The 56730-nt window shown below is 61.1% G+C and carries 54 protein-coding genes, 2 pseudogenes and 1 riboswitch (2 of these 57 only partly in view); of the genes and pseudogenes, 27 read left to right on the top strand and 29 right to left on the bottom strand.

What is annotated here, in order from left to right; genetic code table 11:
- On the bottom strand, positions 1-275 hold the beginning of the coding sequence (locus tag R6254_RS12060) for a hypothetical protein (protein WP_318407074.1). 871 nt of this gene lie to the left of the window's left edge; 275 of the gene's 1146 nt are visible here — the first part of the coding sequence; its start codon is at positions 273-275; its stop codon lies beyond the left edge, outside the window.
- A gap of 273 nt (positions 276-548) precedes the next feature.
- On the opposite strand from R6254_RS12060, the gene R6254_RS12055 reads away from it, so the two are divergent.
- Positions 549-1658 carry a transglutaminase-like domain-containing protein gene (locus R6254_RS12055; RefSeq protein WP_318407072.1) on the top strand — a complete coding sequence of 370 codons (1110 nt, stop codon included), beginning with the start codon at positions 549-551 and terminating at the stop codon, positions 1656-1658.
- A 24-nt stretch (positions 1659-1682) separates the two neighbouring features.
- On the opposite strand, the gene R6254_RS12050 is transcribed toward R6254_RS12055, so the two are convergent.
- Positions 1683-2495: a helix-turn-helix transcriptional regulator gene (locus R6254_RS12050; protein WP_318407071.1), complete on the bottom strand. Its 813-nt coding sequence runs from the start codon at positions 2493-2495 to the stop codon at positions 1683-1685.
- 72 nt (positions 2496-2567) lie between these two features.
- Here R6254_RS12050 and R6254_RS12045 point away from each other — a divergent pair, with 72 nt between their 5' ends.
- Both R6254_RS12045 and R6254_RS12040 read left to right on the top strand, forming a co-directional pair.
- A complete protein-coding gene (locus tag R6254_RS12045) occupies positions 2568-3035 on the top strand; it encodes a DUF3237 domain-containing protein (protein ID WP_318407069.1) in 468 nt (155 codons plus the stop codon).
- A 75-nt stretch (positions 3036-3110) separates the two neighbouring features.
- Entirely contained in the window at positions 3111-4127 is a 1017-nt protein-coding gene (locus R6254_RS12040; protein WP_318407067.1) for a Bug family tripartite tricarboxylate transporter substrate binding protein, read from the top strand.
- Between the two features lie 11 nt (positions 4128-4138).
- Here the strand turns inward: R6254_RS12040 and R6254_RS12035 are convergent, their stop codons facing one another.
- From R6254_RS12035 to R6254_RS12015, 5 genes are all read right to left on the bottom strand, one after another.
- Positions 4139-5008 (bottom strand): pseudouridine synthase, encoded by an 870-nt coding sequence (locus R6254_RS12035; protein ID WP_318407065.1) that lies wholly within the window; start codon positions 5006-5008, stop codon positions 4139-4141.
- A gap of 41 nt (positions 5009-5049) precedes the next feature.
- Positions 5050-5820: a tRNA (guanosine(46)-N7)-methyltransferase TrmB gene (gene trmB / locus R6254_RS12030; protein WP_412103157.1), complete on the bottom strand. Its 771-nt coding sequence runs from the start codon at positions 5818-5820 to the stop codon at positions 5050-5052.
- Entirely contained in the window at positions 5792-6763 is a 972-nt protein-coding gene (gluQRS, locus tag R6254_RS12025) for a tRNA glutamyl-Q(34) synthetase GluQRS (RefSeq protein WP_318407062.1), read from the bottom strand. The genes trmB and gluQRS overlap by 29 nt, the downstream gene beginning before the upstream one ends.
- A 156-nt stretch (positions 6764-6919) precedes the next feature.
- The gene (locus R6254_RS12020) at positions 6920-8056 is read right to left on the bottom strand and encodes an NAD(P)/FAD-dependent oxidoreductase (protein WP_412103156.1); all 1137 of its coding nucleotides are present in this window, start codon (positions 8054-8056) and stop codon (positions 6920-6922) included.
- A gap of 9 nt (positions 8057-8065) precedes the next feature.
- On the bottom strand, positions 8066-9064 hold the full coding sequence (locus tag R6254_RS12015) for a LysR family transcriptional regulator (protein WP_318407060.1): 999 nt from the start codon (positions 9062-9064) through the stop codon (positions 8066-8068).
- A 116-nt stretch (positions 9065-9180) separates the two neighbouring features.
- Between R6254_RS12015 and R6254_RS12010 the strand changes: the two genes are divergently transcribed.
- The 6 genes from R6254_RS12010 to R6254_RS11985 all read left to right on the top strand — a co-directional run bounded on the left by R6254_RS12010 (position 9181) and on the right by R6254_RS11985 (position 13393).
- On the top strand, positions 9181-9882 hold the full coding sequence (locus R6254_RS12010) for a pirin family protein (protein WP_318407058.1): 702 nt from the start codon (positions 9181-9183) through the stop codon (positions 9880-9882).
- A 120-nt stretch (positions 9883-10002) separates the two neighbouring features.
- Positions 10003-10398 (top strand): DoxX family protein, encoded by a 396-nt coding sequence (locus tag R6254_RS12005; RefSeq protein ID WP_318407057.1) that lies wholly within the window; start codon positions 10003-10005, stop codon positions 10396-10398.
- A gap of 350 nt (positions 10399-10748) precedes the next feature.
- Positions 10749-11303, top strand: coding sequence for a flavodoxin family protein (locus R6254_RS12000; RefSeq protein ID WP_318407055.1), 555 nt, complete (start codon positions 10749-10751; stop codon positions 11301-11303).
- 75 nt (positions 11304-11378) lie between these two features.
- Positions 11379-11786, top strand: a complete 408-nt coding sequence (locus R6254_RS11995; RefSeq protein ID WP_318407053.1) for an OsmC family protein — start codon at positions 11379-11381, stop codon at positions 11784-11786.
- Positions 11783-12667, top strand: coding sequence for a pirin family protein (locus tag R6254_RS11990; RefSeq protein WP_318407052.1), 885 nt, complete (start codon positions 11783-11785; stop codon positions 12665-12667). Before R6254_RS11995 ends, R6254_RS11990 begins: the two co-directional genes overlap by 4 nt.
- 30 nt (positions 12668-12697) lie before the next feature.
- Positions 12698-13393 carry a DUF599 domain-containing protein gene (locus R6254_RS11985; RefSeq protein ID WP_318407050.1) on the top strand — a complete coding sequence of 232 codons (696 nt, stop codon included), beginning with the start codon at positions 12698-12700 and terminating at the stop codon, positions 13391-13393.
- Between the two features lie 104 nt (positions 13394-13497).
- Here R6254_RS11985 and egtB read toward each other — a convergent pair whose 3' ends face one another.
- Together egtB and R6254_RS11975 are read right to left on the bottom strand one after the other, a co-directional pair.
- The gene (egtB, locus tag R6254_RS11980) at positions 13498-14826 is read right to left on the bottom strand and encodes an ergothioneine biosynthesis protein EgtB (RefSeq protein ID WP_318407048.1); all 1329 of its coding nucleotides are present in this window, start codon (positions 14824-14826) and stop codon (positions 13498-13500) included.
- 73 nt (positions 14827-14899) lie between these two features.
- Positions 14900-15655, bottom strand: a complete 756-nt coding sequence (locus tag R6254_RS11975; protein ID WP_318407046.1) for a sulfurtransferase — start codon at positions 15653-15655, stop codon at positions 14900-14902.
- Between the two features lie 84 nt (positions 15656-15739).
- Between R6254_RS11975 and dnaE the strand changes: the two genes are divergently transcribed.
- Positions 15740-19252 (top strand): DNA polymerase III subunit alpha, encoded by a 3513-nt coding sequence (dnaE, locus tag R6254_RS11970; protein ID WP_318407044.1) that lies wholly within the window; start codon positions 15740-15742, stop codon positions 19250-19252.
- 133 nt (positions 19253-19385) lie between these two features.
- On the opposite strand, the gene tolA is transcribed toward dnaE, so the two are convergent.
- The 10 genes from tolA to ribD form a co-directional block, all read right to left on the bottom strand.
- Entirely contained in the window at positions 19386-20297 is a 912-nt protein-coding gene (tolA, locus tag R6254_RS11965) for a cell envelope integrity protein TolA (protein ID WP_318407042.1), read from the bottom strand.
- 16 nt (positions 20298-20313) lie between these two features.
- The gene (locus R6254_RS11960) at positions 20314-20745 is read right to left on the bottom strand and encodes a biopolymer transporter ExbD (protein ID WP_318407041.1); all 432 of its coding nucleotides are present in this window, start codon (positions 20743-20745) and stop codon (positions 20314-20316) included.
- A gap of 152 nt (positions 20746-20897) precedes the next feature.
- Complete coding sequence (tolQ, locus tag R6254_RS11955) at positions 20898-21590, bottom strand: protein TolQ (RefSeq protein WP_318407039.1); 693 nt, start codon at positions 21588-21590, stop codon at positions 20898-20900.
- Positions 21587-22120 (bottom strand): tol-pal system-associated acyl-CoA thioesterase, encoded by a 534-nt coding sequence (locus R6254_RS11950; protein WP_318407037.1) that lies wholly within the window; start codon positions 22118-22120, stop codon positions 21587-21589. The genes tolQ and R6254_RS11950 overlap by 4 nt, the downstream gene beginning before the upstream one ends.
- Positions 22113-23321: a pyridoxal phosphate-dependent aminotransferase gene (locus R6254_RS11945; RefSeq protein WP_318407095.1), complete on the bottom strand. Its 1209-nt coding sequence runs from the start codon at positions 23319-23321 to the stop codon at positions 22113-22115. Before R6254_RS11945 ends, R6254_RS11950 begins: the two co-directional genes overlap by 8 nt.
- Before the next feature lie 23 nt (positions 23322-23344).
- Positions 23345-23860 (bottom strand): transcription antitermination factor NusB, encoded by a 516-nt coding sequence (nusB, locus tag R6254_RS11940; RefSeq protein WP_318407035.1) that lies wholly within the window; start codon positions 23858-23860, stop codon positions 23345-23347.
- 34 nt (positions 23861-23894) lie between these two features.
- Positions 23895-24359 (bottom strand): 6,7-dimethyl-8-ribityllumazine synthase, encoded by a 465-nt coding sequence (gene ribH, locus R6254_RS11935; RefSeq protein WP_318407034.1) that lies wholly within the window; start codon positions 24357-24359, stop codon positions 23895-23897.
- 3 nt (positions 24360-24362) lie between these two features.
- The gene (ribBA, locus tag R6254_RS11930) at positions 24363-25475 is read right to left on the bottom strand and encodes a bifunctional 3,4-dihydroxy-2-butanone-4-phosphate synthase/GTP cyclohydrolase II (protein ID WP_318407033.1); all 1113 of its coding nucleotides are present in this window, start codon (positions 25473-25475) and stop codon (positions 24363-24365) included.
- Positions 25476-25478: 3 nt separating this feature from the next.
- Complete coding sequence (locus R6254_RS11925) at positions 25479-26114, bottom strand: riboflavin synthase (protein WP_318407031.1); 636 nt, start codon at positions 26112-26114, stop codon at positions 25479-25481.
- 57 nt (positions 26115-26171) lie between these two features.
- The gene (ribD, locus tag R6254_RS11920; RefSeq protein WP_318407030.1) at positions 26172-27260 is read right to left on the bottom strand and encodes a bifunctional diaminohydroxyphosphoribosylaminopyrimidine deaminase/5-amino-6-(5-phosphoribosylamino)uracil reductase RibD; all 1089 of its coding nucleotides are present in this window, start codon (positions 27258-27260) and stop codon (positions 26172-26174) included.
- 102 nt (positions 27261-27362) lie between these two features.
- Here ribD and R6254_RS21960 point away from each other — a divergent pair, with 102 nt between their 5' ends.
- From R6254_RS21960 to R6254_RS11895, 6 genes are read left to right on the top strand one after another with little or no spacing between them, the layout of a single operon-like run.
- Positions 27363-27905, top strand: a complete 543-nt coding sequence (locus tag R6254_RS21960; RefSeq protein ID WP_412103155.1) for a GspH/FimT family pseudopilin — start codon at positions 27363-27365, stop codon at positions 27903-27905.
- The gene (gene pilV, locus R6254_RS11915) at positions 27896-28468 is read left to right on the top strand and encodes a type IV pilus modification protein PilV (RefSeq protein ID WP_318407028.1); all 573 of its coding nucleotides are present in this window, start codon (positions 27896-27898) and stop codon (positions 28466-28468) included. The genes R6254_RS21960 and pilV overlap by 10 nt, the downstream gene beginning before the upstream one ends.
- Positions 28465-29346: a PilW family protein gene (locus R6254_RS11910; protein WP_318407026.1), complete on the top strand. Its 882-nt coding sequence runs from the start codon at positions 28465-28467 to the stop codon at positions 29344-29346. Before pilV ends, R6254_RS11910 begins: the two co-directional genes overlap by 4 nt.
- Positions 29347-29952 (top strand): PilX N-terminal domain-containing pilus assembly protein, encoded by a 606-nt coding sequence (locus R6254_RS11905; protein ID WP_318407025.1) that lies wholly within the window; start codon positions 29347-29349, stop codon positions 29950-29952. It abuts the gene before it with no gap.
- 18 nt (positions 29953-29970) lie between these two features.
- Complete coding sequence (locus R6254_RS11900; RefSeq protein ID WP_318407024.1) at positions 29971-33960, top strand: pilus assembly protein; 3990 nt, start codon at positions 29971-29973, stop codon at positions 33958-33960.
- Positions 33961-33983: 23 nt separating this feature from the next.
- Positions 33984-34430, top strand: coding sequence for a type IV pilin protein (locus R6254_RS11895; RefSeq protein ID WP_318407023.1), 447 nt, complete (start codon positions 33984-33986; stop codon positions 34428-34430).
- 37 nt (positions 34431-34467) lie between these two features.
- Here R6254_RS11895 and nrdR read toward each other — a convergent pair whose 3' ends face one another.
- The 4 genes from nrdR to R6254_RS11875 all read right to left on the bottom strand — a co-directional run bounded on the left by nrdR (position 34468) and on the right by R6254_RS11875 (position 37788).
- Entirely contained in the window at positions 34468-34917 is a 450-nt protein-coding gene (gene nrdR, locus R6254_RS11890) for a transcriptional regulator NrdR (protein ID WP_318407022.1), read from the bottom strand.
- A gap of 98 nt (positions 34918-35015) precedes the next feature.
- The gene (glyA, locus tag R6254_RS11885) at positions 35016-36260 is read right to left on the bottom strand and encodes a serine hydroxymethyltransferase (RefSeq protein WP_318407020.1); all 1245 of its coding nucleotides are present in this window, start codon (positions 36258-36260) and stop codon (positions 35016-35018) included.
- A gap of 45 nt (positions 36261-36305) precedes the next feature.
- Positions 36306-36442: riboswitch (ZMP/ZTP riboswitch) on the bottom strand.
- Between the two features lie 47 nt (positions 36443-36489).
- Entirely contained in the window at positions 36490-37326 is an 837-nt protein-coding gene (locus tag R6254_RS11880; protein WP_318407018.1) for a lytic transglycosylase domain-containing protein, read from the bottom strand.
- 258 nt (positions 37327-37584) lie between these two features.
- A complete protein-coding gene (locus R6254_RS11875) occupies positions 37585-37788 on the bottom strand; it encodes a hypothetical protein (RefSeq protein WP_318407016.1) in 204 nt (67 codons plus the stop codon).
- 399 nt (positions 37789-38187) lie between these two features.
- On the opposite strand from R6254_RS11875, the gene R6254_RS11870 reads away from it, so the two are divergent.
- The 8 genes and pseudogenes from R6254_RS11870 to R6254_RS11835 all read left to right on the top strand — a co-directional run bounded on the left by R6254_RS11870 (position 38188) and on the right by R6254_RS11835 (position 48629).
- On the top strand, positions 38188-42156 hold the full coding sequence (locus R6254_RS11870) for a DUF748 domain-containing protein (RefSeq protein WP_318407015.1): 3969 nt from the start codon (positions 38188-38190) through the stop codon (positions 42154-42156).
- Positions 42157-42299: 143 nt separating this feature from the next.
- The gene (locus R6254_RS11865; protein ID WP_318407013.1) at positions 42300-45086 is read left to right on the top strand and encodes a DUF349 domain-containing protein; all 2787 of its coding nucleotides are present in this window, start codon (positions 42300-42302) and stop codon (positions 45084-45086) included.
- Between the two features lie 92 nt (positions 45087-45178).
- Positions 45179-45826, top strand: coding sequence for a PAQR family membrane homeostasis protein TrhA (gene trhA, locus R6254_RS11860; protein WP_318407012.1), 648 nt, complete (start codon positions 45179-45181; stop codon positions 45824-45826).
- 85 nt (positions 45827-45911) lie between these two features.
- On the top strand, positions 45912-46235 hold the full coding sequence (locus tag R6254_RS11855) for a type II toxin-antitoxin system CcdA family antitoxin (RefSeq protein WP_318407011.1): 324 nt from the start codon (positions 45912-45914) through the stop codon (positions 46233-46235).
- Between the two features lies 1 nt (position 46236).
- Positions 46237-46545: a CcdB family protein gene (locus tag R6254_RS11850; RefSeq protein WP_318407009.1), complete on the top strand. Its 309-nt coding sequence runs from the start codon at positions 46237-46239 to the stop codon at positions 46543-46545.
- 6 nt (positions 46546-46551) lie between these two features.
- A pseudogene (locus R6254_RS11845) lies at positions 46552-47946 on the top strand (DNA methyltransferase); the annotation flags it as partial.
- Positions 47925-48071: pseudogene (locus tag R6254_RS11840) on the top strand (hypothetical protein); the annotation flags it as partial. The pseudogenes R6254_RS11845 and R6254_RS11840, both read left to right, overlap by 22 nt.
- A gap of 183 nt (positions 48072-48254) precedes the next feature.
- Positions 48255-48629, top strand: a complete 375-nt coding sequence (locus tag R6254_RS11835; protein WP_318407097.1) for a hypothetical protein — start codon at positions 48255-48257, stop codon at positions 48627-48629.
- Between the two features lie 45 nt (positions 48630-48674).
- On the opposite strand, the gene R6254_RS11830 is transcribed toward R6254_RS11835, so the two are convergent.
- The 6 genes from R6254_RS11830 to R6254_RS11805 form a co-directional block, all read right to left on the bottom strand.
- The gene (locus R6254_RS11830; RefSeq protein ID WP_318407007.1) at positions 48675-49457 is read right to left on the bottom strand and encodes a M90 family metallopeptidase; all 783 of its coding nucleotides are present in this window, start codon (positions 49455-49457) and stop codon (positions 48675-48677) included.
- A 9-nt stretch (positions 49458-49466) separates the two neighbouring features.
- Positions 49467-50273: a UDP-2,3-diacylglucosamine diphosphatase gene (locus R6254_RS11825; RefSeq protein WP_318407006.1), complete on the bottom strand. Its 807-nt coding sequence runs from the start codon at positions 50271-50273 to the stop codon at positions 49467-49469.
- A gap of 28 nt (positions 50274-50301) precedes the next feature.
- Positions 50302-50808: a peptidylprolyl isomerase gene (locus R6254_RS11820; protein WP_318407005.1), complete on the bottom strand. Its 507-nt coding sequence runs from the start codon at positions 50806-50808 to the stop codon at positions 50302-50304.
- 6 nt (positions 50809-50814) lie between these two features.
- The gene (locus R6254_RS11815) at positions 50815-51510 is read right to left on the bottom strand and encodes a peptidylprolyl isomerase (RefSeq protein WP_318407004.1); all 696 of its coding nucleotides are present in this window, start codon (positions 51508-51510) and stop codon (positions 50815-50817) included.
- A complete protein-coding gene (locus tag R6254_RS11810; protein ID WP_318407003.1) occupies positions 51507-52775 on the bottom strand; it encodes a L,D-transpeptidase family protein in 1269 nt (422 codons plus the stop codon). The genes R6254_RS11815 and R6254_RS11810 overlap by 4 nt, the downstream gene beginning before the upstream one ends.
- Before the next feature lie 68 nt (positions 52776-52843).
- Positions 52844-53875, bottom strand: coding sequence for a nuclear transport factor 2 family protein (locus R6254_RS11805; RefSeq protein WP_318407002.1), 1032 nt, complete (start codon positions 53873-53875; stop codon positions 52844-52846).
- 204 nt (positions 53876-54079) lie between these two features.
- On the opposite strand from R6254_RS11805, the gene cysS reads away from it, so the two are divergent.
- The 3 genes in view from cysS to R6254_RS11790 are tightly spaced (at most 55 nt apart) and all read left to right on the top strand, a layout consistent with a single transcriptional unit that may run on beyond the window.
- A complete protein-coding gene (gene cysS / locus R6254_RS11800; protein ID WP_318407001.1) occupies positions 54080-55456 on the top strand; it encodes a cysteine--tRNA ligase in 1377 nt (458 codons plus the stop codon).
- 55 nt (positions 55457-55511) lie between these two features.
- Positions 55512-56210 (top strand): DNA-3-methyladenine glycosylase family protein, encoded by a 699-nt coding sequence (locus R6254_RS11795; RefSeq protein WP_318407000.1) that lies wholly within the window; start codon positions 55512-55514, stop codon positions 56208-56210.
- A gap of 29 nt (positions 56211-56239) precedes the next feature.
- On the top strand, positions 56240-56730 hold the 5' portion of the coding sequence (locus R6254_RS11790; RefSeq protein ID WP_318406999.1) for an acetyl-CoA carboxylase carboxyltransferase subunit alpha. The gene runs 487 nt beyond the window's last position; only the first 491 of its 978 coding nucleotides appear in the window; its start codon is at positions 56240-56242; the stop codon falls past the right edge of the window.

The raw sequence follows: 56730 nt of genomic DNA, 5'->3' as shown, positions 1-56730 counted from the left end.
TCAGACGGCCGGTGTTCTGTGTCGAGTTGCAGCCTTTGGCTCAGGCCCAGGGTGTCTTGCCCCGGTGCCCAGGCGGCCGTCTGAATCACGTTCAGACTGAACTGTAGGTAGGGGCCCGCTTCATCCATGCCCTGACGGCCGACGACCCAGGGTGCCAGATTGGTCGCGTCCAGTTGCGTCAGCAGCAAGTGCTGCGCGGCCGCCAGGCCCTGGTCCGCGCCGCCCCGAAGCAGGACCCCGCCCAGTGGCCCTGTTGTTGTGTCCCATGCGTCCATGCGCGCTCTTGCCTCCCGCGTTATCTCATCGTTGTTGTGGGCCGCTCTGTCCGTGTCATCGGCGGCGGCTGCGAGATAAATATAACCCAGCCTTTTCTAGGGATTTACCCGTCCATGCGGGGGCGGAAGAGGTGCTGGCTTGACGGTGCTGCCGGGGGAAAACGACGATAATTGCGCCCTCGGCTCAGGGGGATTTCCCTGCGCCGCACGGACACCCCGGCGCACCTTGTCATGCCCGGTCACGTCGCCCCACCACCACCCGGAGTTCTCTTCATGACCACCGTACGCCGCACCTTCCTGAAAAATACCGCTGCAGCCGCCATGGCTGCTGCATTTCCCGCTATCAATTTTGCGCAAGCTCCGGCCCGCCGCGAGTTCGTGCCGCAAAGCGGCGCCTGGCGCACCTTCGAGGTGACGACACGTGTCGACATCGTCAAGCCGCAGGGCGTGACCAAGGTCTGGTTGCCGATTCCTTCTGTCAACAGCGACTACCAGCGTTCGCAGGGCAACAGCTTCACCAGCAACGGCAAAACCGACCTGACCGACGACGGTGTGGACGGCGCAAAAATGTTGTACGCCGAGTTCGCTGCCGGCCAGGCCCAGCCTTTTGTCGAGCTGACCAGCAAGGTGCAGACCCAGGGCCGCGCCATCGACTGGGCGCAGAAAACCGCGGTGCGCGAAGACGCGGACACCTTGCGTTATTTCACCCGCCCGACCAAGTTTTTGCCGACCGATGGCATCGTGCGCACCACGGCCCAGCAGGCGATTCGCGGTGCCAAAACCGACGTCGAAAAAACCCAGAAACTTTACGACTGGATCGTGGCCAACACCTACCGCGACCCCAAGGTGCGCGGCTGCGGCGAAGGCGACATCAAGACCATGCTGGAGACCGGCAACCTGGGCGGCAAATGCGCCGACCTGAACGCCTTGTTTGTTGGCCTGTGCCGCTCGGTCGGCATCCCGGCGCGCGACGTCTACGGCATCCGCCTCGTGCCTTCGGCTTTTGGCTACAAGGAATTGAGCGGCAACCCGGCCAGCCTCAAGGGCGCGCAACATTGCCGCTCGGAAGTTTTCCTCAAGAGTTACGGCTGGGTGGCGATGGACCCGGCCGACGTGGCCAAGGTCATGCGCCTGGAAACCGCCGACTGGATCAAAAACACCACCAACCCGGTGGTCGCGCCTGTCAACAAGGCCTTGTTCGGCGGCTGGGAAGGCAACTGGATGGGTTACAACACCGCGCACGACATTGCGCTGCCCAATTCAACGCAGGAAAAGCTCGGCTTCTTCATGTATCCGGTGGCCGAAAACGCAGCCGGGCGTTTTGACTCCTACGCGCCCGACGATTTCAAGTACCAGATCACGGCCAAAGAAATCACCGCCTGACAAGGCTTGCGCGCTTCGGACGGTTCAACCCACGCCGTCCTCCGGGCCTGCCGATGCCGGTGTATGCAGCAGCGCAAACAGCTGGTTGCGAAAGTGGATGCCCAGTCGTGCAAAGGCTCGGTTGCGGTAGGTCTTGACCGTCGGCATGCTCAGTTGCAGGTCGCAGGCAATGCCTTCCTGCGTCATGCCGAGCAGCAGGCGTGCGCACACATCGAGTTCGCGCGGTGTCAGTGCCGTATACCGCCGGTGCAGTTGCTGGCGCCAGTACAGCAGCGCTGAACCGGCTTCCTCCATGGAGTCGGCCAGGGCAATGTGTTTTTGGGTCAGCGACAGCAGTGCCGGCGCCATGCTCTCGAAATGGCCCAGCGCCGCGTCGTTGAAGGGGCGCTGGTGCTCGTGCCGGTAAAAATTGACGGCGAACAGCGCGCCGGCCGCCTGCTGCACCACCGACAGGCGCTCCGCCACGCCGTGCGCCTCGTATACGCGGGCCCGGTGTTCCACTGGCACCTCGGACGCGGTGATGTGGCACAGCAGCGCCTGGTGGCTGTCCGCGGCATCGCGCACAAGCGTGCGGTCACTGATGTAAGGGCCGGACAGGTAGGCCTGCCAGCAATCGCGGGTGGTGTCGCGCACGCCGTAGCTGGCCGACATGAACAGGCGCGGCGCGCAGTTGCGGCCGGTGCGGTAAATCGAGCAGGAGGCTGCCGGCACCAGCGGTTGCAGTTGTTCCAGCAACGAGGACTCGAAACGCTTTTCACCCAGTCGGCCGATCAGCCCGGCCAGGGCCTGGCCCGGGCTGGTGCGTGCCGGGCTACTGTCCAGTGTCCACTGTCTCATGCGAAAACCTCCATAAGCCGTCATCTTCAGGGATGACAGCGCTCCGGCGCCACCGGACTTACGCTAGGCCGCATGCATGAGTTGCCCACCCCTTCCCTTCGTTTTTTTGCCGACCTGTCGGTCCAGGTAGACCGGCCGCAGGAAGTTGGCCGCACCGTCCACGGCCTGCGCCGGCTGATTCCGATCCTGGGTGGGCAGGCCTGCGGCGACGGCTGGCAGGCGCGTGTGTTGCCGGGCGGGGCCGACTTCCAGCTCATCGTCAACGACCGGCTGGCCGAGCTCGACGCCCGCTATGTGCTGGAAACCGATGCGGGTGACCTGATCTACGTGCAAAACCATGCGGTGCGCACCGCAGCGCCGGAGTTCATGGCGGCGCTGGTGCGCGGCGAAGCGGTGGATGCAGCCCAGGTCTATTTCCGCTGCAGCCCGCGTTTTGAAACGGCATCGACAGCCTTGGGCTGGATCAGCGAGCGCCTGTTTGTGGGCACGGGTGCACGCCATCCCGACCAGGTTGTCATGCGCTTCTTTGAAGTGGCCTGAGTTTTTTGCCAAGCGCCTTGACGGGACGTGCCGGCGGGGTGCCCCGATTTATTTCAATGTTCAGGAGACAAAACCATGAAAACTTTCACATCGACATTTCCCGCATCGACCTCCCGCCGCGCCGCACTGGCGGCGCTGGCCGTGTTGGCCTGCGCCGCCGGCGCGCAGGCGCAGGCGCAGGCGCAAGGCAACTACCCGGTCCGGCCGGTGCGTATCATCGTTGGGTTCCCGGCTGGCACAGGCCCCGACATTGTGGCGCGACTGCTGGCGCAAAAACTATCCGAAGGCTGGGGCGGCATGGGTGTGGTGGTGGACAACAAGCCGGGCGCCGGCGGGTTGATCGCTGCCGGCGAGGCAGCCCGCGCTGCACCGGACGGCTATACCCTCATGCTGGGCGAAACCGGCCAACTGAGCATCGCGCCCAGCAGCTACAGCAAGCTGCCCTACGACCCGGTGAAAGACTTCATCCCGGTCAGCCAGGTGGTGAGCTCCGACTTCGTGCTGCTGGTCAATCCGCAGAAAGTGCCGTCCCGTAACGTGAAGGATTTTGTCGGCTGGACGCAGCGGCAAAAGGGTCTGTTCATGGCCACGTTCGGCGCGGGAACGCCGGGCCACTTCGGCGCCTTCATGTTCGGCGATGCCGTCAAGCTCAAGCCCGAAGCCGTGCATTACAAGAACACGGCGGATGCGCTCGGTGGCCTGTACAGCGGCGATGTGCAGGGGGTGTTCGCCAGCGTCGGGCTGGCGGCGCCGCAGGTCAAATCGGGCAAGCTGGTGGCGCTGGGATCCACTGGCGCCGTGCGTGCGGCGGCCCTGCCGGATGTGCCGACCATCAAGGAGCAGGGCTACCCCGACCTGACATTCACGTCCTGGTTCGGCATCGTGGCCCCCGCCAGAACACCGGCCGAGATTGTTGCGAAGTTGAGTGCCGATGTGCGCAAGGCGGTCACAGCACCCGAGGGCCGGAGGAAGATGGAAGATGCGGGCTTTCGTGTGACCGGCACCAGCCGCGAGGAGTTCGAGCGCATCATCGCCGCCGACACGGTGACCTGGGGCAAAGCCGTGGCGGCCACAGGCTTCAAGGCCGACTGAGTCCTGGCGTGTCAGGCCGGTGGCAACACCAGCTGTTGCCGGCTTTCAAATCGCCGCACTTCGCCGCTGAAGGGGTCGTCAAAAGCGATGGCTTTTGCCAGCAACTGCAGCGGGTAGCGGTAGTCGTCGTCGGGCGTCGGGTCCAGCGGCGGGTAGACGCGGTCATTGACGATGGGCAGGCCCAGTGCATACATGTGTACACGCAACTGGTGTTTTTTACCGGTCACCGGGCTCAGGCCGTAACGCGCCAGCGGCCCGCTGACCTCCAGCACCTCAATGTGGGTTTCGCTGTTGGGCAGGCCAGGCACTTCGGCCTGGCGAAAAAAAGGCTGACCCTCGACGATGCGGCTGCGGCTGATGCGCGGAAAGCTCAGATCGGCCCGCCAGGGCGCGATGGCTTGATACGACTTGTCGACCTCGCGTTGCCGGAACAAATCCTGGTACGCGGCCCGCTCCTGCGGCTGCACCGAAAACAACACCACGCCGGCGGTCTCCCGGTCAATCCGGTGAATCGGGCTCAGGCCGTCCAGGCCCAGCCGGTTTTTCAGGCGCACCAGCAGGGTTTCCTGCAGGTAGTGGCCCGAGGGCGTGACCGGCAAAAAATGCGGCTTGTCGACCGCCACCAGGTGGGCATCCTGGAACAGCAGTTTTTCCTCAAACGGGATGCGGGTTTCGGGCGGCAATGCGCGGTAGTAATACAGCCGCATGTGGCCCTGGTAAGGGCGGTCCGGCGTGACGGGCTGGCCGAACTCATCGATCACCTCGCCGCCGGCCATACGCTCCAGCCAGACCGCGCGCGAAATCGCCGGAAAGCGCTGCACCAGAAACTCGGTCAGGGTGGGCCAGTCGCCGCCGGGCAGGCTGACACAACTCGGGCTCACGCCTGCGCGTATAGGAAGACCGCCGAGCGCGAGCCGCTCTTTCACACGCGTTCGAACACCAGGTCCCAGACGCCGTGCCCGAGCTTGATGCCGCGGTTCTCGAACTTGGTCAACGGGCGGTAATGGGGCTTGGCGGCATAACCGTCGCTGGATACGTCTGCGGTGTTTTTCAGCAGGGGTTGGGCGCTCAGGACTTCCAGAATCTGCTCGGCATAGGGCTGCCAGTCGGTGGCGCAATGCAGGTAACCACCGGGCTTGATGCGTGTGACCAGCTGCGCAATCAGCGGCGGCTGGATCAGGCGGCGCTTGTTGTGTTTTTTCTTGTGCCAGGGGTCGGGGAAAAAGATGTGCACGCCGTCCAGGCTGTGCGGCGGCAACATGTGTTCCAGCACTTCCACCGCGTCGTGTTGCAAGATGCGGATGTTGGTCAGGTCCTGCTCGGCGATGCGTTTGAGCAGTGCGCCCACGCCCGGGGTGTGGACTTCGCAGCAGAGAAAATTTTTCTCTGGCATCAGCGCCGCAATGTGCGCCGTGGCTTCACCCATGCCAAAGCCGATTTCAAGGATGACAGGCGCGGAACGGGCGTAGGTCGCTGCAAAATCAATCGCGTTTGGCGTGTAGGGCAGCAGGTATTTCGGGCCCACGTCCTCAAAGGCCTTGGCCTGGCCGAGCGTGGTGCGGCCGGTGCGGCGTACAAAGCTGCGGATGGTGCGGTGGTGGGCGGTATCCGGCGCGGGGGCGGCCGGGTCGCTGGGGGGAGTAGTTTCAGTCACAGCCGTGATTTTACGGCTGCGCGGCTTGCTCACGCCCATGAAGGGCTGCCCACTGCGGCACAGCCTGGGCCAGCCAGTCGGCAACGCTGCTGGCGCCGGCCACCTGCAGGCCCAGCACCAAGCCGGCGGCCGCCAGGCTGGCCAGCGGTTGGTTGGTGTTGAGCGGCTGGGCGCCGTTCTGTTTGGACAACTTTTCACCGTTGGCGCCACGCACCAGCGGCACATGCAGGTAACGCGGCGTGGGCAAACCCAGTACGCCTTGCAGCAATATCTGGCGGGCGGTGTTGTCGGTCAGGTCTTCGCCGCGCACCACGTCGCTGATGTTTTGCGCGCCGTCATCCACCACCACGGCCAGCTGGTAAGCCCACCAGCCGTCGGCGCGTTTGAGCACGAAGTCGCCCACGGCCTGAGCGACCTGTTGTTGCTGCACGCCCAGGCGGCGGTCATGCCAGAGCACGTTTGAACTCGCTATGAAATCCGTAGCTTCTTGCGCCCGTCCTGTCTGGGCTGGAGGCCTATTTTCCGTAAGAAATTCGGTCAGCAAGCGCCAGGCCCGTGCGGGCCGGCCCTGCAAGCCCTGGCGACAGGTGCCGGGATAGACCAGCTCGGCGTGGCGGGGACGGGCTTGTCCGCTCTCAGCCAGTGCCCGTGCAATGTCCTGACGGGTGCAGCCGCAAGGGTAAGCGCGTTGCCCGGCGATCAGGGCATCGAGCGCTGTTTGGTAAAAGGCGCTGCGCTGCGACTGGTACAGCGGCGGTACGTCGGGTTGCAGGCCGCAAGCGGCCAGTTGCTGCAGGATGATGGCATCGGCGCCCGGCACACAACGCGGTGTGTCCACGTCTTCGATGCGCACCAGCCAGGTGCCGCCATGGGCGCGAGCGTCCAGCCAGCTGGCGAGCGCAGCGACCAGTGAGCCCGCATGCAAGGGGCCGGTGGGTGAGGGGGCGAATCTTCCCTTATAGCCGGACAAATGAGAAACCATGGACAGGATGGAATGGTGTCGAGGCAAACTTCAAAGGCCGCCGCACCGGACGTTCTCTTCACGCCAGCAGGGGCCGCGGGACTGGCTTTGCCAGGCCGCAGGCGCAGCGGCCCCCTAGTGGGGCAGGGCGCTACACGCAGTGAGCAACCGTGGGGGCTAACAAATAGCCAGCGCCATTTCCAGGCCGGAGACAAAACCGTCTTCCACCCGGTGGCCCAGGCACCAGTCGCCGCAGCTGCCTATGCGCGATTTGGCGTCCCACAAATGCGACTTGCCCAGGGTCTGGGTGGTCTGGGCATGGCGCCAGCGGTGCACCGCAGCGTGGTGGGGTTGGGCGCGTATGCCGGTGACTTCGGTGAAGGCCTTGAGCAGCTTGGCTTTGACACGTTCGGCGTCGTCTTCCAGGTGGCGTTCGGACCACTCGGGGCTGGCCTGCACAGTCCAGCGTTCGATAGCGCTGCGTCCGGGCTTGGACGATTCCCGCGCCAGCCAGGCGATGCGGTGATGTGTGCTGCGGGCGGCATTCCACTGCGGGCCCAGGTGCGGCAGCGTGGGCTGCAGCGCTTGCGGGAAGGCCAGCATCAGGGTCCAGCAAGGGGCGATGCCGACGCCGCTGAGGGCTGGCATCAGGGCCTGGCCTTGCTGTGAACTCAGCAGCAAGGCATGGGCCTGCGGCGAGGGCACGGCCATCACCACGGCGTCGAAGCCAGAGTAGACGCGGCTGCGGGCGCCCGGGCCGTCGGTCTGCAGCTGCCAGAGCTCGGGATGCAGCTTGTCGGCTTCCATACGGATCACCTGGGTTTCCAGGGTCAGTGCACCGCTGGCGGCCAGCGGCTGGGCCCATTGTTTGACCAGCGCATTCATGCCCGGTGTCGCGACCCAATGGGCTTCCTTGGACGGCAGCGAGGACGCCACCACGCGGCCGGCTTCGTCCAGAATACGCACGGTGTTGGCGCTCCAGGGCCGGACCAGGCCGGTGCTGGTGGCCAGCGCTTTTTCGAAGCGCGCATCGCGCACGGTGAAGTACTGGGTGCCGTGGTCAAAATCGCCAAAATTGGTGTGCTGCGTGGCCATGCGGCCGCCGGGGCTGGCGTGTTGTTCAAACACCGTCACGCGGTGGCCGGCTTGTACCAGCGTGCGTGCGCAGGCCACGCCCGCAATACCCGCACCCACCACAGCATAGTGCCGCAGTGCCGCTCGCATGGCCGGGGGCGCCGCCGGTGCGGCCCGCTTCGCGGCGGGCGCCGAAGTACTTTTGGAGGGTTTCTTGGCGGGTTTTGATTTTGCGGTCATGTCTGCACTCTACACGTTGTGATGGCGCTCCAGCAATGCCAATCGTGTTTGCGGGCGAGCCAGTTGCGCCAGCCACCAGCTCAAGGCGCGGCCGTTTTGTGGTGGCCGGCTCGGCTCGCCAGCGGTTTTGCTGCTTTTTTTGACGGGTGCAGGCGCTGTGTTGTTGTGGCCGCGCCAGGCGTAACTCATGGCGACCACGCGGCGCGGCCGGTCCACCAGCTTGACCACCAGTCGCCCGGTGTCGATGTAAGGCCGCGCCAGGTAGTCGGGCAAAAAACCACAACCCAGGCCACGCAACTGGGCTTCCAGTTTGTATTGCATGGTCGGCACCGTCAGCACATCCTGGCCGCCCAGCAAACCGATGCTGATGCCGCTGCCGCGCAAGGTGGTGTCGGCCACGGCCACCGCCCGGTGTTGCTGCAGTTGCGCGTCACTGATGCTGCCGCTGATCTTGGCCAGTGGGTGGTGCGGCGCCACCACAAACACAAAAGGCACATCGCCCATGGGCTGGTTCAGAATGCCGCTGGACTGGGTGACTTCCACCACGCAGCCGATGGCCAGATCGGCTTGGCCCTGCACCAGGGTTTCCCAGGTGCCGGACAGTGTTTCGGCGCGTATCCGCAGCCGGGTCGGCGGGTTCAGGGCATAAAAAGCCTCGCACAGCTCGAACAGCGCGGTGCTGGAGATCAGGCCATCGGCGGTGATGGTGAGTTGCGGCTCCCAGCCGGTGGCGACCCGTTTCACGCGATGCGCCACGGCGTCGAGTTCGATCAGCAGGCGATTGCCTTCACGCAGCAACTCGTGGCCGGCTTCGGTCAGCCGGGCCTGGCGCGAGGAGCGGTCAAACAGCAACACATCCAGCGCGTCCTCGATTTGCCGCACGCGATAAGTCAGCGCGCTGGGCACCACGCCGAGTTCGCGTGCGGCCGCGGCCAGGCTACCGGTACGGTCCACGGTTTCGATCAGGCGAAGCGCTTCAGGAGTCAGGACATCACGGCCGCTGTGCATGGTATTGGTTCAAATAATTTGAATGATGCCATCAATTGGCAACAAGGATCAATCGGGTCAGGAGACCTACATTGGAGTCATTCAAACAGCATTTCATTCCCGAAAGGACGGCCCCTATGTTGACATTGCGAACTTCCGCCGAACGCGGTTACGCCGACCACGGTTGGCTCAAGTCTTACCACTCGTTTTCCTTTGCCGGTTACCACGATCCGGCCCACATGGGTTTTGGCAATTTGCGTGTCATCAACGAAGACCGCATCGCACCGGGCACGGGTTTTGGCACCCATGGCCACCGGGACATGGAGATCATCAGCTACGTGTTGAGTGGCGCGGTTGGGCACCAGGACAGCATAGGCAACGGCGCGTCCATTCCGCCCGGCGACGTGCAGCGCATGAGCGCCGGCACCGGCATCCAGCACAGCGAGTTCAACCACGCGAAAGATGAAACCACACATTTCCTGCAAATCTGGATCGAACCGAATGTCGAGGGCATACGGCCCGGCTACGAGCAAAAGACGTTTGATACCAGTGAAAAACGCGGCAAGCTGCGGTTGGTTGCTTCGAACGACGGTGCTCAGGATTCAGTGACGGTGCATGCCGATGCCAAACTTTATGCCGGTTTGTTCGATGGCGACGAAACCGCCGAGTTGGCGCTGAACCCGCGACGCAAGACCTATGTGCATCTGGTGCGTGGCGAGTTGCAGGTCAATGGCCAGACCTTGCACGCCGGTGATGCGGCGAAACTCGAAGCAGAAAAACTCCTGCAGCTGTCGAACGGCAAGGAGGCCGAAGTGCTGGTTTTTGATCTGGCAGCCTAAATTTGCAGAGCCACTTTCTCCGACACGGAACTTTCATTCGTTTCGGGCACACTGACTTGCGCGCACCGACGCTTGGGTTTATCTTTTCGTTTTTTGACAATTTTTCATAAAGGGCTTTCCATGCTTAACTCACTTCAACCCCTGTTCTCCCTGATCGGACGTGCTCTGATTGCCTTGCTGTTTATCCCGGCCGGTTACGGAAAAATTGCCGGCTTTGCCGGTGTGTCGGGTTACATCGCTTCCAAGGGGGTGCCGCTGCCCGAAGTGGCGGCTGCTATTGCCGTTGCGGCTGAACTGGGTTTGGGTTTGCTGTTGCTGGTCGGTTTCCAGACGCGTTGGGCTGCGCTTTTGCTGGCCATCTTTACCGCCGTCATCACCTTCATCTTTCACGCCTTCTGGGCTGACCCTTCGCAGTCTCAGGCTTTCTTCAAGAACATTGCTGTTGTGGGTGGCCTGCTGACCATTGCTGCCTGGGGTGCGGGCGCATGGAGTGTGGACGCCAAACTCAAGCGCTAATCCGTTCGGCCTGTTGTATTTTTCGCAGGCCAGCCTTTTAGAGCCTGTTCCCGATTTATAAGGGGTCGCGTTGGGTCGCAATCGGGATGAGTTGCTCGCCAACATCTCGCCGCATGGGCTTCGGCCCATGCCAGGGATTGGGTGGGCAAATCGCCCGATTTCGTCCCAACCCGAAGGGCAAGTGGATCTTCGGGCGGTCTGCCGCGTTGCAAAACCAGACAAGGCCACCAGCCTTGTCTTGGGTTTTGCGCCTTGCCGCCCATCCTGAATATCCACTTGCGCGACCCCTTATAAATTGGGAACAGGCTCTCAGGGCTGGCCTGTTTTTTTTTTGAGCCAAGGACACAAGAATGACAACTGTCGTGGTGCTTTACCACTCTGGATACGGTCACACCCAGCGCATGGCGCAAGCGGTGGCTGAAGGTGCAGGCGCCGAGCTGCTGGCGATTGATGCCGATGGCAATTTGCCGGATGGCGGATGGGACAGCCTGGCCGCGGCCGATGCCATCATCATGGGTTCGCCCACCTACATGGGCAATGTCAGCTGGCAGTTCAAGAAATTTGCCGAAGCGTCTTCCAAGCTCTGGTTCACGCAGGCCTGGCAAGACAAGCTGTTTGCGGGCTTTACCCACAGCGCGGCGATCAATGGCGACAAGTCATCGACCTTGAATTACCTGTTCACGCTGGCCATGCAACACGGTGGCCTCTGGATCAGCCAGGGTGTGTTGCCGAGCAGCAGCAAGGCGGCGCAACGCAATGACCCGAACTACCTGGGCGCTTACAGCGGCGCCATGGCCCAATCGCCTTCCGATGCGGGCGCCCATGAAATGTTGCCGGGAGACTTGGCGTCCGCGCGTGCCTTTGGTCAGCGTGTGGCCGAGGTGGCGGGACGCTTCCAAGCTTAGTGCGTTCGGCGTTAAAGTCAGTAGCGCACGGTCGCCGTTAACGGTTTCTTCTTCTTTGCACTACAGGAGTTCGTCATGTCGATTGAATTAAAACGCGAGCGCTCGGCGGCCATGGCCCAGACCTTGACTATACGCAGCCATGTCTCGCTCGTCGATGGCACCGAAGCCGAAGGCGGTGCCGACCTTGGTCCCAGCCCGCATGATTTGTACGACGCGGCGCTGGGCGCCTGCAAGGCCCTGACGGTGATGTGGTACGCCCGCAAAAAAGGCATACCGGTCGACGACATTCAGACCGTGGTGGAGCGTGACGACTCGGGTGAGCGCAGCGGGGTGTACCGCCTGGCGACCAAACTCCGGGTGCAGGGCGATCTGACAGACGCCCAGTTGCAGGAGTTGCAAATGGTCGCGCACAAATGCCCGGTGCACAAACTGATGAGCACGGTCACCACCGAAATCACCACGCAGGTGGAGCGTTTGTCATGAGCGCCCAATTGCAATTGAGGGGCCACGACAAAGACCTGGGCGGTGGCTTCATGGTGCGCCGCCTTTTGCCTTCGGCGCAGCGCCAGGCTATAGGTCCTTTCCTCTTTTTTGACCATTTCGGTCCTGTCACCGTGTTGCCGGGTGCGGCCCATGATGTGCGGCCACATCCGCACATCGGGTTGGCCACCGTGAGCTATTTGTTTGAAGGCGCGATCATGCACCGCGACAGCGTGGGCTCGGTCCAGCGCATCGAGCCCGGCGCGATCAACTGGATGACGGCCGGGCGCGGCATTGTGCATTCCGAACGCGGTCCGGAAGATTTACGCGGCACCGCCTACGTCAACCATGGCCTGCAACTGTGGGCGGCCTTGCCCCAAGCCTTTGAAGAAGTGGAACCCGAGTTTTCACACACCCCGGCCGAGGCCATTCCCGTGGTGACGCTTGGCGGGGCCGAGGTGCGGGTGCTGATTGGCGAGGCTTTTGGACAGACCTCGCCGGTCAAGACCTTTTCCAAAACCATTTACCTGGACGTCAAACTGGACGCCGGCGCGACCTTGGCGCTACCGGCCCTGGCCGAAGAGTTGGCGGTGTACGCGGTGGACGGCGATTTGACGCTGGACGGCGAGCCCGTGGCGGCGCATACGCTGGCCACATTGACACCGGGTGTGGTCACGCAGATTGGCTGCAGCGCGCCGACGCGCTGGGTCGTGATCGGTGGCGATGCGCTGGATGGACACCGCTTTATCTGGTGGAATTTTGTCTCCAGCCGCAAGGAACGGATTGTGCAGGCCAGCGATGCGTGGGAAGCCCAAACCATGGGCCAGGTCGAGGGCGACACGGAATGGATTCCCTTGCCTGAACGAAAGTTTGTAGCGGGCTGAGTCCGGTGTGTGAGGATTTAAGATCAGGCCATGAAAATCTTCACGCTGCTTCCCTGGACCGACTGGCTGGCCATGCTCTGGTTTTTTTCGGGCTGGCTGGGTTATGCCTGGTTCGCGCGGCATTACGGGGCCAGGCGCTCGTCCTTGCTGCACACCACCAACCGCTACCGGCATCTCTGGCTGATGCAGACCACCGCCCGCGATCCGCGCGTGATCGACGGCATCATCACGCAAAACCTGTCCAGCACGCCGGCCTTTTTTTCATCGACCACCATCATCATCATCGGCGGTTTGTTCGCCTTGCTGGGCACAACCGACAAGGCCGCGGAACTGGTGCGGGAGATTCCGTTTGCGGTGCGCACCTCGGTGCTGATTTTTGACCTGAAGGTCTTGTTGATGGTGGGCGTGTTTGTCTACGCTTTTTTCCGCTTTAGCTGGTCCATGCGCCAATACACCTTTGTGGCGCTGCTGATTGGATCCATGCCTTCGCCGCACGAGTTTGAGGCGCAAAAATTTGACCGCGAAGTGTTTGCCACCCGGGCCAGTCGCATGGTGAGCCTGGCCGCTGAAACCTTTAACGACGGGCTGCGTGCCTACTATTTCAGCTTCGCCATCATGGCCTGGTTTTTCTCCACCGTCGCCTTTGTGATCGCCACCGCCGTGGTGGTCTTGATTCTTTACAACCGCGAGTTCAATTCCGACGTTCTGGGCGTCCTGCGTGAATAAGTCGCCCCCACGTTCTTCACTTCGTGTAATACGCTGCCCCCGAGGGGGCTGTGCTTGCTTGGGGCGGCCCTGCGCGGCGCACGGCTTAGTGGAAAATAAAACCGTCAGACGATGTCGCGTGCCAGCCGCAGGCCGCTGAATTGCCACTGCGCCTCGGGCGGAAAAAAGTTGCGGTAGCTGGCCCGGAGATGGCTTTGCGGTGTGGCGCAGGAGCCGCCGCGCAGCACAAACTGGTTGCACATGAATTTGCCGTTGTATTCGCCGACCAGGCCTTCCCAAGGTTTGTAGCCGGGGTAGGGGTTGTAGTTGGACTGGGTCCATTCCCACACATCCCCAAACATCTGTACCGGGCTGCCAATACTTTGTTGCTGCAGCGCAATCGGGTGGTAGGCCGCGCTTTCAACAAAGTTGCCTAGCGCCGAGGATGAGGTGGGCACGCTGCGTGCGGCGAGTTCCCATTCAAATTCGGTCGGCAGGCGCGTGCCGGCCCAGCGCGCATAGGCGTCGGCTTCAAAATAATTGAGGTGGCAGACCGGCGTGTGTGGGTCGACCTGCACCAGGCCTTGCAATGTGAAATGGCGATAGCCCTCACCCGCTGTGCTGGTTTGCCAGTACAGCGGCATCGTGGCCTGCCTGGTTTGCACCCAGTCCCAACCCAGGGACAGCCACAGGTCCGGCCGCTGGTAAGCACCGTCGGCTATAAACGCCATCATTTCGCCATTGGTGACCAGGCGGCTGCCGATTTCAAACGGCGCCAGGTAAACCTGGTGGCGCGGGGTTTCATTGTCGAAGGCAAAGACGCCATCTAGAGCAGTGTCAAACCCATGCGCCAGCAAACCGCCGTCAAAACCCATCCAGCGCAGGGGCTGGGGACTGATACCGGCCAGCGGCCAGTGGCGGGCATAGGCCGGCCGCGACGGGTTGAAGGACAGCGCGTGTTTGATGTCGGTGAGTAACAACTCCTGGTGTTGCTGTTCGTGCTGCAGGCCCAGGGTGATCAGCGTGTTGATCTCCGCATGGTCAGGCGCATCGGGGCTGGCTTGCAGACGCTGGACCAGTTGCAACACACGTTCATCCACCTGCGCCCGATAAGCCAGCACCTGCTGCAAGCTCGGGCGGCTGATCAGGCCGCGTTGTGGTCGCGGGTATTTGTCGCCCACGCCGTTGTAATAGCTGTTGAACAAGACCCGGAAGCTGGCATCAAAAGCTTGGAAGGCAGTTTCAAATCGTTCCAGGATAAAAGTTTCAAAAAACCAGGTCAGGTGGGCCAGATGCCATTTGGCCGGACTGGCATCGGGCATGGACTGCAGTTGGCAATCTTCGGCGCTCAGCGGCTGAATCAGGGCTTCGGTCTGCCCACGGACTTGCTGAAAACGTTGCGCCAGGCTGGACGCCAGCAGGCCGGCATGTGGGGCAGGGTGGGGTGAAGGCATGGTGAAGGACCGGTTGAGACGGGCTGCTGACGGGATGTCGGCGGGTCTAACAGCTTTTCACGGTTTGAGCGTCTCAGCTGTCAGACAAGGCGCCGACATTCACCTTGGGCGCCAGCGCCGGATCCAGTGCCCGGCGCTCGTCGAAGACAAAACACTCACCGTCAAAATGGTCGTGGCCATTCACTTCAAAATATTTCAGAATGCCGCCGTCCAGCTGGTACACATGCTGCAGGCCGGCCTCCTGCATGAAAATCGCGGCTTTTTCGCAGCGTATGCCGCCTGTGCAAAAACTCACCACGGTTTTTTCGCGCAATTCATCGCGGTGGTCCAGCAAGGCCTGCGGGAACTCGGTGAATTTGGTGATGCGCCAATCGATGGCCTGTTGGAAGGTGCCGACATCGACCTCAAAGTCATTGCGCGTGTCCAGGGTGACGACGGGTCGGCCGTCATCGTCATGCCCTTTGTCCAGCCAGCGTTTGAGTGTGGCCGCGTCCACCGAAGGCGCGCGCCCCGCCGAGGGCCGGATGGCCGGGTGGTCCATGCGGATGATTTCCGGCTTGATCTTGACCAGCAGCTTGCGAAAAGGCTGGGCCGTGGACCAGCTTTCCTTGACTTCCAGGTCCTGGAAACGGCCATCACTACGCAGCCATGCCAAAAAATCATGAATGTCGCTGCTGCCGGCGGCCAGAAACAAGTTGATGCCTTCTTCCGCGAGCAGCACGGTGCCACGCAGGACGCGGGCTTGCGCCGCTTCCAGAAGCGCCGCTTGCAAGTCGGCAAGGTGGTCCAGGGCGATGAATTTATAGGCGGCGATGTTCAGAATCTGCATGTTGCGCCTGATTGTAGGCAAGGCCACGGCGACAGGCGGCTTGCTGGGAGAAGGGCTTTCCAGCCTCAGCCCTAAAATGAAGCCATGTTTGTCCATTTACGTATTCACACCGAGTTTTCAGTCGTCGATGGCACCAACCGCATCGATGAAATCGTGGCGGCCTCCGCCGCCGACCGCCAGCCCGCGCTGGCTATCACCGACCTGAACAACCTGTTCGGCACGGTGAAGTTTTATAAGAAAACCCGTGGCGCCGGTGTCAAACCGTTGATCGGGGCGGATGTGTGGGTACAAATTCCGGGCAAAGAGGCCGGCACAGCACCAGCCAGGTTGCTGTTGCTGGTGCAAAGCCGCCAAGGCTACCTGAACCTGTCGGAGTTGCTGACACGGGCCTGGACCCGGGGCCTGGTACGCGACCAGCCCGTCATCAGCCTGGAATGGCTGCAGGAACTCAATGAAGGTCTGATTGCCTTGTCAGGCGCGCAAGGCGGCGCCGTGGGGCAGGCCCTGCTGCAAGGTGATGACCCGCGTGCGATCGAGTGTGCGCTGTACCTGGCGGGACTTTTTCCGCATCGTTTTTACATCGAGTTGCAACGTGCCCAACGTGTCGACGATGAGCGCCATGTGGCGGCCGCCGTGCAACTGGCGGCCCGGCTCAATCTGCCGGTGGTGGCCACCCATCCGGTGCAGTTTTTGGGTTACGACGACTACGAGGCCCATGAGGCCCGCGTCTGTATTGCCGAAGGTGAAATCCTGGGCAATGCGCGGCGTGTGCGCAAGTTCACGCGCGAGCAATATTTCAAATCTTCGGACCAGATGGCCACCTTGTTTGCCGACTTGCCGTCGGCCCTGGCCAACACGCTGGAAATTGCCAAACGCTGCAACCTGAAGCTTGAGCTCGGCAAACCCATGTTGCCGGACTACCCGACGCCCGAGGTCAACGGCGTGCGTATGCCGATCAACGACTACTTCCGCCATGCCTCGTTTGAAGGGCTGGAAGAACGCCTGGCGCATCTCTACCCCGATGAAAAGCTGCGCGGGGACAAACGACCTGCCTATGTGGAGCGGCTGGAGTTCGAGATCAACACGATTTTGAAGATGGGCTTTCCAGGCTACTTCCTGATCGTGGGCGACTTCATCAACTGGGCCAAAAACAACGGCTGCCCGGTGGGGCCGGGCCGGGGTTCGGGTGCCGGCTCGCTGGTGGCTTATGCGCTGAAGATCACCGACCTGGATCCGCTGCAATACAACCTGCTGTTCGAGCGTTTCCTGAACCCGGAGCGGGTGTCCATGCCCGACTTCGATATCGACTTCTGCCAGACCAACCGCGACCGGGTGATCGACTACGTCAAGGCCAAATACGGCAAGGAGGCCGTCAGCCAGATCGTCACCTTCGGCACCATGGCGGCCCGCGCGGCGATTCGCGACGTGGGCCGTGTGCTCGATTTTTCCTACGGTTTTTGCGACGGCATCTCCAAGCTGATCCCCAACAAACCCGGCCAGGCCGTGACCTTGCAGTTGCCGCCGCCCGGTCATGACGCCAAAAACGACAAGCTGGTGTATGCGCTGGAAGCCGAACCCATTCTGGCTGAGCGCGAGAGCAAGGAAGAAGACGTGCGCACCTTGCTGGAGTTGGCGCGCAAGCTTGAAGGTCTGACCCGCAACGTCGGCATGCATGCCGGCGGGGTCTTGATTGCACCTGGCAAGTTGACGGACTTTTGCCCGCTCTATCAGCAGCCGGGCAGCGACTCGGCGGTCAGCCAGTACGACAAGAACGACGTGGAAGCCATCGGCCTGGTGAAGTTTGACTTCTTGGGGCTGGCCACACTGACGATTCTCGAAGTCGCCCGAGAGTTCATCATCAAGCGCCACCCGGGCCAGCAGAACTTTCGCTACGAAGACCTGGCGATTGATGATGCCCGTGTCTACCGGCTTTTCTCGGAAGGCAAGACGGAAGCGGTGTTCCAGTTTGAAAGCCGCGGCATGCAGGGCATGCTCAAGGACGCCAGGCCGACGCGGCTGGAAGACCTGATCGCGCTCAACGCCTTGTACCGCCCGGGGCCGATGGACCTGATTCCCAGCTTCGTGGCGCGCAAACACGGCCGCGAGGAAGTGATTTACCCGCACCCGCTGGTGGCCGACATGCTCAGCGAGACCTACGGCATCATGGTCTACCAGGAGCAGGTGATGCAGACCGCCCAGATTCTGGGTGGTTATTCGCTGGGCGGCGCGGACATGTTGCGCCGCGCGATGGGTAAAAAAGACGCGGACGAAATGGCCAAGCACCGGCAGATTTTCCGTGACGGTGCGGCCAAGAACGATCTCAACGAGGCCCAGGCCGACGAGGTGTTCGACCTGATGGAAAAATTCGCGGGTTACGGCTTCAACAAGTCGCATGCCGCCGCGTATTCCCTGCTGGCCTACCACACGGCCTGGATCAAGGTGCATTACACGGCCGAGTTTTTCTGCGCCAACATGACGGTTGAAATGGGTGACACCGACAAGCTCAAGGTCTTGTTCGGTGACGCGATGAAAATGGGCTTGAGCTTCGAGCCGCCCGACGTGAATCGCGGCAACTACCGCTTCGAGCCGATCAGCAACACCAGCATCCGTTACGGCCTGGGTGCGGTCAAAGGCACCGGCCAGCAGGCGATTGCCGCCATCGTGGCCGAGCGCGAAGAGGGCGGGCCGTTCACTTCGCTGTATGACTTCTGCGTGCGGGTCGACAAGTCCAAATTGAACAAACGCACGGTCGAGGCCTTGATCAAGGCCGGTGCGTTTGACAACCTGCAGCTTAACCGCGCTTCGCTGCTGGCCTCGGTGGACCGGGCCTTTGAATTTTCCGCCGCGACGCAGGCCAATGCCAACCAGGGCGGGCTGTTCGACATGTCGGACTCGCATGCGGCCAGCACCCAGGAGCCGCCGCTGGTCGAGGCCTTGCCGTTTGGTATCAAGGCGCGCTTGATGCTGGAAAAAACCGCGGTTGGGTTTTACCTGTCCGGTCATTTGTTCGATGCGGTCGAGCGCGAAGTGCGCCAGTTCGCCAGACGCAAGATTGACGACCTGATCGACTCGCGCGACCCGCAACTGCTGGCCGCCATCGTGACCGATTTCCGCGTTATCAACGGCCAGCGCGGCAAGCTGGCGCTGTTCAAGTTGGACGATAAATCAGCGCTGCTGGAAGCCACCGCCGACGAAGCCTTGATCAACGCCAACCGCAACGTGTTGAAAGACGATGAGCTGGTGGTGGTGCAGGGCATTTTGCAGCAGGACCGCTTTTCCGGCGGGCTGCGGCTCAAGGTCACGCAGATCTGGGACCTGGACGCGGCGCGTTGCCGTTTCGGAAAATACCTGCGCGTGGCGGTCAATGGCACGGCGCCCGATGTGCAGCGCATCGTCAAGGATTTCCCGCCGCGCCGCGAGATGACCGAGCAGGGCGAAGTCAACCGCGGTTTGCCGGTGCGCCTGAGCCTCAAGCGCGAGGACGTGGTGGCCGAATTGCAACTGGGTGAAGCCGCGAAGTTTTTCCCGACCGACGCGGCGCTGGCCAGCTGGATGGCCCAGGCCGACCAGGGCCAGGCGCAGATCGTTTATGAATGAAATAGGGCGCTAGCCCTTATCTGACGGGCACAAGAAGCTATTTTATTGATAGCGACTGGAGGCGCTGCCTCCAACCTTGCCAACTGCTGCGTTATCCCCGCCAAGCGGGGTCCATCGCCCCTCACTTTGCGGCTTAGTCCTTGGGCCGGAACTCCAGGATCATGGGTGTGGGCACGCGGCCGTCCACGTCGCGCGGCATGGTTTCGGTGCGGATGATGGCCTTGATCACGGCGTCGTCCCAGGCCTTGTTGCCGCTGGACTTGATCAGTCGCTGGCTGATGATGCTGCCGTCCAGCGCGGTGCGCACTTCCACCTCGGCGGTGGGGTTGCCGGCGATGTCCTCGGTGAACACGATGTTGGGTTTGACCTTGGCACGCACCTTGCCGCCATAACTGGCCGAGGGGCCGCTGGCTTTGAGCGCCGTGCCTTTGGCGTCTGCGCCGCCCGTGGCGCCGGCCAGGCCCATGGCCCGTTTGATATTGTCCTGGCGCTGTTTTTCGGCGGCGGCGTCTGCCTGCTTTTTCTTGTCCGCTTCTTTCGCGTCCTGCTTTTTGTCTTCGGCTTTTTTGGCTTCCAGCTTTTTGGCGTCTTCCGCCTTGCGCTTGGTCAGCTCTTCCTTGGCCTTTTGTTCTTTTTCTTTTTTGGCCTGAAGTTCTTTCAGCCGGTCCTGTTCCTTTTGCTCTTTTTGCGCCTTCAACAGTTCGGTTTCTTTTTTCTGCAGTTCCAGCTTGCGCTTTTTCTCGCGCTCCAGCGCAATGTCGGCGTCGGGCGCGGGTGGCGGTGGTGGCGCTTTGACCACGGGTTCAGGTGCCGGAGGTGGGGGCGGCGGCGGTGGCGCTTCCACGAGTTTGGGCGCGGCCTCCTGTGGCAGGCTGGACCACAACTCGGCCTCAAAAGAGATATCGGGGGTGCTGCGTTTCCAGTGCACGCCCCAGGTCAAGGCCCCCAGCAGCAGCAAATGGACCAGCAAGGCCAGGCTGTAAGAGCGCAGCGCACCGGGCTCGCGGTGCGGGGCAAAGTCGGGGCGATCGCCAGCGCTGGGCATAGGGTGTGTGAGCGGCTCAGTTGCCGGTTTGCACGGACAGGCCGACACGGGCCACGCCGGCTTTTTGCAGCGCGTCCATGACCTTGACCACGGTTTCGTATTTGATGGACTTGTCGGCGCTGATCACCACCGGGGTGAGTTGTTCGCCGGCGGGCACGGCCGGCTGCAGGCGCTTGACGGCGGGACCGACCTCGCTGAGCCTGGCCGGCACCGATTGGCCGTCCGACTTGATCTGGATGACTTCTTCCTTGCTGATCTCGATCTGGATCGGCTTGGGCGGCTGGCCGGGCGCTTTGCCGACACGCGGCAGGGCAATCATGCTGGGCGTGATCAGCGGCGCCGTCACCATGAAGATGATCAGCAGCACCAGCATCACGTCGATGAAAGGCACCATGTTGATTTCATTGATGGTGCGGCGACCTCGGCCGCGCGAGTTGATAGCTGGCATGGTGGGTCAGGTCTCTCTGGGGCAGTCCCAATGGGCAGGCGAAGCCGAAAATGTGAGGGCCAAGCATGTTTCCGACGGGCCGCCCCTAGGAAAAAAAGCCCCCTCGGGGGGCAGCGCAGTACGCGTAGCGACAAGCGTGGGGGCGAACATCTTTAGTGGCCGGAGGGCGACTGCACGCCCAGGTTGCGTTGCAGGATGTTGGAGAACTCTTCGATGAAGGTCTCCAGCTTGTTGGCGACGCGGTCGATGTCGTGTGCAAAACGGTTGTAGGCCACCACTGCTGGAATGGCGGCGAACAGGCCGATGGCCGTGGCCACCAGCGCTTCGGCAATGCCGGGTGCCACGGTGGACAAGGTGACTTGCTCCAGCGCGGCCAGGCCGGTGAAGGCGTGCATGATGCCCCAGACCGTGCCGAACAGGCCGACATATGGCGAGACCGACGCCACCGTGGCCAGGAAGGACAGGTTGGACTCGACCGCATCGACCTCGCGCTGGTAGCTGGCGCGCATGGCGCGGCGGGCGCCGTCGAGCAGGATGTTGGCGTCGTCCATGCGGCGCTCGCGCAGCTTCTGGAACTCGCGCATGCCGCTGGCAAAAATACGTTCCATCGGACCGCTGTGTTTTGCATTCTGGTTGGCGGCGGCGTACAGGTCGTTCAGGCTGCTGCCGGACCAGAACTCACGGTCAAACTGGTCGTTGAGCGACTGCACACGTTTGAGCGAAATGATTTTTCGGAAGATGGCGGCCCAGCTCGCAATCGACACACCGGCCAGCAAAAGCACCACACCCTGGACCACCCAGCTGGCGTTGAGGATAAGGCTGACGATGGATAAATCCTGGTTCATGTTGTGGTTTCCAGACGGTCAAGGAGGTGAGCGGGAATTCTTGCAGGTTTCAGGCTGGCAGCGTCCACCCAGCCGATACGCACCGTGCCTTCGCAGAGCAATGTGGCCCCCACGCTTTTCGCTGCGCGTAAGACGCTGCCCCCCGAGGGGGCTAATTTTCCTAGGGGCGGCCCGTCGGAAAATTGCACGTTGCCCAAGTGGCTGTCGGGTAGGTGTGGTAGCTCTGATTTTAATAGCGCCTGCTGCCCGATTATCAAGGACGCGCGGCCCTTTTCGATCAGCCCCGCGGTAACAATCAGTTCATCGTCGAGGCGGGCAGGGCGGTGATATCGCAGCGTGGTGTCGGTGACCACAAAGATGCCGCCTGTGGTTTCGCGCAGTTGCTGCTGGGCTATGCCTAGTGATCGGAGCCACTCGGTGCGCGCACGTTCAAAAAATTTCAGGTAGTTGGCGTAAAACACGATGCCGCCGGCATCGGTGTCTTCCCAGTAAATGCGTAGCGGCCACTGGAATGCGGCTGGCTTAAGCAAGCACCGCCTCCAGCCGCGCCACGGCTTCTTTCAGCTCGGCCATGGAACTTGCCGTCGAAAAACGGATGTAACGCTCGGGCGCATCGGTGCCGAAATCGCGACCCGGCGTGACCGCTAGGTGGGCGCGTTTCATCAGCTCGAAGGCAAACTCCCAGCTGCCGCCTGTGGCCGGGTCCACGCCCAGCTTGTGTGCCACCGCCGAGCAGTCGGCATAGGCATAAAAAGCGCCGTCAGGCATGACAGGCACGGTCAAGCCGAGGCGGTTCAGCTCTGGGATGAAGTAGTTGCGCCTGGCCTTGAACTCGGCGCGGCGGCGTTCGTACTCCGCCAGGCTCTCGGCCTCAAAGCAGGCGAGTGCGGCATGCTGGGCGATGGTGCTGGCGCAGATGAACAGGTTTTGCGCAATACGTTCGACCACCGGTGCCAGGGCTTCGGGCACGACCAGCCAGCCCAGGCGCCAGCCTGTCATGTTGAAATATTTGCTGAAGCTGTTGATGCTGACGATGCTCTCGCCCAAGCCGTCCCCCATGGCCAGCGCGGTGTGGCCAAAGTGTTCTTCGTAACTCAGGCCGAGGTAAATTTCGTCAATCAGGGTGATGCCGCCACGGCTGTGCACAAACTCGTGGATGCTGCGCAGCTCTTCAGGCGCAATCGAGGTGCCGGTCGGATTCGAGGGCGAGGCCAGCAACACGCCGCGGGTCTTGTCGGTCCAGGCGGCTTCGACCTTGGCGCGGCTCAGCTGGAAACGTTCTGCGGCCGTGGTGGGCAGCAGCACCGCCGTGCCTTCGGCGGCGCTGACAAAATGCCGGTTGCAGGGGTAGCTGGGGTCGGGCATCAAAATCTCGTCGCCGGCTTCGATCAAGGCCAGGCAGGCCAGCTGCAGGGCGGCGGACGCGCCGGCGGTGATGATGATGCGGCTGGGCGCCACCTCGGCCTGAAAACGGGTGGCGTACCAGTCGCTGATGCGTTCCCGCAAGGGCTGCAGGCCGGTGGCGGGGGTGTACTGGGTGTTGCCATCCTGGATGGCGCGGGTGGCGGCCTGCTGTACCAGCGGCGGCGCGGTGAAGTCGGGCTCGCCAATGTTCAGGAAAATCATCGGTTGCGCGGTGTGGGCGACCTCTTTGGCCATGGCCGCCGCCGCCTTGGCCACTTCCATCACATAAAAAGGTTCTATGCGCTGGGCACGCCTGGCGATGCGCAATGAATTCGATGAACTCACCGGGTTCACGCCTTGTCTGCGGCGACTTCGGCGGCCCGAAAGGTCGGTGCCAGCTTGTGCAACACGCCATTGACGTATTTGTGGCCGTCGGTGCCGCCAAAGGCCTTGGTCAGCTCGATACATTCGTTGATGACCACGCGGTAAGGCACGTCCAGGCAGTGTTTGAACTCATAAATGCCAATCCACATGACCGCGTGTTCGACCGGCGATATTTCCGCCATCTTGCGGTCCAGCAGCGGCGTCACGCTGGCGTCCAGCGCCACGGCCTCGCTGATGCAGCCGTGCAGCAGCGCGTCGTAGTGCGCCGAGTCGGCCTTGTGAAAACCCACCAGGTCGCGGGTGAAGGCGTCGATGGACGTTGCTTCATTGCGGCCCACCAGATGTTGGTACAAGGCCTGCAGGGCGAACTCGCGTGCACGTGTGCGCGGCGATTTGTCCGCCGCTTTTTTCACGCCGGTGTCGGTCAGGCCGGTGCGGGTCTGCGGCGGGCGTTTGGGTTTTGTGGTGTTTGTTTCGGACATGGCGCGTTTATTCGGGAGGGTTGGCAGGGAGTGCTCAGGCAAGTTCGTTCAGCAGGTTGGCCATTTCCACAGCAACACGCGCCGCGTCGCGGCCTTTGTCGATCTGGCGCGCCTCGGCCTGTTCGACGTTTTCCACTGTCAGGATGGCATTGGCGATGGGCAACTGGTAGTCCAGGGCCAGCCGGCTGACGGCGGCGCCGCTTTCATTGGCGACCAGTTCAAAGTGATAGGTTTCACCACGGATGATGCAGCCCAGGGCGATCAGCGCGTCGTATTCGTCGCGCTCAGCCAGAGCTTGCAGGGCGGCAGGGATTTCCAGTGCGCCCGGCACCTTGACGTGGTGGATGTTTTTTTCTTCCACACCCAGTGCCAGCAGTTCTTGCCAGCAGGCTTGCGCCAGGGTGTTGGTGATTGTTTCGTTAAAACGCGCCTGGACAATGCCAATCGCCAGTTTTTTGCCGTCCAGCTTGTCGGCTGAGCCTTTTTCTGCACCAAACACAATTCAATCCTTTTTGTTGGCGATATAGCCGGTGATCTCTAAGCCGTAACCCGTCATGCTGGGCATGCGGCGCGGATTGCCCATCAACATCATTTTGTGGACGCCGCATTCGCGCAGGATCTGTGCGCCCACGCCGTAGGTGCGCAAATCCATGCGGCCGCGTTCGGGCGCCTGGCTGGGCCTGGCCGTGCCTTCAAACTGCGCCAGCAACTGGGCCGCGCTTTCCCCGCAATTGAGGAACACGGCCACGCCTTTGCCTTCTTTGGCAATGTGCGCCAGGCTTTGGTCCAGGCTCCAGGAGTGCATGGAGCGGCCGGTTTCCAGCAGGTCCAGCACCGACAGCGGCTCGTGGACCCGTGCCGCCACGATGTCGTCGGGTGCCCACTGGCCTTTGACCAGGGCCAGGTGCAGGCCTTGGCTGGGTTTGTCCTTGAAGGCATGCGCCGTGAACTCGCCAAAAGCGGTCTGGATGGTGCGCGCGCCGATTTTTTCAATCAATGATTCGTTGCGGCTGCGGTGTTCGATCAGGTCGGCAATCGTGCCAATTTTCAGGCCATGCTCGGCGGCGAAAACCTGCAGGTCCGGCAGGCGCGCCATGGTGCCGTCGTCTTTCATGATTTCGCAGATCACCGCAGACGGAGAGCAACCAGCCATGCCGGCCAGGTCGCAGCCAGCTTCGGTGTGGCCGGCGCGCATCAGCACGCCGCCGTCCACCGCCTGCAGCGGGAAGATATGGCCGGGCTGCACCAGGTCGCTGACTTGGGCGTCCCTGGCCACAGCCGCCTGCACGGTGCGGGCGCGGTCGGCCGCCGAGATGCCGGTGGTCACGCCTTCGGCCGCTTCGATCGACACCGTGAAAGCGGTTCCCATCTTGGTGCCGTTGCGCGCCACCATGGGCGGCAACTGCAGCCTTTCGCAGCGCTCACGTGTCAGGGTCAGGCAGATCAGGCCACGGCCGTAACGCGCCATGAAGTTGATGGCTTCGGCGCTGACGTGGTCGGCGGCCAGCACCAGATCGCCTTCGTTTTCACGGTCTTCTTCGTCAACCAGGATGACCATGCGGCCGGCCCGCATGTCGGCGACGATGTCTTCAACGGGGGAAATGGCAATGGTCATGGGTCAGGGTTTCTTTCCGTCTTGGAGCATGCGCTCGACGTAACGTGCGATCAAGTCAATTTCGAGGTTGACCTGCGATTGTGGGTGCAGATGTGCCAGGGCGGTGTTCTGGACGGTGTGGGCAATCAGGTTGATGCTGATCTCGCAGCCGGCCTGGCTGCCTTCGAGGTCGGTCACCCGGTTCACGGTCAGGCTCACGCCGTTGACGGTGATGGAACCCTTGTAGGCCAGGTATTTGCCCAGCTCGCGCGGCGCCAGGATGCGCAACTCCCAGCTTTCGCCGACCTGGGCAAAATGTGTGACCTCACCAATGCCATCCACATGGCCGGCCACAATATGGCCGCCCAGGCGGTCATGGGCGCGCAAAGCTTTTTCGAGGTTGATGGGACCGGGTTCTGCCAGTCCGCTGGTTTTGTCCAGCGATTCGGCTGAAATTTCAATCAGAAACTGCCGGTTTGGCAGGTCCAGCTGGGTCACAGTCATGCAGGCGCCATTGAGGGCGATGCTGTCGCCCAGGCCCACGTCGTCAAGATAGCCAGAGGGCGCCTCAATCGTGAGACGCTTGCCGTGGTCCAAAGAGCTGCCCAGGCGATGGACAGCGACGATGCGCCCCACGCCGGTGATGATTCCGGTAAACATGGGGGTATTTTCGCAGAGATTGGCCGCTCGCAGAGGCGCCGGCTCAGAAACCTTGACCTAAAACTGGTCGCGGCCCTGGACTCTGGCCACAATCCGCAGGTCCGGCCCCAGCTTGTCAGTCGAGCGAAACTCCAGTTCCATGGCCTGTGAAAGCGCGGTGATCGGGCCAAAGTTGGCCATGCCGCGCCCCTGGCCTATCAGTTTGGGCGCCAGGTAAACCACAAACTCGTCCACCAGGCCTTCACGAATCAGCGAGCCATTGAGCTTGTGCCCGGCTTCGACATGTAGTTCGTTCACCTCGCGACGGGCCAGATCGCGCAGCATGGCCGCCAGGTCCACCTTGCCGTGGGGGTCGGGCAGGTAGACAACCGTGGCGCCGCGTGCTTCGAGTGCCGCTTGTTTGGCATCATTTTGCTCTGCAGCGTAGATGTAGAGCGCGCGACCAGCTATAAAAAGATGAGCGTCCAGCGGCGTCTCCAGACGGCTGTCCACCACCACCAGGTGTGGCTGGCGCGGTGTGTCGACCAGGCGCACATCCAGCCGCGGGTTGTCTTCCAGCACGGTGCCGATACCGGTCAAAACAGCACAGGAACGTGCCCGCCAGGCATGGCCGTCGGTGCGGGCAAGGTCGGAAGTGATCCATTGGCTGGCGCCGTTGTCCAGCGCGGTCTTGCCGTCCAGCGATACCGCCACTTTCATGCGTACCCAAGGCGTTTTGCGGATCATGCGGCTGAAAAAGCCGATGTTGAGCTCGCGGGATTCTTCGGCGCCCGGACCGACTTCAACTTTAACGCCCGCAGCGCGCAAGCGCTCAAAACCTTGACCCGATACCAACGGATTCGGGTCTGCGATGGAGGCGACCACTTTTTTGATGCCGGCCGCAATCAGCGCGTCGCAGCACGGGCCGGTGCGGCCATGGTGGGAGCAAGGTTCGAGGGTGACGTAGGCGGTGGCGCCGACGACGGAATGGCCTTGTGCTGCAGCGTCGCGCAGCGCCATGACTTCGGCGTGGGGGCCTCCGGGACGTTGTGTGTGGCCCGCACCAACTACAAGGCCATCGGCGGACACAATGATGCAGCCTACAGAAGGGTTTGGAGGCGGGGCGAACCGCCCGAGGGCGGCGAGTTGAGTGGCGCGTTCAATCATTTCCAGTTTTCAGAGGCGCTCAGTTTACCGCCTGGCGGCTCAATCGCGCCAAACGTCGGGTCTTCCGACCACTGAAAAACTCTCTGCGGTAATCTCCATCGTATGAAACTCCGCCAACATGGATTTACGCTAATTGAGCTTCTAGTCACTGTCGCGATTGTTGCCATACTCGCGTCTTTGGCTGCTCCAAGTTTTAGTGGGCTTTTGGTCAGGCGGTCGGTTCAAGCTGCTGCTGACTCGTTGGTGAGCGATATGCGCTTTGCCCGGTCAGAGGCGCTCAAACGCTCGACCAGAACTGTTATTTGTCGCTCAACCAACGGTGCGAGTTGCTCAGGCACCGGTAGCTGGAGTGATGGCTGGATTGTTTTTGTGGACAGGGATTCCAGCAGCAACGTGTCCGCTGGGGATGATTTGGTCAAAGTACAGCAGGCACTCCCAAACATTGCGTCGATTCAACTGGACTCTAATCCCGCCAACACTATCTCTATATTCAGATACGAACCTACCGGGTGGGCAAAGGGTGCAACACAGACTTTCAATATCACACCGACTGGTGGGGTTCCTGCCGGTTATACCCGCCTGGTTTGTGTTTCGACAACCGGACGACCTGCTTTGAGGGCGGAAGGAACAGCAGCATGCGTATGAGCACGTCTTGCCTAGAACATGGCACGAGCCACCGCCATCAACAGCATGGTGTGTCGCTGATTGAGGTGCTTGTATCCATCGTGATTGCTTCCATTGGTTTGCTGGCATTGGCGGGCGTGAATGCTTCATCCATTCGCTACACCAAGATGTCGCAGTACCGTGGTACGGCGACTCAACTGGCCACTGACCTGGGCGAACGTATGCGCGCCAACAAGGTTGGGGCGGCCGGCTATGCCCTGGGAACGAGTTTCGCGACGCAGGCGGCATTGCCCTCAGCAGCCGGCACCTTGTGCAATTCGTATGCTGTGACGTGCACTGCCGCCCAGTTGGCTGCATACGACTTGCAAACCTGGCAGGTGGTGGTTCGCAGTCAATTACCCGAAGGGTCTGCCTACATCGTGTACCAGAATGTTCAAAGTGCGGCCGATGTCTGGCTCGTCTGGCGTGACCCGGCTGTGGCCAGTGCCGACGATGCGCCTACTACTGCGTCGGAATGCCCGGGTGCCTTGAGTGTGGCTGCTAGTCCCAGTGTGCGCTGCAGCTATTTCAGGATTAATTTATGAAACCAGTTTCAATGCGTTCAAGGGTCAGGGGTCTTTCCCTGATCGAGCTGCTGATTTCCCTGGTGATTGGCCTTGTGGTGGTGGGCGCTGTGCTGGTCAGCATTATTGGATCGAGTAAGGCGGGGCGGTTTCAGTCTGCCTACGCGGGGATGAATGAAGATGCCCAGATCGGCTTGAGCATCCTCTCTCGGGACTTGCAAATGGCGGGGTACGCCCAGCCGACGGCATTGACATCAAGTGGCGGGGCTTCGCCAACTTTCAGCTTGACATCGAATACCTTGGGTGTGGGTGCCTTTATCTTCGGGTGTGATACAGGTTTTGCAAACCCCAGGGCCGCGAACCTGGTCTGCGGCGCTTCGGCGACCCCTGCGTTTGAAGTCGCGTACGAGGCAGATGCGGACAACACGGTCCTCACTGCCGGCGGTGTGCCCTCCGATTGTCTGGGTACTTCGATTCCGGTGGGTCCTCCCTATGTGGCGCGTAACCGGTACTTTATTTCTGCAGGCGCTTCGGGACGGCCGGAGTTGTATTGCGCCAGTAACAACGCAGCGGGATCAGCGCAGCCGTTGATTGAAAACATTGAAAACATGAAAGTATGGTATGGCCTTTCCGTTCTGGCGAGCCCTACGCAAGTAGTTCGGTATGTCACCGCAACAGACATTGCTGCGCTTGGGGCGGTTCCGGCAGCGGCTGAGTGGGGACAAGTTATCAGTGTGCGTGTTTGTCTACTGGTGCGCAGCGCGGAACCCGTATTAAACGCTGGTGACGACACACTGACTTACCTTGATTGCGACTCAGTGGCGTCAGCGTCAAATGATCGCTTCTTGCGCCGGGCCTACTTCACAACCGCCAGCTTGCGTGTCCGGATGCCGCTTTGAATGCCGCTCATCATGATTAATATACCGACGCCTGTTTCGACGACCCGCCAAAAGGGCATCTCTCTCATCATCGTTCTGCTCCTGTTGGTGGTGATTGGCCTCACCGCAACGTCGGCGATGCGGGGCGCCACCTCAAGCCAGCGGGTAACAAATAACGTGCGTATGGACATCGTGGCCCAGCAGTATGCAGAAGCGGCGTTGCGCTATTGCGAAGCACAGCTACAAATTCCTGACGGCAATGTGGCGCCATTGCCGACCCGCGTCAATAGTCTTAGGGCCGCAGTCATACCAACGGTGGATATGACCATTGCGGTACCGGTTGGCGCGTGGGAGAACCCTCTTTCATGGACCGGCGCCGTGAACGCGGGCGGTGCCGCCGCGACTCGTACGGTTTTGGGCGCAGGTCAGTACAGCTCGGCCATCAGCACCTATCTACCAGCAAAAGCGCCTGAATGTGTAGCCGAAATTCAGACTCTCGGGAGCCCAACAACCTTCACCGTGACCGTGGTTACAGCGCGGGGGTTCAGTCCTGACTATCGGGCCGACAACGCCGGAAACACCACCAATGGTTCGGTGGTCTGGCTGCAATCCATTTTGAATTTGTGAGCGCGAAGGAAAATCCAAATGTTTTTTGCCACTTTTTTATGCAGCCCTATCCGTGCCCTGCTTGTGGGTTTGCCTCTGCTGATGATTTTTATTCCGGGCGTGCAGTCGCAGCCGGTTCCTGCTCAAATTCCCCTTTTGAACATCTCGGGCGGTGGGGTGACGCCCAATCTCATGCTGACCATGGACGACTCCGGTTCCATGCACTTTCAGCACATACCTGAAAACCTATTTGCTGGCGGAACTTTTGCAACGGTAAATCCGGTGGGTAGCCAAACTGTGCGGTGGGATCCTCGGGACGATTATCAGGTTGGTGTTAATTTCGCAGGAACGGTGCCCGGAAACATCAATTCGACCAATTACGTGTTGCGAGCCCTTCGCTCGCCCGATACCAATTCCATTTTTTACAACCCTGAAACTCTATACCGCCCCTGGATGACTAGCGATGGCGTGACCCGCCTGCCCAATTCTCCAGCAGCTGCGGCCTACAAGGACCCCCTCATTCGCACCGGAGTCGCTGCATCGGTCATCGATCTGACGTCCTATACGGCGCCCGGTGGCAGTAGCAATTGGTGTAACTTCAACACCACTGATTCTTTCGCTGCCGGGTCATTTGTCGTTGGGATGAGTTACCAAATCACTGCAAGTGGGACAACAAACTTCACTTCGATTGGCGCAAGTAATAACAATGTGGGCAGAAATTTCACCGCCACCGGAGTCGGGGCTGGTACAGGTACAGCCAAGCTGCGAAACAACTGTGACAACGTAAACAATAACACGGCATCGCTAAATCATGACCCTGGCGTTTATTTCAGGCTGCAAAAGCAAAATGTAAATGCAGGGTCCTTTGTGACCGGCACTACTTACACCATTACCACAGTCGGCACAACCAACTTCACGTCGATTGGAGCGGCGTCCAATACTGTTGGCGTGGCATTTACCGCTACGGGCGCTGGCTCCGGTACGGGCGTGGCGCAAGGCTACAAGGCGGTTAACAACTATGCCAACTACACCGGCTACAGCATAAATGTCGCCGCGTCATTTTCCAAGGTGGCGGCGCGCACTGATTGCTCTGGTGCGGTTGGGGCCACCGGCTGTACGCAAGCCCAAGAGCGGCAAAATTTTGCCAATTGGTTCACCTACTACCGTACGCGTAACTTGTTGGCGCGTGGATCCATGATGGAGTCATTTGCGAACGTCGGCAATACAATTCGGCTCGGCTTTGGGCGCATCAACAAAGGTTCAGCAGCGGTCGATGGCGTCAACACCACAGTGATTGAATCCAATACCACGCTATACGGTGGTGGTGGTGTGAGGGATTTCACCCAAGCGCGCAAGAATCAGCTGTACAAATGGCTTGAAGACCTGCCTGCATCAGGGGGTACGCCCTTGCCCGCTGCGTTGGACGCCGTAGGTCGGTATTACAGCCGTACAGATGGTAGAGGTCCGTATACCGATGATCCGAGCGTCAGCAATGTGACCACGAACAACAAGACTTGCAGACGTTCTTACCAACTGATGGTGACCGATGGTTACTGGAACGGCACCCCGCCAACCGTGGGTGATCTCGACAGTACAGCGGGAACTCAGATGGCTGGCGGTAGTTATACGTTCGCCGCAAATACCAAACCTTATGCGGACGGGTTTACCGATACGTTGGCCGATGTGGCGATGAAGTACTGGAAAAATGATCTTCAACCTAACATCGCAAACAAGGTGGTCGCCAACAGCGTCGATCCTTCGTACTGGCAGAGCATGACCAACTTCATGGTGGGTTTGGGGGTACGCGGTGACCTAGACCCAGCAATAGATTTGCCGGCGCTGACGGCTGGCACCAAGTCGTGGGCTCAGCCCTCGGAATCAGCTTCGCTGCCGGCCAATATTGACGATCTTTGGCACGCTGCGGTGAATAGCCGGGGTGCTTATTACAGTGCCAAAGACCCTGCTAGTTTGGCTGCGGCTATTGCGGGCGCACTCGCTGGGGCACAAGGTGGAACCGGCGCGACTGCCGGTGTGGCCACTGTTTCCTCTGTACTGCAAAACGGTAATCGGAAATATGTACCCACTTTCAACGGAAGTGTTTGGAATGGCGATATTTCGGCCCAACCGCTGGATGCGAACGGGCAGACAACAGCGGCCGTGTGGAGTGCAGCGGCTCGGATGCCGGCATGGAACTCGCGCAACATCTTCACCTGGGACACCGCCCCGATTAGTTCGCCATTGGTACCTGGCGCTGTGGCGTTTAACTGGGGAGCCCTCAGTTCTGCCAATCAAACGGCCATGACTTCCGGCTCTCTCAATCTTGTTAATTTTTTGCGCGGTGATCATAGCAACGAAGTCAGCTTGGCCGCGCCATCAAATCCCTTTCGGGAGCGTAAGGATGCGACGGGTACTCCGTTTGTTTTGGGTGATTTTGTCAACTCCAATCCGGTCCTGATCAAAGGGCTGTTTGATGGCGGGTACAGCAGCCTTAATCTTGGTGGGACAAATGGGTATCAAATTTTTACCGCCGCGAAGACCGCAAGAGATGCTGTGCTTTTTGTAGGGGGAAACGACGGAATGTTGCATGGCTTCAAGGACGTCAATGCGCAACCCCCACTTGCATCAACAGCTTCGACCGATGGGCGAGAGGTGTTTGCCTATGTACCTAGAACTGTTTATCCGGACCTGTACAAGTTGAGCGACAAGAGTTATGGCGCTACTGTGCCACACAAGTTCTATGTTGACGGCCCGCAGAGAGAGTTTGACGCCTTCGTGGCGGGGCCCGCTTATCCGGCATTTTCCGGCCATCCAGCCTGTGCAGCGGGTGCGACATGTTGGCGAAATTACCTCATGGGCTCGCTGGGTGCAGGCGGGCGCGCGGTGTATGCGCTGGACGTGACGAGTTCACCGAATCTGAATGCTTCCAATATTCGTTGGGAGATTTCCAGTGCCACTGATTCGGATCTGGGTTATGTCCTGGCGCCTATTGAAGTTGGTGTGCTGCCCAGTGGGAAATGGGTCGCTATCTTTGGCAACGGTTTTTCCAGCACCAATGGATATGCGACCTTGTTCATCGTGGATCTCGCGACCGCCGCCATTACCAAGCTCAATGTGGATACCTCAGGTAGCAATGGCTTGGGAGGCGTTGGTGTCATACGCAACAGTTTTGGACAAATTACCAATTTATATGCGGGCGATTTGAAGGGCAAACTCTGGAAGTTCGACTACAACACCCCCAGTGTTCCTTTTGTGGTGTCGGGTGGAGCGGCATTGTTTACGGCGACGGGTCCGAGTTCGCTAGCCCAAGCGATTACCCAGCCGCCTTCGTTATTTGATCATTCGCTGGGCGGCAAGATTGTTGTTTTCGGGACCGGCAAGTTGTTGACGGCTGCGGACCAGGTAAATACAGATGCCCAGACCATTTATGGTATTTGGGATAAGCCCGCAGACAGTGTGTCGCGTCCTCTCTCCAGATCTGCATTGGCAGCCAGAACACTGACTGCGACAAGCGGAACCGGTTCCGCGGCAACTAGAGTCTTTTACAGCCTTGCCGGGGCCTCTCCGAACTGGGCGACCCAGCGCGGTTGGTATATAGATCTATCGCCGGCCATCACTGGTGGCCGTGTTATTTATCCAAGTCAGTCTGTCACCTCAGCGCTGGTTCTTGTGACTGCGGTGGCTCCGCCGCAATCGGCCGAGGTTTGCGATTCAAGCACCGGTATTGGCATTGACTTCGTTTTTGGCGCGGAGCTTGGTGCAGCGGCTACAACGCCTATTTTCGATACCAATGGTGATGGTGTTGTCAATAGCCATGATGCTTTGGTCATAGGTGTACAGACAGCTTCTGTGGGTATTCGTGCTTTGGTAAAAGGTATTGGTGGCGGAACAATCTGCGAGCCCGGATACACGTTGATAAGCAAGCAGCAAGCCGACGGGCAGGACAGTCTTTGTGTTAAAGACCCCACACTCACGCCTACCCGCCTGTTTCAACGTATCCAGCGGCGCATCATCAATCCCCCCATTCGTTGAAGTATTTGAATAGGATTCCGACCATGTTGTTACGCCCCTGTATTTCTGTTCCATCCGCGAGAAGGGCTCTGGGTTTTACCTTGATTGAACTGATGATCGTGGTGGCCATTGTTGGCATTCTTGCCGCTGTTGCGTTTCCAAGCTACACGGAGTACATCAAGCGAGGAAATCGCGCGTCGGCGCGCGCGGCTCTGCTGGAGGCGCAACAATTTATGGAGCGGTTCTATGCGGTGAACAGTCGCTACACGGCAGACGCTGCGGGCGCCACGGCGGTGGTGTTACCTGGCCGATTGGTGGCCGTGCCGGCGGAATCACCTAAATACGATATTGCGCTAGGCGCCCCGGTGGTGAACTCCTATGTTTTGACGGCGACCCCAAGGGGGACCGACAAATGCGGGAATCTGACGCTCACCAATACAGGCGTGAAAGGAACAAGTTCGGCACTGACAGTTCAGGAGTGCTGGAGATAAGGCTTCAATACCGGGTGATCGGTACAGTCATTTTGGACTACCGCCGCACTTCATCCACCAAGGTCTTGAAGTCATCAATATCCTCAAAACTCCGGTACACGCTGGCAAAACGCACATAAGCGACTTTGTCGAGTTTTTTGAGCTCGCGCATGACGAGTTCACCGAGTCGGGTGGAGGGCACTTCCCGAAGGCCCAGGTTCAGCAGCTTTTCTTCAATCCGCTCAATCGCCGAGTCCACCTGTTCGGTGCTGACCGGGCGCTTGCGTAACGCCAGCTTCATGGAGTCGAGGATCTTGCTGCGTTTGTACTCGATGCGGCGGCCGTCTTTTTTGACGATGGCCGGGAAGTTGACGTCGGGGCGTTCGTAGGTGGTGAAGCGTTTTTCGCACGCGCCGCACTGACGGCGGCGGCGTATGAAGTCTGCGTCTTCCGAGACCCGTGTTTCAACGACCTGGGTCTCGAGATGGCCGCAGAAAGGGCATTTCATGGTGTGTTACCTGAAGTTGTAGGCATAAATTGGCCTCCAGCCCTGATGGGATGGGCGCAAGCAGCTATAAAAATAATAGCGCCTGCGCCGTACATGGCTTAACGGTAAACCGGGAAGCGGCTGGTCAGGGCATTGACCTTGGCGCGCACCGCTTCGATGTTGGCCGCATCACGCGGGTTGTCCAGCACGTCGGCAATCAGGTTGGCCGTGATGCGCGCTTCTTCGTCCTTGAAGCCACGCGTGGTCATGGCCGGGGTGCCGATACGCACGCCGCTGGTGACCATGGGCTTTTCCGGGTCGTTGGGAATCGCGTTTTTGTTGATGGTCATGTGGGCGCTGCCCAACACGGCCTCGGCTTCCTTGCCAGTGATGCCCTTGGCGCGCAGATCAACCAGCATCAAATGGCTTTCGGTGCGGCCGCTGACAATGCGCAGGCCGCGCTGGGTCAGCGTCTCGGCCACGATTTGTGCGTTTTTCAGCACTTGTTGCTGGTAGCTCTTGAACTCGGGCGTCAGCGCTTCCTTGAAAGCCACGGCCTTGGCCGCGATCACGTGCATCAGCGGGCCGCCCTGCAGGCCGGGGAAGATGGCGCTGTTGATGGCTTTTTCGTGCTCGGCCTTCATCAGGATGATGCCGCCGCGCGGGCCGCGCAGGCTTTTGTGTGTGGTCGAGGTCACGATGTCCGCGTGGGGCACCGGGTTGGGGTACACGCCGGCGGCGATCAGGCCGGCGTAATGCGCCATGTCGACCATGAAAATTGCACCCACGTCTTTCGCCACCTTGGCAAAGCGGGCGAAATCAATCCCGAGCGAATAGGCCGAGGCACCGGCAATGATGAGTTTGGGTTTGGACTCGTGGGCCTTGCGCTCCATCGCGTCGTAGTCGATTTCTTCCTTGTCGTTCAGCCCGTAGCTGATGACGTTGAACCACTTGCCGCTCATGTTCAGCGCCATGCCGTGGGTCAGGTGGCCGCCTTCGGCCAGGCTCATGCCCATGATGGTGTCGCCGGGCTTCAGAAAAGCCAGGAAGACGGCTTCGTTGGCCGAGGCGCCGCAATGCGGCTGCACGTTGGCGGCTTCGGCACCGAAGATTTGTTTGATGCGGTCAATGGCCAGTTGTTCGGCCACGTCCACATGTTCGCAACCGCCGTAGTAGCGGCGGCCGGGGTAACCCTCGGCGTATTTGTTGGTGAGCTGCGAGCCTTGCGCGGCCATCACGGCGGGTGAGGCGTAGTTCTCGCTGGCGATCAGCTCGATGTGCTGTTCCTGGCGCGCGTTTTCAGCCTGGATAGCAGCAAAAAGCTCGGGGTCGGTTTGTTCAACCAGAATGTTGCGATCGTACATGGCAGTCCTGTAAAGACGTGGTCCCTGTCATCGGGTGGATGGAACAAGGGCTGCCCAGGCGAACGGCTGAACGCTGTGTGGTTTTAAACCCGACGCCAGCGGTGCGCTTCCCAGTGGTATCCCACGTCAGCAAGTGCCCTCGAATACGGGGGGCTTGCCTATCGCCAGTCGCGCACTACCGTAGTGTAACGGACTGGCGTTGCCCCTGGTGTCGGGGCAACACATACCCTCAGGACACGGCCAGGCTGGCGACTTTTTCACCGGCCTTGTCGTCCGGCTGGGTCTGGGCCTTGAGCGGCATCGAGGCCGGGATGGCCAGCGGCGGACGTATGGGCGAGCTGTGGGCCGGTGTCCGGCCGCCGGCCACGGCCGACAGCCTGGCGTGTTCGGCCATGACTTTGGCGGCATAACCGCCGTCGCTTTCCAGGTTGGCGGCGCCCACGTAGTACTTGAGCCCGGCTTCCACCGAGCCAGCACGGGCGATACATTCCTGCAGCACCTTGACGCCGACACGCAGGTTGGTCACCGGGTCAAAGGCGGCCAGCTTGCCGCCGAAGTTTTCGTACTTGTCGTGATGGATCTTGGTCATCACCTGCATCAGGCCCTGGGCGCCCACCGGGCTTTGCGCGAAGGGGTTGAAGCCCGACTCGATCGCCATGATGGCCAGGATCAGCGTGGGGTCGAGTTTGGCTTTTTGGCCAATTTCAAACGCCTCGGCCACCAGCACGCTCAAAGGCTCAGGCGCCACGCTGTATTTTTTGCTCAGCCAGAAAGCCACCGCCGCCTGCTGTTTGGGCAGGTCCGTGGGGTTGGCGGCCGTGGCGCGGTCAATGGCGTCCGGCTCGGTAAAGCCGATCGCCGCGTCCTGGCGCTCTTGCAACCAGCTCATCAGTTGGGATTCACCGGCCTGACGCAAGTCGGGCCGGGCGGTCAGTGTGATCACTGCAAACACAACGGCCAGGCCGACCAAGGCAAAGCTGTTGTGGGTAATTTCAAAAAAGCCCTGGGCAATGTCGTCTGCAATGTTTGCAAGACTGTTGCCGACGCTTTTTCGCAGGGTCCGCATCGTGGATGCGGAGATTGATTGTCCTAGCGCTGTCATAGCACTCCTTTCTACGCGCACTGGTTTTGAAGCCGTACGCTTTGATTGGGTCGCCATCAAACCAAGGCCTGGCCTTGCGGGTGTTTCACCTCTCGTTTGACTTAGCCGGGTTCGGCAGCGGATTCGGGTTGTCCCTTGGTTTTCTCTGGAAGGGCGGATTCTATGGGGGGTCTAAATAACTTGTCAATAATATCAAATCGTTTTGATATTCATATATGTGTATCAAAAGACCTGTTTCAAGCCCGAAACCTCCTGTTTCGGCTGTTTCCCGGACTTTTTGAGCCTTGGCTCTAAGCCCGGCTTGTTTCTAAAATTTTCGGAAAAATCTGAATGTTTCACCAATTCTTGAGGGCGACTCAAGTGTTGGTGGCAGGGTTCAAAAAGCACGGGAAGCTGGAAACCGACGCTTACCGGTGTATCGCGCATGGGTTTTCCTTGTCTGTAGGACAAGCGCTTTAGATGAAAAAAGCGCCCCAAAAAGAAACCAAAAACAGGCCAACAAGGCGCCAAGAAAAGCGCAATCGCGCAGCCATTTTTGATTACAAATTTCGACTTGCGAAGCGCGAGGCGGCGCGTTAACCTGCAGGTGCTTGAGTACCTCAAGCATTCGCTGGGTAACCAACCCCGGTAAAACTGGAAGCAATCACTTGCTTCCATCGCACTGGAGACGATCTTCTCTTCTTTGCGAAGCCCGACGGCATGAGCATCACGCCCGCCGTCAGCCCCGGTCGGCCTAGCTGCCCGGGGTTTTTTATTGCCTCCTCACCTCTGGCGTGAGCAAAAATTCATTGACCTTTCAGGCCGGACACGAAAGACTCGCCGCTTATGACAAGCAATGATGTGAAGAACAAATGGTCGACTTTCTCGAAAACTCTCCCGGCAAAAGCCGTCTCCGTGGCCAAGTCGCCGAAATGGCAGCGCCGCCTCGCCTGGGCCGTGGGGGCCTTGCTGCTCTTGTGGGCGCTGGCCTACCTGGCCGTGCCACCCCTCCTGAAGTCGCAACTGGAAAAAATCGCCTCTGACAAACTGGGGCGGCAGGTCACGGTCGGGGCGGTGGACTTCAAGCCCTGGTCGCTGGAGCTGACCCTCAGCGACCTGGCGATTGCCAAAAGCGGCGCTGCCACAGCTGCCGGCTCGGCCGCCAATCCCACCGCCGCGACCCCGGCCGTGCCCTTGCTTCCCCAGCTGAAAATCAAGCGTCTCTATATAGATGCAGAAATGGAGTCCCTGCTGCGCCTGGCGCCCGTGGTGGACGCGATTGCGGTGGACGATCCCGTGGTGTCGCTGACGCACCTGGGGGACGGGCGTTACGACATCGACGACATCCTGGCTCGCTTGCAGCCCAAGGCCGATGAAGCGCCTAGCCAAGCCCAGCGTTTTGCCTTGTACAACCTGGTTCTTTCGGGCGGGCAGATGGACTTCACAGACCAGACGGTTCACAAGACCCACGAGCTGCGGGACTTGTCTCTGTCCGTGCCTTTCCTGAGCAACCTGGCCTCCAAGCGCGAGGTCAAAACCTCGCCGCACCTGGCCTTCAAACTCAACGGCGGCAGCTTCGACACGGCCGTTGTCGGCACCCCGTTTGCCCAGACCCACAAGACCGATGCAAGCATCAAGCTCAGCGATTTTGACTTGAGCCCCTACTTGGGCTATTTGCCGGCCAGCCTGCCGTTTCGATTGCAAGCTGCGGTGTTGCAGGCCGATGTCAAAGTGGCGTTTGAACAGACCCCCATGACCGTGGTCAAGGTCACCGGCACCCTCACGGCGGACAAAGTTCGCCTGCTGGACAAGCAGGCCAGCCCTCAAGCCGCCGCGTCGGCTACCGGCCCGGATCTGCTGGCGTTTGATCGCCTGCAGGTCACGATGGATGATGTGCGTCCTCTGGAGCAGTTCGTCAAACTGTCCGCGGTGGAACTCACCGCGCCCACCTTACACATCCGGCGCAACCGGGCGGGGCGGCTGAACCTGCTGCCCGAAGCCGCGTCAGCCGCTCCTAAAAATATAGCTGCCAGCGCCCGTCCGGAAAGGGCGGAAGGCCAGAATAATGCACAAGCGCCAGCCGCCAGCCCTGCGGCCAGCAGCCCGGCGCCGATGGCCAAGGCCACAGCCGCCGCTGCAGCGCCCTGGAAAGTCCAGGTCGCCAGCGTGGCGGTGCGTGCCGGCATCTTGAACTGGCTGGATGAAAGCCTGCCTGTGCCGGCCCAGATCAAGCTGAGCGGCATCATGCTCGACGCCTCGGCGATTGCCATGCCCTTTACCGCCGCTTCGCCCTTGCAGTTCAAGGGTTCGCTGGGGTTGGACCCGGTCGCTACAGTCACGTCAACCGCGCCGGCGGTGCAGGGCAAGGCCAAGGCCAACACGAAAGTGGTCGCCGCAGCGCCGCCCGCCCTCGCCACCCCGGCGCAACTGAGTTTCAGCGGCACGGCCACCGACCAGGTGGCCCAGGTCGCGGTCAACACCAGCGCCTGGCCGCTGGACATGGCGGCCAAATACGTGGGTCAGTTTTTGCTGCCGGCCCTGAACGGCCAGCTCGATGCCCAGCTTGCCGTGAACTGGCAGGCCGCCAGCGGCGACAAGGCGCAGATGCTGAACATCACTGCGCCGCAGATCGCCCTGCGCGAGGTGCAACTGGCGCAAGGCAAGGTGTCGCTGGTGTCGGTCAAGCAGGTCGATCTGGCGGACGTGGCCATTGATGTGGCCGGCCAGTCTTTCAAGGCCGGCAAGTTGCAACTGACCCAGCCCAAGGCCCGCGTGGACCGCGATGCCGACAAACGCTGGATGTACGAACGCTGGATGGTGAGTCGCAGCTCAGCCATGGCACCGCCGCCGCCCACGTCGGCGGCCACGCAGGCCGCAGCGCCGGCCTGGGCAGTGTCCATCAACGAGGTATCGCTGGACGGCGGCGCCATGTCGTTTTCCGACAAGGCCGGTGCCAAACCCGTGGCGTTTGAGGTCACGGCGGTCAAGGCGCAACTGCAGGGGCTGGTGCTGGACGACAAAGCCTCGGCCAAACCGATGCCGCTGAGCGCCTCCCTGCGCTTGGCGACCGGTCACTTTGAGCCCGGCAAGCTGGACTTCAAGGGCAATCTGGGCCTGACACCGATGCAGGCGCAGGGCCGGCTGGTATTGGAGCGGCTGCCGGTGCAGGCTTTCGAGCCTTATTTCGCCGAGTCGCTGAACATCGAGTTGCTGCGGGCCGACGCCAGCTTCAAGGGCCGGGTTGCCTACCGCCAGACTCCGGCCGGGCCGCAGGCCCAGGTGGCCGGCGACGTGTCACTGGAAGAGTTCCGGGCCAACACCCTGGCGCCCAGTGAAGACCTGCTGGCCTGGAAAGCCTTGAACCTGCGCGGCATCAATGTCGCGCTGGACCCGGCCAAAGCCACACGGGTCGACGTGAAAGAAACCGTGTTGACCGATTTTTTTGCGCGTGTGATTGTGATGCCCGATGGCCGCATCAATCTGCAGGACCTGGTCAAAACAACGCCGGCGGCAAGCGCAGACGCTACTAAAACAGGAGCTACTGACGTCCGACCAGCGGTGGCTACAGGGACAAAAGATGCACAAGCGGCGCTGAAAACCGGCAATGACCCGCTGGCGCCCATCATCAATTTTGGCCCCATGAGCCTGATCAATGGCAAGGTCTTGTTTGCCGACCGGTTCATCAAACCTAACTACTCGGCCGACCTCAGCGACCTGACCGGCAAGCTCAGCGCCTTTTCGTCGGTGTCCCCGGCCGGCGTGCCCAATATGGCCGATCTGGAGCTGCGCGGCCGGGCCGAAGGCACGGCCTCGCTGGAGATTCTGGGCAAGCTCAACCCGCTGGCCAAACCGCTGGCGCTGGACATCACCGGCAAGGTGCGCGACCTGGAATTGCCGCCACTCTCGCCTTACGCCATCAAATATTCCGGTTACGGCATCAACCGCGGCAAGCTCAGTGTGGATGTGAACTACGTGGTGCAGCCCGACGGGCAGCTCACGGCCAGCAACAAGCTGGTTCTCAACCAGCTCAGTTTTGGCGACAAGGTGGAAGGTTCCACCGCCAGCCTGCCGGTCAAACTGGCCGTGGCCTTGCTGGCCGACCGCCATGGTGTGATCGACCTGAATTTGCCGATCAGCGGCTCGCTCAACGACCCGCAATTCAGCCTGGGGCCCATCATCATCAAGGTCATTGTCAATGTGATTGTCAAAGCCATCACCGCACCCTTCAGCCTGCTGGCCGGCGCCTTTGGCGGCGGCGGGGATGAACTCAGCAGTGTCAGTTTTGCACCCGGCAGCGCTCAACTCGCAACAGAGGCCAAAGCCGGACTCGATAAAGTGGCCAAGGCTTTGCTGGACCGGCCCGCGCTCAAACTCACGGTGGTCGGCGGCAGCAGCGCCGAGGTCGAAAGCGAGGGTTTCAAACGTGAACGCCTGAATGAACTGGTGCGCGCCGAAAAACGCCGCAGCACGGTGAAAGAAGGCGGCACGACCACGGCGGTGGTGGCCATCAGCCCGGCCGAATACCCGGCACTGCTCAAGGAAGTCTACAAACGCGCCGACATGCCCAAGCCGCGCAACGTGGTCGGACTGTCCAAAGACCTGCCCGTCGACGAGATGGAAAAGCTGCTGCTGGCCAACATCAAACTCAGCGACGACGCCTTCCGCGAGCTGGCCGTGCAGCGCGGCGTGGCGGTGAAAGACTACCTTGCCAGCAAGGACTTGCCTAGCGATAGACTCTTCCTGGGCGCGGCCAAAACCGGGCCGACGGATGCCAAATGGACCCCGCGCGCCGAGCTTAATTTGGCTGCGCCGTAAAAACAGCGAAAATACACGTATTGCGCTTATTTGGCGCTCCTTCTTCCTTCTCCTTTCTGGCTTCATTCCTTGCCGCCACTCGGCTGCCGCTCGAAGCTGTTTTTCCGAACCGATGGTTTTAAATTTTTATGCTGCGCTTTCCCATGTCCAAATCTCCCAAATCCGAAACCACGCCCGTGAGTGCACCCTCCCAAGCCAAAACGGCTGAAGCCCACCCGCTGGACGGCTTGACGGGTGGTGCGTTTTCCGCGGCCACCTCGGGCGAACGCGCGGTGCGCATCCGCCAGTGGTTGACCACCGAACCGACGGCCGAACACATGGCCGAGGTCTACAAAGACCTGGCCAACCGCGACAAGGGCGCAGCCAAACCCCTCAAAGAAAAACTCGACGAAGTCAAACGCATCAAAGGCCAGGAAGCCGTGGCCGCCGAGTGGGCCGACAAGGCCACCGCCTTGCTGGGCCTGCCCAAACTGAATCTGGCCGATGCCCTGGCCTGGCAGCGTGACGCCGCCAAAGCCGGCGCCCCCTTGTCCAAGGAGCCGCTGGCCGGCCTCAAGGTGCAACTGGCCGAACGTGTCAAAACCATTGAAGACCTGCAGCACCGCACCCAGGTGCAGCGCGAAGCCGCCGTGTTGATCGCCCAGCGTATCGAGGTCTTGTCCATCAAGCCCTGGCGTGATGCCGAGTCCGCCCTGGAAACCCTGCGTGCCGACGTGGCGCACTGGCAAGCCCAGGCTGACGAAATCACGCAGGACAATAACTGGGCCAGCGTGGACGCCAAGTTCCCGCCCCTGCTCGACGCGTCACGCGGCCAACTGGTCGCCGTCTGGGATGCCTTCCAGGGCGCGCTGGCCACGGCCGTGAAAGCGGCGGAAGATCCATCCGCACCGCTGCCCGCCGTGCCGGTCTGGGCCGACGCCTTGCGCGCCGCCCGCGGCCTGCCTGCGCTGGCCAGTGAGCAGCCGGCGCGTGCGCCCAAGGCCAAACTTGATCCCGCCGTCTTGAAAGACATGCGCGAAAAAGCTACCGCCATCGTGAAGGCGGCGCTTGCCAAGCTGGAGCATGAAGTCACCGAAGGCCACGGCAAAGCCACACCCAAGGTTGCCGCCGATCTGCGCCAAGCACTCAAAGAAAACATCCGCAACATCGACCACACGCTGGAAGCCGCGGCCCACGCCGCGTTGACGGCCGCCGGTGAACTCGAAGGCTGGCAACGCTGGCGTGCCGACCAGATCCGTGAAGAACTGGTGGCCAAGGCCGAAGCCCTGGTGGCCAAACCCATGGGCGGTCGCAAGCAGCAGGACGCCTTGCGCGCCATGCGTGAACTCTGGAAAACCAGCGACCAGGGCGGCACGCCCAACCACGCGCTGTGGAAACGTTTTGACGACGCCTGCAACGAAGCCCACAAAGTGGTGGAAGCCTGGCTCGAAAAAGCCAAGGAACAGGCTGAAGTCATCAAGGCCCAGCGCCGCGAACTGATTGAAGAAGTGCAAGCCTGGGCCGAGGCCAACAAGGGCAACACCGACTGGAAACACCAGATCCGCAGCCTCAACGGTTTTGTCGAGAAGTGGACGGCTGCCGGCCACCTCAACGAAAAAACCTTTGCCGAAATCCAGCCGCAATGGAAAGCCGCGATGGATGCTGCCGACACTCCGCTGAAGGCCGCACGCGCCGAAAGCCTGGCCCACCGCAAAGCCATGATCGAAGAAGCCCAGGTGCTGGGCGCCGAGCCGCAATTGCGTATCGACGCGGTCAAACATCTGCAGCAGCGCTGGCAACACGAGGCGCAAGGCGTGCCTATCGAACGCAAACAAGAGCAAAAACTCTGGGACGCTTTCCGCAAACCTATCGACGACGCTTTCCAGCGCAAAACCGCTGATCGTGAAAAAGCCGCTTCGGCATTGGGTGAACACGACCGCATGGTGGTTGAGTTGTCCAAGGCGCTGGACGCCGCCAACGCAAGCGGCGATGTGCAAAAAATCCGCGCCGCCATGGCCGACCTGGAAGCCGGCCTGCGTGGCCAATACGTGCCGCCTGCAGCCGCCGCGCCCCAGGCCGAAACAACGGCTGTTGCCGAAACAGCACCGGATACAGAAGATAATCAGGCGCCAGCCCTTGATACACCTGCGTCAGAAGCTACTGAAACGATAGCGGAACAAGCCGCGCCTGAAGCGACTGAAGCCGAAGCGCCAGCGGAAAACGCCGATGCCGAAACCGCCGCACCAGCACCCGTCGCGGCACCGGCCAAACCCGCCAAGCCCGTGGTGGCCATGCGCGGCGACGACCGTCCTGGCATGAAAAAAGCCGACCCTGTGGCCCCTGGCCGCGGTGGCAAGTTTGGCGATCGCAAGGATGCCCGTCCGGGTGGCGGCAAGCCCGACGGACGTGGCAACCGCCCGGCCGACAACAAGTTCGAACCTTACCGCGCCGAACGTGAAGACCGTGCCCGCCCGGCTTATGAAGAACGTGGCCCGCGCCTGGGTGACGCCGCCTTCCGCGCCCAGCGTGAAGCCTTCGACCATGCCCAGCACGCTTTGCGCAAACTGGCCGAACAGGCCCACGGCGAAGTGCTTACCCACTTGCTGAGCGCCTGGGAAAAACGCGACCCGGCCTTGCTGCCGAGTGCGCAAGAGCTGGGCAAACTTGTCACGCCGGCCACACGCACGGCCTGGACCCAGGCCTTGCCTGCGGCGCCCAAGGGTGACGCGGCCGAGTCCCTGCTGCGCCTGGAAATTGCCGCCGAGTTGCCGACACCTGCCGAACACCTGAGCGCGCGCCGCATGTTGCAACTGGTTCTGCTGACCAAACGCAACGACCCGGCACCCGCGCAAACCTGGGGCCAGGACGCCGCCAAAGTGCTGGCCGCGCCGTATGACGCGGCCCATGTCCGGCGCTTCCAGAATGTGCTGAAAGCGCTGATCAAGCGATGAGTGTGGAGGCCGGCACAGCCGGACGTAGCGCCGGGCCGTCCCAAGCAAGTCCAGCCCCCTCGGGGGGCAGCGCAGTACGCGCAGCGACAAGCGTGGGGGCCCAGTCCGATCGTCCCCAATCGCTGGGCGAGGAAATCGCCAACAGCATCAGCCACGGCCTGGCTTTGCTGGCGGCGCTGGTGGCCACACCTTTTCTTGTGCTGGCCGCCGCGCAACGCGGCGACACCGCAAGCCTTGTCGGCGTGAGTATTTTTGCCGCGACCATGGTGTTGCTCTACACCACGTCCATGCTGTACCACGCCTTACCGCCTACACCTGTGAAGAAGGTGTTCCAGATCCTGGACCACGGCGCGATTTATCTCTTGATTGCCGGCACTTACACCCCCTTCACCTTGGGTGTCTTGCGCGGACCCTGGGGCTGGACCTTGTTCGGCCTGGTCTGGGCCATGGCGCTGGCCGGTGTGACACTCAAGGCGGTGGCCGGCATCCGTTATCCCCGTGCCTCGACCGCGCTGTACCTGGCCATGGGCTGGATCGCCATCATCGCCGTCAAACCCATGTGGGAACTGGTGCCGGGCTGGGGCTTGTTCTGGCTGCTGGCCGGTGGCCTGGCCTACACCTTGGGCGTCATCTTTTTTGTGAGTGACAGCCGCTGGCGCTACGGACATTTTGTCTGGCACCTGTTTGTGGCCGCCGGCACCGCCTGCCACGTGGTGGCGGTCTGGGGCTACGCCGGCTAAGACTTTTGTTTCTGCCTTAAACCCACTCGCTTGACGCTCTATTTTTCATGCGGCATGATGGCATGAATAGTTACAAGGAGTTGCCATGCTCAAGGAAGTGGGTGCCAGCGGCCAGATATCGCTGGGTAAAAAATTTGCAGGTCGCCTGTTTGACGTGATCGTTCACCCCGATGAGCGGTTTGAACTCATTCCGATGAAGGCTGTGCCCGCCAGCCGGGCGCCGGAATCACGGCCCGTCGCCGTGGCCGACGGCTGGTTGCCACCGGGCGGCTACGGCCAATGCACCCAGTGGGCGCTAGACAACCGCGTGGCGCTTGAAGCTTATGCACAGCGTATTGCAGAAGACGGCACGGCCGCCGAGCAATTGCAGCGCTATCTGGCGGGCCATCCAGACGCGTTGCAAGGCTGACATGGCGCGCTTCGACGTTTACCGCAATCCCAATCCACAAGCCAGCCATGCTCTGTACCTTGATGTGCAAAGCGATCTGGTCAGCACCGCCACACGCTGGTGCATTCCCTTGCTGACAGCCAAACCCGGGTTCCCGGTCGTCAGCCGTGCACAGGGAATGTTGAGCCTTCTGGACGATAACTATGTGATGGACACCCCCAACCTGCTGTCCGTACCTGCGGCATTGCTGCGTCATCCCGTCAGCCATCTCAGCGCGCAGGAACAGTCCATGGCCGAGGCAGCCATCGAGTTCATGTTGCGGGGCTACTGAAAAAACATGACGCCCCAATCTTTCATCCAGAAATGGGGCCCCGGCGGCCCGGCCTTTCACCTCAACGAAGAGCAGGGCGCGCAGAGTCACTTTCTGGACCTGTGCGAACTGCTGGACGTGGTCAAGCCTGGCAGCGAAGTGGACTACCTTTTCGAGGAAAAGAACAGCATCGTTGGCGGGCGCACCGGTTATGCCGATGTGTTCCGGCGCGGATCGTTTGCATGGGAAAACAAGGCGCCGGGCAAGAGCCTGGACGCGGCGCTCAAGCAGTTGCAGACCTATAGCCTGGCGCTCGACAACCCGCCGATCCTGGTGGTGTGCGACCGTCTCACCATTCGCATCTACACCCAGTTCACCGGGCATCCGACCGAGACACACACCGTTTTGCTGGCCGAGCTGGACCAGCCCGACAAGCTGGCGCTGCTGCGTCGCATCTGGACGGACCCTGGGAGCTTCAGGCCCAAAAGAACCAGCCGCGATATCACCGAACAAGCCGCCAAAAGCTTTGCCACGCTGGCCGATGGCCTGCGCAAACGCGGCCCAACGAAAGAGCAGGACACGCTCGGCTTTCAGGCGCATGCCGACGAAGTGGCCCACTTCCTGACCCAGTGTCTGTTCTGCTTTTTTGCTGAAGACGTGGGCTTGCTGCCGGGGCGCATGTTTGAGGGGCTGGTCAACAACCGCAAACTCACCAGCGAAAAACTCACAGGTGGCCTGCGTAATCTATTCACCGTCATGCGCGATGGTGGCCTCTACGGCAATGACGACATACCGTGGTTTAACGGCGGCCTGTTCAAAAAAATTGCCGTGCCCGAACTCAGCGCGCCTGAGGTTGTTGAGTTGCGTAACGCCGCCTCGTTGAACTGGAGCGCCATTGACGTCTCCATCTTCGGCACACTGTTTGAACGTGGGCTGGACCCGAGCAAGCGCAGCCAACTCGGCGCGCATTACACCGACCCGGCAACGATCATGCGGATCGTAGAGCCAGTGTTGCAAAGACCGTTGCTCATGATCTGGGATAAGACATCGCAGGATATTCGCGCTGCCTTGGGCAAGAGCAAAAGCAGAAGGCGCGGGGCCTACGCTGCAGGTGGGCGTCGTTACAAGGCCTCAGCCGGCGATGCTTCTTATCAAAAAGCTGAAAGCCTTTTCAGAAAATGGCTTGAGGAACTTCAGAACTACCGTGTACTTGACCCCGCTTGCGGCAGTGGCAACTTCCTGTTTTTGGGCTTGAAGACGCTGAAAGACATTGAGCACAAAAGCCATATAGATGTCGCAGCCATGGGCCTGGACCGCGAGGCTGACCTGGTGACCGGCCCGCACAACATGCTGGGCATTGAGCTCAACGAATACGCGGCTGAGCTGGCGCGCGTGACGGTGTGGTTAGGCGAGCTGCAGTGGCGCCTGCAACACGGCTACCTGATTCCCAAGTCGTCGTCATTGCCCGCCCTGACGACACTACCTTCGGTATTCTGCACAGCCGTTTCCACGAACTCTGGTCGCTGCGCATGTGCACCTGGCTGGGCGTGGGCAACGATCCGCGCTACACGCCCACCACCTGCTTCGAGACCTTCCCCTTCCCCGAAGGCCTCACGCCCGCCGATACGGCGCATCAGGAAACCGAGGCCATCGCGGGCGGGGCGCTGATTCCCGCTGACATTGCAGAGTCAAATCGGGCTCCAGCCCAGGTGGGGAGAGCGCAAGCAGCTATGAAAATAGGAGTAATTCGCGCGGCCGCCGAGGCCATCGCTCGCACAGCCCATCGCCTCAACAATCTGCGCGAAGCCTGGTTTAACCCGCCGGAGTGGACGCAGCGTGAGCCTGAGGTGATTCCGCTGGGCATGGACACGTCACCCTATCCCGACCGCATCCTGCCCAAAAACGGCTTTGAGAAAGACTTGGCCGAACGCACGCTGACCAAGTTCTACAACCAGCGCCCGGCCTGGCTGGACGTTGCGCACAGGGAACTCGATGCCGCTGTGGCTACAGCTTACGGCTGGGCCGACTACACGCCCGACATGCCCGACGAAGAAATTCTCAAGCGGCTGCTGGCGCTGAATCTGGAGCGCGCTGCCGCAGGCTAGTGATTCTTCAGTAGCTATGGAATAAATAGCTACTAGCGACCGTTTCTATTGGGCTAGCGCCCTATTTCTCTTGAAGAATTCATCAAACAGGGCGGTCAGGGCTGCAAAGTCCTGGGTGAAGCGCTCGCGGTTCACGAAGTAGGCCTCACATGCCACAGCCAGAAATTCAGCCGGCGACTCCGCGCCATACGCGTCCAGCCAGGGCGACTCGGCGCCAAAACGTTCGGCCATGACCACCTTCTCGCGAAAGTCGTCGTAGGCGGTTTGCATGACGCCGTGCCAGGCGGCGCGCGCCGCGCGCGAGGGCAGGGGCGGGCAGCCGTCGGGCGCGCCGTCACGCATGTCTATCTTGTGGACGAACTCGTGAATCACCACGTTGTAACCCTGACCGGCGGACTCGCCGGCCGCGGCCACATCCTGCCAACTCAGGGTCACCGGGCCGCGCTCCATGGCTTCACCGGCCAGCACCTCGCTGTAGCGGTGCACCACACCAATGTCATCGGTCTTTTCGCGGCGCGCCAGCATCTGGCCCGGGTGCACCACGATGCCGACAAAATCGTCGTACCAGCCCAGGCCCAGGTGCAGCACCGGCAAGCAGGCCTGCGCGGCAATGGCGACGGCGATTTCGTCGGTGATGCGCATGTCCTGGGCGCCGTGAAACTCTTTTTGTGCGAGAAAGCGGCTGCTCAGGCTGCGCAGATGGGCTTGTTCCGCCTCGGCCAGTTGGGCCAGAAAGGGGTAATGCGCCAGGGTGTGTTGCCACAAGGCATCCGGGATGGCGTGTTCCGCCGCCTGGCCTTTAAAAAGTCGCCGCAACCAGTCCAGCATGGCGACGGTTCAGGCCAGCGCGATGCGCTGCAGGCCGGTCGCACTCAGGCGCAAGACCTCGGTACGCGCCGGCTGCGCGGCGGCGTCCCAGTCGCTGAGCACCACACGCCTCAGGCCTTGCCCCAGCTCGTGAGTGGCGGGTTGGTGGGTGTGGCCATGAATCAAGGTGGGCGCCTGCGCCGCCTGCAGCCACTGGCACACGGCGGCCTGCTTCACATCGACATAGGCTGCGCCCGCTTGCTGGCGTTTGTCGTGTTGTTGTCGGCTTTGCTGGCGCAGACCGCGCGCAATGGCCTGGCGCTCTGCCAGTGGTTTGGCGAGAAAGCTTTGTTGCCAGGCATCGCTGCGCACCTGCTGGCGAAACTGCATATAGTCCAGGTCGTCCAGGCACAAGGCATCGCCGTGGCTGAGCAGCCAGCGCTGCCCGGCAAAACTCAAGACCGTGGGATCGGCCAGCAGGGTGCTGCGGCACAAGGCCATGAATTGCGCACCGATCAGAAAATCGCGGTTGCCATGCATGAAGAACAGGTCCAGCCGTTCGCCGGTAGCCTGCAACACGCTGGCGCATTGTTCTTCGAAGTTCAGCGCGGGTGTGCTGGCGGACAGCTCGGCGCGGACTGCGTCGTCACCGACCCAGACGTCAAACAGGTCGCCCAGGATAAACATCGCGTCGGCCGGCGTGGTTTGCAAATACTGCGTCCAGGCCTCGAAGGTGGCGGCCTCGGCCGCCTGCAAATGGATGTCGGAAATGAAATCGACCGTGCGCCAGGACGGTGGAGCAACAAGCTCCGCGATCTGGGGCACGGCCGGGGTCATGGGCAGGTCTGAACGGCGGAGGCCGTGTTTAGAGGGCGACCGCTTTTTCGATCACGACATCGGTTTGCGGCACATCGCTGTGGCCGCTTTTGCTGCCGGTCTTGACGGCTTCGATCTTGTCCACGATGTCCTGGCCCGACACCACTTTGCCGAACACGGCATAACCCCAGCCGGAAGGCGTGGGCGAGGTGTGGTTCAGGAAACCGTTGTCGGAAGCGTTGATGAAAAACTGTGCCGTGGCCGAATCGGGCACGTTGGTACGGGCCATGGCGACGGTGTATTTGTCATTCTTCAGGCCGTTGGCGGCTTCATTGGCAATTGGTGCGTCCGATGGTTTTTGTTTCATGCCGGGCTCAAAGCCGCCGCACTGGATCATGAAGCCGGGGATCACGCGGTGGAACACGGTGTTGTCGTAGTGGCCCTTGGCCACATAGCTCAGGAAGTTGGCGACCGATTTCGGGGCCTTGGCCTGGTCCAGTTCCAGGGTGACGACGCCGAGGCCGGCAACGTGGAGTTCGACTTGGGGATTGCTCATGGTGATTTACCTTACGAGGGTTGCAGAGTTGATAAGAATCGGTGTTTTGGGAACATCGCTGGGGAAAGGGCCGCCCGGGCTGGTGGGTGTGGCCTTGATTTTGTTGACCACGTCCATGCCGCTGACCACCTTGCCGAACACCGTGTAGCCATAGAGCTGAGGGGCTTTGAGCAGTTGCGCGCGTGGCGTGTTTTCGTAGACGCGGCCCTGGTACTCAAACTTCGGCACCGGATCGCCCGGCGGGATAGGTGTGGGGTTGAGGAAGTCGTTGTTGCTGACGTTGATGAAAAACTGCGCGGTGGCGGAGTTGGGGTCGTTGGTGCGTGCCATGGCCAAGGTGCCAGTCACGTTTTTGTCGCCGCCCTTGGCCAGCGCTTCACGGCCTTCGTGGGCCACCGGGGTGCGGGTTTTTTTCTCGCTATAGCTGGCGTCATACCCGCCGCCTTGGACCATGAAGTTTTCGATCACGCGGTGAAACACGGTGCCGTCGTAATGTTTGTCCTTGACGTATTGCAGGAAGTTCTCGACGGTTTTGGGCGCCTTGTCGGGATAGACCTCGACGACAAAATCGCCGGCGCTGGTCGCAAACTTGACCCGGGGCGCGGGGCTGGTGTTTTGCGCCCAGGCCTGGCTGGCCACCAGGCTCAGGGCGGCCAGCGTCAGGCAGGCGCGGCGTCCCAGGGTTGTGGGGCTGGATGTCATCCGATCACTCCTTCAAAAAATATTTTCCATTGGTTGCCCTGGCGCACCCAGTATTGGCGCCGGGTCGGGCCGGTCAGTGCGCCGCTGGGCACCTCGCCAAAGGTGACCACCATGGTATCGGCGCTATCGGTCCAGCGCAGGTAGGACAGGTCCTTGAGTTGCACCGAACGCCCGCGCATTTTTTCGGCCTCGGCGCGTTGCAGCGCGATCCAGTCGGCCAGGGTTTTGCCGTAGCTGCTGAAGTCGCTGGTGTACAAGCTGCTTAACGTGCTGAGGTCGCCGCCCGATTTGGCCTTGTGCCAGCTGTGCAGGGCGTCTTCAAAAGACTTGCTGTCGGCCTTGACGCTGTGCGGCGCGACCCACTGCAGGCTTTGCGCAATCACCACCGGGGTGGAGCGCACTTCCACGGTGCGGATGATACGTTCCAGGTCCGGGTTGGCCAGCACCACGCAGCCGTCGGTGGCCAGCGGTGCGCGCGAGAACTGCGCCGGTGGTGTGCCGTGCAGCCAGATGCCGCTGCCGGTTTTGCCGCGTTTGACATCCAGCGGGTTGGGGTAATTGATGGGCAGGGCGCCCGAGCCGTAAAAGTCTTTCAGGGACTTGGGGTCCAGGTTGCTGGTCACAAAATAAATGCCCAGGGGGGTGCGCAAATCCCCTTCGGCAGTTTTTTCGGTCCCGGATTTGCCCAGCGAGATGTAATAGTCGCCCAGCAACTTGAGCCCGCTGGCCGTGTTCTCAAACAGGTAGAGCCGGGCCCGCGAGGCATCGATGGCCATCGCGTGTTTGTTGCGCGGCGACAGCGCCAGGAACTGCGAGGGAATGGTGCCTGCGGGTGGGCGTTCCCGCAGCGCTTTCAGGCGCAGCAAGGACTCCTGGCGCAACTCGCCCAGCATGCTAGCACCGGCTTTGGCCGCGCCGTCGGGCACATCGCCCAAGGTACGCAGGGGGCGCGAGCGGGCCGCCAGCAAATCGCCATAAACGAGTTGCGCGAGCTGGAAATTGGGGTGGTCCTTGACCAGGCGTTCGGCTTTGGCCAGCGCTTCACGACCTTTGGCCTGGCCCGTGAGTTTGTAAATCTCGATCAGGCGGGCTTCGGCTTCGCCATCCTTGACTTCCGGCCGGGCTGGCGCGCGCGGCAGATGTTTACGCTTGTCGGCTGCGGCGCGCGAAGCGGGCTTTTTCGGGGTGGGGGACTCGGCCCAAGCTGCGGCGCTGCCCAGCAGCGAAAAAGCGATGACAAGTGAAACTGCGGCGGCCCGTTGCATGGAGTGATCAGGAAAATAGTCAGGTAAGCGCAGGAGGCCGCGCTGGCCGGGTTCGTCGCCGCGGTCCATCAGCCGCCGGTCGATTCCTTGACAATCACCCAGCGTTCGCCGGCCTTGGCCAGGTCCAGCGTCTTGCGGCTGGAGACATTGAGCGCATCGGCGCTGTAGTCCTGCTTGAACCTGGCGGTTGCTGCGTTGCCTTTGACGGCCACGGACAGATTGCTCAGTTTCACGTTGATCCGGGATTTTCCGACGATGCGGTTGCGGCGTTCTTCTTCCCAGGCCTTGCGCGACTGTTTGCCCGGGGTGTCGAAGTCTTTGCCGTAAGCGGCGAGGTAAGTCGCCATGTCTTTGGACGACCAGGCGTTGGCCCAGGCGCGCACGGCGTTTTCAATTTCTTTTTCAGCGGCGCTGCTGACTGGCGTTGCAGCGGCGGGCGCAGGTGCGGGTGCTGCCGGCGCGGCGGCTGGTGGTGCGGACGCTGCAGGCGCCACGGCGGCGGGTTTCGCTGGTGCGGCTGGCGGCGGTGTGACCGGTGCGGCAGCAGCCGGTTTCTGGCCGGTGGACTCGGCGCTGAACAAGGTGCGGATCAAGGCCAGCTTGGGTTGCACAGCGGTGTTGCCGCCATCCAACTGCAAGGCCTTGCTATAGGCCTGGCTGGCCAGCTTGGCGTAAACATCGCCAAGGTTTTCGTGGGCGGTGGCATAGCTCGGGTTGGTGCGTATCGCCATTTCAAGCGCGGCGCGGGCTTTCTCGAACTGGTTTTGGCCAGCGTACAACACAGCAAGATTGTTGTAGGGCTCCGGCAGTTCCGGGTAGTCCTGGGTGATCTTGGTGAAGCTGGTGATCGCGTCGCCCGGTTTGCCGGCCTCGGTCTGGATCACGCCCTTGAGAAAACGCATTTGCGGGTCGCGCGGTTTGGCCGCCAGGAACTGCTCGGCCTTGGCCAGGGCTTCCGTCAGCTTGCCGGCGCGGACCAGGTCGTTCACATCGCTGTAGTCGTCAGCCTGGGCTGCCGAGACAAACAAGGCCGCTGACAAAAACAGCCAGCGCAGGGCGGCGGACAGCGGTTTGCTTGAAGGGGAAGCTGACATGGGCATATTTCCTCTGGAAGGCGTTGGGGTGGCTGGCGCGAAACATGAACCTGCAAGACAACCGGCAATGCGGCTTGCTGCACGGGGTTCTGACCAGCTGGATATACTGGGCGATTGTATCTGAGGGGTATAGTTTATATCTCCGTCCCCCGTTCCAGCTTTCTCATCCGGTTCCGGCCATTCATGCCGGGCTGACACTCCAGACATTTCATGAGCCTTCGCATTTACAACACGCTGTCGCGTGCCGTAGAAGATTTTTCGCCTTTGGTGCCCGGCCAGGTGCGCATGTACGTGTGCGGCATGACCATTTACGACCTGTGTCATATCGGCCACGCCCGCATGATGATGGCCTTCGATGTGGTCCAGCGCTGGCTCAAGGTCAGCGGCTACGAAGTCGTTTATGTGCGCAACATCACCGATATCGACGACAAAATCATCAAACGTGCGGTCGAGCGCGGCATCACCATACGCGCCCTGACCGACGAGATGATTGTGGCCATGCACCAGGACATAGGCGCGCTGGGCATAGAGCCGCCGACGCTGGAGCCGCGTGCCACCGAATACGTGCCGCAGATGCTGGGCATGATTGATACGTTGGAGAAAAAAGGCCTGGCCTACCGCTCCGGCAATGGGGACGTGAACTACGCCGTGCGCAAGTTTGTGGGTTACGGCAAGCTGTCTGGCAAGTCGCTGGACGAGTTGCGCGCCGGCGAAAGGGTGGCGGTGCTGGACGGCAAGGACGACCCGCTAGATTTTGTATTGTGGAAATCAGCCAAGGCCAGCGAGCCCGACGACGCCAAATGGAACAGCGATTACGGCCCAGGCCGGCCCGGCTGGCACATCGAGTGTTCGGCCATGAGCTGCCAGACCCTGGGCGAGACCTTTGACATCCATGGCGGCGGCGCCGATCTGCAGTTTCCGCATCACGAAAACGAAATCGCCCAGAGCGAAGGCGCCAACGGCAAGCCGCTGGCCAGGTTCTGGGTGCACAACGGTTTTGTGCGGGTCGACAACGAAAAAATGTCCAAAAGCCTGGGCAATTTCTTCACGATCCGGGAAGTGCTGGCCAAATACGATCCGGAAACCGTGCGTTTCTTTATCGTGCGTGCCCACTACCGCAGTGCGCTGAACTACAGCGACATCCACCTCGACGACGCCCGGGCCTCGCTCAAACGCCTGTACACCGCTCTGCATCTGGTGCCGCCCGCGGACGTGGTGATGGACTGGACCCAGCCTTTTGCCGCCCGTTTCAAGGCGGCCATGGACGAAGACTTTGGCACGCCCGAAGCGGTGGCCGTGTTGTTCGAGCTGGCTGGCGAGATCAACAAGACCCAATCGGCCGAGTTGGCTGGTTTGCTAAAAAATCTGGGCGCTTGCCTGGGCTTGCTGCAGGGCGAGCCCGGTGCTTTCTTGCAGGCCGGAGCCGGGCTGGACGAGGCCAGCATCGTGGCCCTGATCGCGCAACGTGCCGCGGCCAAACAGGCCAAGGACTTTGCGGCGGCCGACCGTATCCGCCAGGACTTGCTGGCCCAGGGCATTGTGCTGAAAGACGCACCCGCTGGCACCACCTGGGAAGTCCAGTCTTGACCTCCTATTTAAGCCATTTCGGCCTCCAGCCCTTTACCGATATGCGCGACCAGCTATGAAAAATATAGTAAAAAGCGGCCCCGCCAGCACCGAGCTGACCGAAGTGGCCGAGCCCGTCGAGACCACGACGCCTGACTACTGGGCCGATGCCTGCAAACACCTGATGAAAAAAGACCGGGTGATGAAACGCCTGATTCCGCAGTTCGGCGACGCCTGCCTGCAGTCGCGCGGCGACGCGTTCAGCACGCTGGCGCGCAGCATTGTGGGCCAGCAGATTTCGGTCAAGGCGGCACAAACCGTGTGGCATCGTTTTTCCGCGCTGCCGAAAAAAATGACGCCCGGCCATGTGCTCAAGCTCAAGGTGGATGACATGCGGGCCGCCGGCCTGAGCGCCCGCAAAGTGGAGTACCTGGTGGACCTGGCCATCCACTTTGACGCCGGCACCGTGCATGTGAAAGATTGGCAGGCGATGGATGACGAAGCCATCATTGCCGAATTGGTGGACATCCGCGGCATAGGCCGCTGGACCGCCGAGATGTTCCTGATTTTTTACCTGCGCCGTCCCAATGTGTTGCCACTGGACGATGTGGGCCTGATCAACGGCATCAGCCAGAATTATTTTTCCGGCGAATCCGTCAGCCGCAGCGACGCACGCGAGGTGGCTGCCGCCTGGGCGCCGTATTGCAGCGTCGCAACTTGGTATATTTGGCGCTCGCTGGATCCCTTGCCGGTGCTGGGTACCGAGCAGAATTGAAGTTTTAAGACAAGCCTGAGGAGCCCCATATGGCGAAAAAGACCTTCCTCGATTTCGAGCAGCCGATAGCCGAGCTCGAAGGAAAAATTGAAGAACTGCGTTACGTGCAGACCGAGTCTGCGGTTGATATTTCTGACGAAATCGACCAGTTGGCCAAGAAAAGCCAGCAGCTCACCAAAGACATTTACAGCGACCTGACGCCCTGGCAGATCACCAAGATCGCGCGCCATCCCGAGCGGCCCTACACCCTGGATTACGTCAACGAGTTGTTCACCGACTTTGTCGAGTTACACGGCGACCGGCATTTTTCCGACGACCTGAGCATCGTCGGCGGCCTGGCCCGTTTCAACGGCACGGCCTGTATGGTGCTGGGCCACCAGAAAGGGCGCGATACCAAGGAACGCGGCCTGCGCAACTTCGGCATGAGCAAGCCCGAGGGTTACCGCAAGGCCTTGCGCCTGATGAAAACCGCCGAGAAGTTCAAGCTGCCAGTGTTCACCTTTGTCGACACGCCGGGTGC

The organism is Polaromonas potterensis (assembly GCF_033446725.1).
In the GTDB taxonomy this organism is placed as follows: Bacteria; Pseudomonadota; Gammaproteobacteria; order Burkholderiales; family Burkholderiaceae_C; genus Polaromonas.
This window is presented reverse-complemented; position numbering and strand designations above follow the sequence as displayed.

Bases quoted from the DNA above. Each gene is read 5' to 3' on its own strand.
- R6254_RS12055 (WP_318407072.1), top strand. From the start codon at position 549: ATGACCACCGTACGCCGCACCTTCCTGAAAAATACCGCTGCAGCCGCC.
- R6254_RS12050 (WP_318407071.1), bottom strand. From the start codon at position 2,495: ATGAGACAGTGGACACTGGACAGTAGCCCGGCACGCACCAGCCCGGGC.
- R6254_RS12045 (WP_318407069.1), top strand. From the start codon at position 2,568: ATGCATGAGTTGCCCACCCCTTCCCTTCGTTTTTTTGCCGACCTGTCG.
- R6254_RS12040 (WP_318407067.1), top strand. From the start codon at position 3,111: ATGAAAACTTTCACATCGACATTTCCCGCATCGACCTCCCGCCGCGCC.
- trmB (WP_412103157.1), bottom strand. From the start codon at position 5,820: ATGGGCGTGAGCAAGCCGCGCAGCCGTAAAATCACGGCTGTGACTGAA.
- gluQRS (WP_318407062.1), bottom strand. From the start codon at position 6,763: ATGGTTTCTCATTTGTCCGGCTATAAGGGAAGATTCGCCCCCTCACCC.
- R6254_RS12020 (WP_412103156.1), bottom strand. From the start codon at position 8,056: ATGACCGCAAAATCAAAACCCGCCAAGAAACCCTCCAAAAGTACTTCG.
- R6254_RS12015 (WP_318407060.1), bottom strand. From the start codon at position 9,064: ATGCACAGCGGCCGTGATGTCCTGACTCCTGAAGCGCTTCGCCTGATC.
- R6254_RS12010 (WP_318407058.1), top strand. From the start codon at position 9,181: ATGTTGACATTGCGAACTTCCGCCGAACGCGGTTACGCCGACCACGGT.
- R6254_RS12005 (WP_318407057.1), top strand. From the start codon at position 10,003: ATGCTTAACTCACTTCAACCCCTGTTCTCCCTGATCGGACGTGCTCTG.
- R6254_RS12000 (WP_318407055.1), top strand. From the start codon at position 10,749: ATGACAACTGTCGTGGTGCTTTACCACTCTGGATACGGTCACACCCAG.
- R6254_RS11995 (WP_318407053.1), top strand. From the start codon at position 11,379: ATGTCGATTGAATTAAAACGCGAGCGCTCGGCGGCCATGGCCCAGACC.
- R6254_RS11990 (WP_318407052.1), top strand. From the start codon at position 11,783: ATGAGCGCCCAATTGCAATTGAGGGGCCACGACAAAGACCTGGGCGGT.
- R6254_RS11985 (WP_318407050.1), top strand. From the start codon at position 12,698: ATGAAAATCTTCACGCTGCTTCCCTGGACCGACTGGCTGGCCATGCTC.
- egtB (WP_318407048.1), bottom strand. From the start codon at position 14,826: ATGCCTTCACCCCACCCTGCCCCACATGCCGGCCTGCTGGCGTCCAGC.
- R6254_RS11975 (WP_318407046.1), bottom strand. From the start codon at position 15,655: ATGCAGATTCTGAACATCGCCGCCTATAAATTCATCGCCCTGGACCAC.
- dnaE (WP_318407044.1), top strand. From the start codon at position 15,740: ATGTTTGTCCATTTACGTATTCACACCGAGTTTTCAGTCGTCGATGGC.
- tolA (WP_318407042.1), bottom strand. From the start codon at position 20,297: ATGCCCAGCGCTGGCGATCGCCCCGACTTTGCCCCGCACCGCGAGCCC.
- R6254_RS11960 (WP_318407041.1), bottom strand. From the start codon at position 20,745: ATGCCAGCTATCAACTCGCGCGGCCGAGGTCGCCGCACCATCAATGAA.
- tolQ (WP_318407039.1), bottom strand. From the start codon at position 21,590: ATGAACCAGGATTTATCCATCGTCAGCCTTATCCTCAACGCCAGCTGG.
- nusB (WP_318407035.1), bottom strand. From the start codon at position 23,860: ATGTCCGAAACAAACACCACAAAACCCAAACGCCCGCCGCAGACCCGC.
- ribBA (WP_318407033.1), bottom strand. From the start codon at position 25,475: ATGACCATTGCCATTTCCCCCGTTGAAGACATCGTCGCCGACATGCGG.
- R6254_RS11925 (WP_318407031.1), bottom strand. From the start codon at position 26,114: ATGTTTACCGGAATCATCACCGGCGTGGGGCGCATCGTCGCTGTCCAT.
- ribD (WP_318407030.1), bottom strand. From the start codon at position 27,260: ATGATTGAACGCGCCACTCAACTCGCCGCCCTCGGGCGGTTCGCCCCG.
- R6254_RS21960 (WP_412103155.1), top strand. From the start codon at position 27,363: ATGAAACTCCGCCAACATGGATTTACGCTAATTGAGCTTCTAGTCACT.
- pilV (WP_318407028.1), top strand. From the start codon at position 27,896: ATGCGTATGAGCACGTCTTGCCTAGAACATGGCACGAGCCACCGCCAT.
- R6254_RS11910 (WP_318407026.1), top strand. From the start codon at position 28,465: ATGAAACCAGTTTCAATGCGTTCAAGGGTCAGGGGTCTTTCCCTGATC.
- R6254_RS11905 (WP_318407025.1), top strand. From the start codon at position 29,347: ATGCCGCTCATCATGATTAATATACCGACGCCTGTTTCGACGACCCGC.
- R6254_RS11900 (WP_318407024.1), top strand. From the start codon at position 29,971: ATGTTTTTTGCCACTTTTTTATGCAGCCCTATCCGTGCCCTGCTTGTG.
- R6254_RS11895 (WP_318407023.1), top strand. From the start codon at position 33,984: ATGTTGTTACGCCCCTGTATTTCTGTTCCATCCGCGAGAAGGGCTCTG.
- nrdR (WP_318407022.1), bottom strand. From the start codon at position 34,917: ATGAAATGCCCTTTCTGCGGCCATCTCGAGACCCAGGTCGTTGAAACA.
- glyA (WP_318407020.1), bottom strand. From the start codon at position 36,260: ATGTACGATCGCAACATTCTGGTTGAACAAACCGACCCCGAGCTTTTT.
- R6254_RS11880 (WP_318407018.1), bottom strand. From the start codon at position 37,326: ATGCGGACCCTGCGAAAAAGCGTCGGCAACAGTCTTGCAAACATTGCA.
- R6254_RS11875 (WP_318407016.1), bottom strand. From the start codon at position 37,788: ATGCGCGATACACCGGTAAGCGTCGGTTTCCAGCTTCCCGTGCTTTTT.
- R6254_RS11870 (WP_318407015.1), top strand. From the start codon at position 38,188: ATGACAAGCAATGATGTGAAGAACAAATGGTCGACTTTCTCGAAAACT.
- R6254_RS11865 (WP_318407013.1), top strand. From the start codon at position 42,300: ATGTCCAAATCTCCCAAATCCGAAACCACGCCCGTGAGTGCACCCTCC.
- R6254_RS11855 (WP_318407011.1), top strand. From the start codon at position 45,912: ATGCTCAAGGAAGTGGGTGCCAGCGGCCAGATATCGCTGGGTAAAAAA.
- R6254_RS11850 (WP_318407009.1), top strand. From the start codon at position 46,237: ATGGCGCGCTTCGACGTTTACCGCAATCCCAATCCACAAGCCAGCCAT.
- R6254_RS11835 (WP_318407097.1), top strand. From the start codon at position 48,255: ATGAAAATAGGAGTAATTCGCGCGGCCGCCGAGGCCATCGCTCGCACA.
- R6254_RS11830 (WP_318407007.1), bottom strand. From the start codon at position 49,457: ATGCTGGACTGGTTGCGGCGACTTTTTAAAGGCCAGGCGGCGGAACAC.
- R6254_RS11825 (WP_318407006.1), bottom strand. From the start codon at position 50,273: ATGACCCCGGCCGTGCCCCAGATCGCGGAGCTTGTTGCTCCACCGTCC.
- R6254_RS11820 (WP_318407005.1), bottom strand. From the start codon at position 50,808: ATGAGCAATCCCCAAGTCGAACTCCACGTTGCCGGCCTCGGCGTCGTC.
- R6254_RS11815 (WP_318407004.1), bottom strand. From the start codon at position 51,510: ATGACATCCAGCCCCACAACCCTGGGACGCCGCGCCTGCCTGACGCTG.
- R6254_RS11810 (WP_318407003.1), bottom strand. From the start codon at position 52,775: ATGCAACGGGCCGCCGCAGTTTCACTTGTCATCGCTTTTTCGCTGCTG.
- R6254_RS11805 (WP_318407002.1), bottom strand. From the start codon at position 53,875: ATGCCCATGTCAGCTTCCCCTTCAAGCAAACCGCTGTCCGCCGCCCTG.
- cysS (WP_318407001.1), top strand. From the start codon at position 54,080: ATGAGCCTTCGCATTTACAACACGCTGTCGCGTGCCGTAGAAGATTTT.
- R6254_RS11795 (WP_318407000.1), top strand. From the start codon at position 55,512: ATGAAAAATATAGTAAAAAGCGGCCCCGCCAGCACCGAGCTGACCGAA.